53 protein-coding genes, 1 tRNA gene and 1 pseudogene (2 of these 55 only partly in view) are annotated in these 57,010 nt (G+C 57.8%); 27 read left to right on the top strand and 28 right to left on the bottom strand.

The features are described from left to right. The 3 genes in view from ABIT76_01475 to ABIT76_01465 are tightly spaced (at most 18 nt apart) and all read right to left on the bottom strand, a layout consistent with a single transcriptional unit that may run on beyond the window. On the bottom strand, nt 1-789 hold the 5' end (the start) of the coding sequence (locus tag ABIT76_01475; protein ID MEO7931806.1) for a response regulator. It extends 1,638 nt beyond the left edge of the window; the window shows 789 of its 2,427 coding nt (coding positions 1-789); its start codon is at nt 787-789; its stop codon lies off the left edge, out of view. 1 nt (nt 790) lies between these two features. After that, entirely contained in the window at nt 791-1,168 is a 378-nt protein-coding gene (locus tag ABIT76_01470; protein ID MEO7931805.1) for a response regulator, read from the bottom strand. A gap of 18 nt (nt 1,169-1,186) precedes the next feature. Continuing rightward, a complete protein-coding gene (locus tag ABIT76_01465; GenBank protein MEO7931804.1) occupies nt 1,187-3,160 on the bottom strand; it encodes a response regulator in 1,974 nt (657 codons plus the stop codon). Between the two features lie 79 nt (nt 3,161-3,239). Between ABIT76_01465 and ABIT76_01460 the strand changes: the two genes are divergently transcribed. Beyond that, on the top strand, nt 3,240-3,842 hold the full coding sequence (locus ABIT76_01460; GenBank protein MEO7931803.1) for a L,D-transpeptidase: 603 nt from the start codon (nt 3,240-3,242) through the stop codon (nt 3,840-3,842). Here the strand turns inward: ABIT76_01460 and ABIT76_01455 are convergent. From ABIT76_01455 to sucC, 3 genes are read right to left on the bottom strand one after another with little or no spacing between them, the layout of a single operon-like run. Continuing rightward, on the bottom strand, nt 3,839-4,963 hold the full coding sequence (locus ABIT76_01455) for a citrate synthase (protein ID MEO7931802.1): 1,125 nt from the start codon (nt 4,961-4,963) through the stop codon (nt 3,839-3,841). The two genes, ABIT76_01460 and ABIT76_01455, sit on opposite strands and share 4 nt — an antisense overlap. Nucleotides 4,964-5,000: 37 nt before the next feature. Next, complete coding sequence (sucD, locus tag ABIT76_01450; protein MEO7931801.1) at nt 5,001-5,897, bottom strand: succinate--CoA ligase subunit alpha; 897 nt, start codon at nt 5,895-5,897, stop codon at nt 5,001-5,003. An 8-nt stretch (nt 5,898-5,905) separates the two neighbouring features. Continuing rightward, nucleotides 5,906-7,102, bottom strand: coding sequence for an ADP-forming succinate--CoA ligase subunit beta (sucC, locus tag ABIT76_01445; protein ID MEO7931800.1), 1,197 nt, complete (start codon nt 7,100-7,102; stop codon nt 5,906-5,908). 136 nt (nt 7,103-7,238) lie between these two features. Between sucC and ABIT76_01440 the strand changes: the two genes are divergently transcribed. Together ABIT76_01440 and ABIT76_01435 are read left to right on the top strand one after the other, a co-directional pair. Beyond that, entirely contained in the window at nt 7,239-7,619 is a 381-nt protein-coding gene (locus ABIT76_01440; protein ID MEO7931799.1) for a peptide chain release factor-like protein, read from the top strand. A gap of 122 nt (nt 7,620-7,741) precedes the next feature. Beyond that, nucleotides 7,742-9,499 carry an ABC transporter ATP-binding protein gene (locus tag ABIT76_01435; protein ID MEO7931798.1) on the top strand — a complete coding sequence of 586 codons (1,758 nt, stop codon included), beginning with the start codon at nt 7,742-7,744 and terminating at the stop codon, nt 9,497-9,499. 208 nt (nt 9,500-9,707) lie between these two features. Here ABIT76_01435 and hisF read toward each other — a convergent pair whose 3' ends face one another. Continuing rightward, nucleotides 9,708-10,469: an imidazole glycerol phosphate synthase subunit HisF gene (gene hisF / locus ABIT76_01430; protein MEO7931797.1), complete on the bottom strand. Its 762-nt coding sequence runs from the start codon at nt 10,467-10,469 to the stop codon at nt 9,708-9,710. A gap of 176 nt (nt 10,470-10,645) precedes the next feature. Here hisF and ABIT76_01425 point away from each other — a divergent pair, with 176 nt between their 5' ends. Beyond that, the gene (locus tag ABIT76_01425; protein MEO7931796.1) at nt 10,646-11,944 is read left to right on the top strand and encodes a DUF4912 domain-containing protein; all 1,299 of its coding nucleotides are present in this window, start codon (nt 10,646-10,648) and stop codon (nt 11,942-11,944) included. A gap of 130 nt (nt 11,945-12,074) precedes the next feature. Beyond that, complete coding sequence (locus tag ABIT76_01420; GenBank protein MEO7931795.1) at nt 12,075-14,564, top strand: ATP-dependent Clp protease ATP-binding subunit; 2,490 nt, start codon at nt 12,075-12,077, stop codon at nt 14,562-14,564. 47 nt (nt 14,565-14,611) lie between these two features. On the opposite strand, the gene ABIT76_01415 is transcribed toward ABIT76_01420, so the two are convergent. From ABIT76_01415 to ABIT76_01385, 7 genes are all read right to left on the bottom strand, one after another. Beyond that, nucleotides 14,612-15,283 (bottom strand): glycosyltransferase family 2 protein, encoded by a 672-nt coding sequence (locus ABIT76_01415; protein ID MEO7931794.1) that lies wholly within the window; start codon nt 15,281-15,283, stop codon nt 14,612-14,614. Next, nucleotides 15,267-16,175 (bottom strand): lipoyl synthase, encoded by a 909-nt coding sequence (gene lipA, locus ABIT76_01410; GenBank protein ID MEO7931793.1) that lies wholly within the window; start codon nt 16,173-16,175, stop codon nt 15,267-15,269. The genes ABIT76_01415 and lipA overlap by 17 nt, the downstream gene beginning before the upstream one ends. Nucleotides 16,176-16,209: 34 nt before the next feature. After that, complete coding sequence (locus ABIT76_01405; GenBank protein ID MEO7931792.1) at nt 16,210-16,614, bottom strand: response regulator; 405 nt, start codon at nt 16,612-16,614, stop codon at nt 16,210-16,212. Between the two features lie 2 nt (nt 16,615-16,616). Next, nucleotides 16,617-18,251 carry a PAS domain-containing protein gene (locus tag ABIT76_01400; GenBank protein ID MEO7931791.1) on the bottom strand — a complete coding sequence of 545 codons (1,635 nt, stop codon included), beginning with the start codon at nt 18,249-18,251 and terminating at the stop codon, nt 16,617-16,619. Between the two features lie 76 nt (nt 18,252-18,327). Beyond that, the gene (uvrA, locus tag ABIT76_01395; GenBank protein MEO7931790.1) at nt 18,328-23,847 is read right to left on the bottom strand and encodes an excinuclease ABC subunit UvrA; all 5,520 of its coding nucleotides are present in this window, start codon (nt 23,845-23,847) and stop codon (nt 18,328-18,330) included. A 93-nt stretch (nt 23,848-23,940) separates the two neighbouring features. Further along, entirely contained in the window at nt 23,941-24,348 is a 408-nt protein-coding gene (locus ABIT76_01390; protein MEO7931789.1) for a hypothetical protein, read from the bottom strand. Nucleotides 24,349-24,426: 78 nt separating this feature from the next. Further along, nucleotides 24,427-25,032: a hypothetical protein gene (locus tag ABIT76_01385; GenBank protein MEO7931788.1), complete on the bottom strand. Its 606-nt coding sequence runs from the start codon at nt 25,030-25,032 to the stop codon at nt 24,427-24,429. Between the two features lie 125 nt (nt 25,033-25,157). Here ABIT76_01385 and ABIT76_01380 point away from each other — a divergent pair, with 125 nt between their 5' ends. Beyond that, nucleotides 25,158-25,832, top strand: coding sequence for a nitroreductase (locus tag ABIT76_01380; GenBank protein ID MEO7931787.1), 675 nt, complete (start codon nt 25,158-25,160; stop codon nt 25,830-25,832). Nucleotides 25,833-26,075: 243 nt separating this feature from the next. On the opposite strand, the gene ABIT76_01375 is transcribed toward ABIT76_01380, so the two are convergent. Together ABIT76_01375 and ABIT76_01370 are read right to left on the bottom strand one after the other, a co-directional pair. After that, the gene (locus ABIT76_01375) at nt 26,076-26,573 is read right to left on the bottom strand and encodes a methylated-DNA--[protein]-cysteine S-methyltransferase (protein ID MEO7931786.1); all 498 of its coding nucleotides are present in this window, start codon (nt 26,571-26,573) and stop codon (nt 26,076-26,078) included. Between the two features lie 5 nt (nt 26,574-26,578). Next, nucleotides 26,579-26,923, bottom strand: coding sequence for a lipid-A-disaccharide synthase N-terminal domain-containing protein (locus ABIT76_01370; protein MEO7931785.1), 345 nt, complete (start codon nt 26,921-26,923; stop codon nt 26,579-26,581). Between the two features lie 121 nt (nt 26,924-27,044). On the opposite strand from ABIT76_01370, the gene ABIT76_01365 reads away from it, so the two are divergent. After that, nucleotides 27,045-27,767, top strand: a complete 723-nt coding sequence (locus tag ABIT76_01365) for a site-2 protease family protein (GenBank protein MEO7931784.1) — start codon at nt 27,045-27,047, stop codon at nt 27,765-27,767. 15 nt (nt 27,768-27,782) lie between these two features. Here the strand turns inward: ABIT76_01365 and ABIT76_01360 are convergent, their stop codons facing one another. Then, nucleotides 27,783-28,883, bottom strand: a complete 1,101-nt coding sequence (locus ABIT76_01360) for a CofH family radical SAM protein (protein ID MEO7931783.1) — start codon at nt 28,881-28,883, stop codon at nt 27,783-27,785. Between the two features lie 55 nt (nt 28,884-28,938). Between ABIT76_01360 and ABIT76_01355 the strand changes: the two genes are divergently transcribed. From ABIT76_01355 to ABIT76_01315, 9 genes and pseudogenes are all read left to right on the top strand, one after another. Beyond that, entirely contained in the window at nt 28,939-30,135 is a 1,197-nt protein-coding gene (locus tag ABIT76_01355) for a beta-ketoacyl-[acyl-carrier-protein] synthase family protein (GenBank protein ID MEO7931782.1), read from the top strand. Beyond that, nucleotides 30,136-31,197, top strand: coding sequence for a beta-ketoacyl synthase N-terminal-like domain-containing protein (locus ABIT76_01350; GenBank protein MEO7931781.1), 1,062 nt, complete (start codon nt 30,136-30,138; stop codon nt 31,195-31,197). 108 nt (nt 31,198-31,305) lie between these two features. Continuing rightward, nucleotides 31,306-31,773, top strand: coding sequence for a PTS sugar transporter subunit IIA (locus ABIT76_01345; protein MEO7931780.1), 468 nt, complete (start codon nt 31,306-31,308; stop codon nt 31,771-31,773). Between the two features lie 10 nt (nt 31,774-31,783). After that, the gene (gene argS, locus ABIT76_01340) at nt 31,784-33,538 is read left to right on the top strand and encodes an arginine--tRNA ligase (GenBank protein ID MEO7931779.1); all 1,755 of its coding nucleotides are present in this window, start codon (nt 31,784-31,786) and stop codon (nt 33,536-33,538) included. Nucleotides 33,539-33,631: 93 nt separating this feature from the next. Then, a pseudogene (rpmH, locus tag ABIT76_01335) lies at nt 33,632-33,757 on the top strand (50S ribosomal protein L34). 99 nt (nt 33,758-33,856) lie between these two features. After that, nucleotides 33,857-34,213, top strand: a complete 357-nt coding sequence (gene rnpA / locus ABIT76_01330) for a ribonuclease P protein component (protein ID MEO7931778.1) — start codon at nt 33,857-33,859, stop codon at nt 34,211-34,213. Next, complete coding sequence (yidD, locus tag ABIT76_01325) at nt 34,210-34,515, top strand: membrane protein insertion efficiency factor YidD (GenBank protein ID MEO7931777.1); 306 nt, start codon at nt 34,210-34,212, stop codon at nt 34,513-34,515. The genes rnpA and yidD overlap by 4 nt, the downstream gene beginning before the upstream one ends. After that, the gene (gene yidC / locus ABIT76_01320) at nt 34,515-36,272 is read left to right on the top strand and encodes a membrane protein insertase YidC (protein MEO7931776.1); all 1,758 of its coding nucleotides are present in this window, start codon (nt 34,515-34,517) and stop codon (nt 36,270-36,272) included. The genes yidD and yidC overlap by 1 nt, the downstream gene beginning before the upstream one ends. Before the next feature lie 12 nt (nt 36,273-36,284). Then, a complete protein-coding gene (locus tag ABIT76_01315) occupies nt 36,285-36,722 on the top strand; it encodes a R3H domain-containing nucleic acid-binding protein (GenBank protein ID MEO7931775.1) in 438 nt (145 codons plus the stop codon). Between the two features lie 27 nt (nt 36,723-36,749). On the opposite strand, the gene ABIT76_01310 is transcribed toward ABIT76_01315, so the two are convergent. Together ABIT76_01310 and ABIT76_01305 are read right to left on the bottom strand one after the other, a co-directional pair. Beyond that, entirely contained in the window at nt 36,750-37,202 is a 453-nt protein-coding gene (locus tag ABIT76_01310) for a hypothetical protein (GenBank protein MEO7931774.1), read from the bottom strand. Nucleotides 37,203-37,300: 98 nt separating this feature from the next. Continuing rightward, nucleotides 37,301-37,636 carry a hypothetical protein gene (locus tag ABIT76_01305; protein MEO7931773.1) on the bottom strand — a complete coding sequence of 112 codons (336 nt, stop codon included), beginning with the start codon at nt 37,634-37,636 and terminating at the stop codon, nt 37,301-37,303. 139 nt (nt 37,637-37,775) lie between these two features. On the opposite strand from ABIT76_01305, the gene ABIT76_01300 reads away from it, so the two are divergent. Further along, the gene (locus ABIT76_01300) at nt 37,776-38,240 is read left to right on the top strand and encodes a hypothetical protein (GenBank protein ID MEO7931772.1); all 465 of its coding nucleotides are present in this window, start codon (nt 37,776-37,778) and stop codon (nt 38,238-38,240) included. After that, entirely contained in the window at nt 38,241-39,395 is a 1,155-nt protein-coding gene (locus tag ABIT76_01295) for a serine hydrolase domain-containing protein (GenBank protein ID MEO7931771.1), read from the top strand. On the opposite strand, the gene ABIT76_01290 is transcribed toward ABIT76_01295, so the two are convergent. The 4 genes from ABIT76_01290 to accB all read right to left on the bottom strand — a co-directional run bounded on the left by ABIT76_01290 (nt 39,392) and on the right by accB (nt 42,915). Continuing rightward, nucleotides 39,392-40,306, bottom strand: coding sequence for a PfkB family carbohydrate kinase (locus ABIT76_01290; GenBank protein MEO7931770.1), 915 nt, complete (start codon nt 40,304-40,306; stop codon nt 39,392-39,394). The genes ABIT76_01295 and ABIT76_01290 overlap by 4 nt on opposite strands. A gap of 159 nt (nt 40,307-40,465) precedes the next feature. After that, a complete protein-coding gene (gene thiE, locus ABIT76_01285; protein ID MEO7931769.1) occupies nt 40,466-41,089 on the bottom strand; it encodes a thiamine phosphate synthase in 624 nt (207 codons plus the stop codon). Nucleotides 41,090-41,108: 19 nt separating this feature from the next. Next, nucleotides 41,109-42,464 carry an acetyl-CoA carboxylase biotin carboxylase subunit gene (gene accC, locus ABIT76_01280; protein MEO7931768.1) on the bottom strand — a complete coding sequence of 452 codons (1,356 nt, stop codon included), beginning with the start codon at nt 42,462-42,464 and terminating at the stop codon, nt 41,109-41,111. 7 nt (nt 42,465-42,471) lie between these two features. Further along, complete coding sequence (accB, locus tag ABIT76_01275) at nt 42,472-42,915, bottom strand: acetyl-CoA carboxylase biotin carboxyl carrier protein (protein ID MEO7931767.1); 444 nt, start codon at nt 42,913-42,915, stop codon at nt 42,472-42,474. Nucleotides 42,916-43,062: 147 nt separating this feature from the next. Between accB and ABIT76_01270 the strand changes: the two genes are divergently transcribed. The 8 genes from ABIT76_01270 (at nt 43,063) to ABIT76_01235 (ending at nt 52,665) form a co-directional block, all read left to right on the top strand. Beyond that, on the top strand, nt 43,063-44,850 hold the full coding sequence (locus ABIT76_01270; GenBank protein MEO7931766.1) for a glycoside hydrolase family 15 protein: 1,788 nt from the start codon (nt 43,063-43,065) through the stop codon (nt 44,848-44,850). Nucleotides 44,851-44,965: 115 nt separating this feature from the next. After that, complete coding sequence (locus ABIT76_01265) at nt 44,966-45,796, top strand: aldolase (GenBank protein ID MEO7931765.1); 831 nt, start codon at nt 44,966-44,968, stop codon at nt 45,794-45,796. Between the two features lie 5 nt (nt 45,797-45,801). Beyond that, nucleotides 45,802-46,929 (top strand): Gfo/Idh/MocA family oxidoreductase, encoded by a 1,128-nt coding sequence (locus tag ABIT76_01260; protein MEO7931764.1) that lies wholly within the window; start codon nt 45,802-45,804, stop codon nt 46,927-46,929. Nucleotides 46,930-47,053: 124 nt separating this feature from the next. Then, nucleotides 47,054-47,629: a D-lyxose/D-mannose family sugar isomerase gene (locus tag ABIT76_01255; GenBank protein MEO7931763.1), complete on the top strand. Its 576-nt coding sequence runs from the start codon at nt 47,054-47,056 to the stop codon at nt 47,627-47,629. Beyond that, entirely contained in the window at nt 47,626-48,648 is a 1,023-nt protein-coding gene (locus ABIT76_01250; GenBank protein MEO7931762.1) for a carbohydrate kinase family protein, read from the top strand. Before ABIT76_01255 ends, ABIT76_01250 begins: the two co-directional genes overlap by 4 nt. Next, nucleotides 48,632-51,607 (top strand): FAD-linked oxidase C-terminal domain-containing protein, encoded by a 2,976-nt coding sequence (locus ABIT76_01245; GenBank protein MEO7931761.1) that lies wholly within the window; start codon nt 48,632-48,634, stop codon nt 51,605-51,607. Before ABIT76_01250 ends, ABIT76_01245 begins: the two co-directional genes overlap by 17 nt. A 2-nt stretch (nt 51,608-51,609) precedes the next feature. Further along, nucleotides 51,610-52,368, top strand: a complete 759-nt coding sequence (locus ABIT76_01240; protein MEO7931760.1) for a DeoR/GlpR family DNA-binding transcription regulator — start codon at nt 51,610-51,612, stop codon at nt 52,366-52,368. A gap of 224 nt (nt 52,369-52,592) precedes the next feature. Then, nucleotides 52,593-52,665 (top strand) — tRNA-Ile (locus ABIT76_01235). Here ABIT76_01235 and ABIT76_01230 read toward each other — a convergent pair. Continuing rightward, on the bottom strand, nt 52,666-53,217 hold the full coding sequence (locus tag ABIT76_01230; GenBank protein ID MEO7931759.1) for an isoprenylcysteine carboxylmethyltransferase family protein: 552 nt from the start codon (nt 53,215-53,217) through the stop codon (nt 52,666-52,668). Nucleotides 53,218-53,223: 6 nt separating this feature from the next. Next, a complete protein-coding gene (locus ABIT76_01225) occupies nt 53,224-54,699 on the bottom strand; it encodes a helicase HerA-like domain-containing protein (GenBank protein MEO7931758.1) in 1,476 nt (491 codons plus the stop codon). A 78-nt stretch (nt 54,700-54,777) separates the two neighbouring features. On the opposite strand from ABIT76_01225, the gene ABIT76_01220 reads away from it, so the two are divergent. Beyond that, nucleotides 54,778-55,311, top strand: a complete 534-nt coding sequence (locus ABIT76_01220; GenBank protein ID MEO7931757.1) for a DUF3833 family protein — start codon at nt 54,778-54,780, stop codon at nt 55,309-55,311. A gap of 5 nt (nt 55,312-55,316) precedes the next feature. On the opposite strand, the gene ABIT76_01215 is transcribed toward ABIT76_01220, so the two are convergent. The 3 genes from ABIT76_01215 to tpiA form a co-directional block, all read right to left on the bottom strand. Then, nucleotides 55,317-56,048: a hypothetical protein gene (locus ABIT76_01215; GenBank protein MEO7931756.1), complete on the bottom strand. Its 732-nt coding sequence runs from the start codon at nt 56,046-56,048 to the stop codon at nt 55,317-55,319. Nucleotides 56,049-56,118: 70 nt separating this feature from the next. Then, nucleotides 56,119-56,445 (bottom strand): DUF2007 domain-containing protein, encoded by a 327-nt coding sequence (locus ABIT76_01210; protein MEO7931755.1) that lies wholly within the window; start codon nt 56,443-56,445, stop codon nt 56,119-56,121. A 29-nt stretch (nt 56,446-56,474) separates the two neighbouring features. Then, nucleotides 56,475-57,010, bottom strand: partial view of a triose-phosphate isomerase gene (tpiA, locus tag ABIT76_01205; protein MEO7931754.1) — the 3' portion only. It continues 235 nt past the right edge of the window; the window shows 536 of its 771 coding nt (coding positions 236-771); the start codon falls outside the window, past its right edge; its stop codon occupies nt 56,475-56,477.

The following is a 57,010-nucleotide window of genomic DNA, read 5'->3' as shown; positions in this document are numbered from 1 at the left end:
CAGATAGTCATCCGCGCCTAACTCGACGCAGCGCGCGACGCGATCCACGTCGGACAGAGCGGAAAGCATGAGGACGGGCAAATGGCGCAGGGTCTCGTCCTGCTTGAGAGTTTGCAAGACCTCGATGCCGCCGATTCCGGGCATCATGATGTCTAACAAAATGATGTCGAACTTCTCCTTCCGCAAAGCCTCCAGAGCGGCATGTCCGCTGGCGACTCCTAGCGAACTGTAGCCCTCACGCAACAAGCGGCGGCAGAGAATCTCACGGTTGAGATTTTCGTCATCAACGATGAGAACGCGGCCCACGCTTTCCGGGCTGGCGCTAGTGGTCTGGCGTGGCGTGCCTGCGGTCCAGTCGCGCGCGGCCTCGATCCGGATAACAATGCGACTCGCCCGTGCCTTGACGAAGAACATGGCGGCGGCAGTGCGGATTTTTTCGATGTCCTCGTTATAGCTGGAAAGATGCGCCTCGGGCGGTTCGGCGAGAATGAGGTCGGCGAAACCTAACACGCGGCTGATCGGAGAGCGCACCGCATCGACGAGCGGCCAGTATTCCTGGTCGTCGTTGTTAGTTAGCGAAATGAGGCGGGTGTCGGCGAGGAGCGAAGTGAGTTCGATGCCTGCCGAGCAGACGGTGGCGAGGCCATCGAGCAGATCGTGGCGGCCTTCCTCCTGCGCGATCTCCTGAAGCATTTCACTGAAACCGATGATCTGATTCAGCGGTGTGCGCAGATCGTGCAACTCATGTTGCAAATCGGGTCGTGTCGGCAGATCGAGTTGGGCGGTCATGTTAGGAGGCGGCGATTCCTTGCAGGAGCTTGTCTATCTTTCCAGTTAGGCGGGTAAAATCAACCGGCTTGGTGTCGTAGTCGTCACAACCCGCGTCCAGGGCGCGGTCGCGTTCGCCGGCCATGGCGTGGGCGGTCAATGCTAGTACCGGGATATGTTTTGCCGCAGGCAGGCTCTTGATCTGGCGGGTGGCCTCCCAGCCATTAAGGACGGGCAGGCTCATGTCCATAATGATGAGGTCGGGAGTCTGCTCGACGGCCAGGGCGACTCCCTCGCCGCCATCGACGGCGATGAGGACTTCAAATCCCCGGCGCTGCAGACGGCGCTGGAGCATGTCTCGGTTCATTTCGTTGTCTTCTACTAACAATAGCTTGGGCATGAGAGAATAATGTTAGGTTCAGGCGGCGGCGACCATTGGATTGGAAGTCGCCCGCAAAATATGTGAGCGGATTTCGGCAAGCAAATCGTCGCGGCCATAGAGGCCTTTTTGCATGACGCGCGCGACATGGCCCTCGAGGCGGGTGCGGTCTTGCGAGGTGATGTCCTTTGCCGTCATCACCACGATGGGGACGTTGGTTAGCTTGGGGATTTTGCGGACGGCAGCGGCAAATTCAAAGCCATCCATCTCGGGCATCATGAGATCGAGCAGGATCATGGTCGGCACCACGCCCGTGAGTCGCTCGAGACCTTCCAGGCCGTTGCGAGCTTCGATGACGGTGTAGTGGTCTTTTTCTAACATGTCGCGCACCAGCTCGCGCGAGGTGTCATCATCCTCGACGACTAACACCGTTCCGGGGTTGTTCTGATCGCAAAACTTGCGCAGCACACCCACGAAATCCACGCGCTCGATGGGCTTGAGCATGTAATCGTCCACGCCCAGAGTGTAGCCCATCGCCTTGTCGTCCACCATGGTGAGCATGACGACCGGGATGTTAGATAAAACCGGGTCGCTTTTCAGCCGCGAAAGAACGGACCATCCGTCCATCGTCGGCATCATCACGTCGAGAACAATGACCGACGGTTGCAGGCGCCGGGCCAGGTCGAGTCCGTCCGCGCCGTTTTGCGTGCAGATGGTGCGGAAGCCTTCCTTGTGCAGGAAGCGTTTCACCAGATCGTGAATGGTGAGATCGTCGTCGATCAGCAGCACGAGCGGCTGCTCGGAGTTTTCCATTTCCGGCTCAATCTGGAATGACGTGATGGAGGCCGGCTGCTGATCCTCGGCGGAAAAAATCGCGGGCAGCTTGATCATGAAAGTCGAGCCGAGTTTCAGTGTGCTCGTGACGGTCGCCTCGCCGCCGATTAAGCGGCAGAACTCGCGGGTAATGGTGAGCCCCAGCCCGGTGCCGCCAAATTTCCGGGTCGTGGACGAATCAGCCTGGGTGAATGCCTCAAAAATTCGCGACGCTTGTTCATTGGTCATGCCGATGCCGGTGTCGCGCACCTGGAGAATGATCCAGTCTTTGTCTGAGTCTGACTGCCGGCGGGCCGAGAGAGTGACGAGGCCGTTTTCGGTGAATTTGCCCGCATTGCCGAGCAGATTGAAAAGCGACTGGCGGACCTTGGTCAGGTCGGTCTGCATTTTTCCCAAGCCGGGCGCGGTTTCGATGACGAGACGGTTGCCTTTTTTCTCAATGATCGGGGTGACCGTGCTGCCGACGTCTTGGAGCATTTCGGCGATGTCGAATTCCTCCACGTGGACTTCCATTTTGCCAGCCTCGATCTTGGCAATGTCGAGCACGCCATTAATGAGATCGAGCAGGTGCTTGCCGGCTTTCTCGATTTTTTTCAGATCGTCGCAGAAACTTTTCTCGCCCATGTCCTCGGCTTCCTCGTGGAGCAATTCGCTGTAGCCGATAATGGCGTTGAGCGGTGTGCGCAGCTCGTGGCTCATGTTTGCGAGAAACTGGCTTTTCGACCGGCTGGCTTCCTCGGCGGCTTCCTTGGCGCGGCGCAACTGCTCCTCGGCGTGCTTGCGATTCGAGATGTCCTCGACCGTGCCCTCGTAGTAGGAAACATCGCCATTTTCGTCGCGAATCACGCGCACATTCTCGGAAATCCAAATCACACTCCCATCTTTGCGATGAATCGGAGACTCGAAGCCCCAGACCGCGTCCTGCTCATTCATCAATTGGAGAAACTCATTGCGCCGGGTGGGTTCGACGTAAAGCTGGCGGGCAATCTCCCGCACTCCGCTGCACAATTCGGCGACCGAAGAATATCCGTAAATCGATGCCAGAGCGGGGTTTGCGAGCAAATAATGGCCATCGGGAGTGGTCTGGAAAATTCCTTCGATTGCATGTTCCACGATGCTGCGATAGGTAGCATCCGTCGGGCCTGCCGGCTGTAATGTTATGTTTTTGTCAGATGTCATGGCTTTTGCGCTCATTCTTGAGAAGCAGAATGATTGCCAACCAAGCTCACTTTCTCATTTATCTTAGAAAATTAAGTTGATGCGCCACTCTGTTGTTAGATTTTTAGCAATCTGCTCACTGATCTGCTGGCTTTCCGGCTGCGCCCATCGCGACCGCGATCACAGGGTTCTGGTCAGTGTGCCCGACCAGAGAATGCGTGTCTTCGAGCATGGCCGGCTGATTGCGGAATACCCCGTTTCCACCTCGAAATTTGGCCTCGGGGATCGCCAAGGTAGCAATGCAACTCCGCTGGGAAAATTGCAGATTAAGAAGAAAATAGGTGACGGCGCACCACTCGGGGCCGTCTTCAAAAGCCGCCGTCCCACCGGCGAAATCCTCCGTCCCAACACGCCGGGGCGCGATCCGATTGTAACTCGAATCTTGTGGCTGGATGGGATGGAACGTTGCAATGCGCATTCGTTTGCCCGCACGATTTACATTCACGGCACTCCAGAGGAATGGCGCATTGGAACCCCGGCGAGCTACGGCTGCATTCGCATGAGATCAGCGGACGTCATGCGACTCTACGATGTCGTCGGTCTCGGAGCCGAGATCGACATCGTGAACCAGCCGTTGCCGGTTTTAGAGTCGAGTCACAACGAAATGGTGACGGTGACGACGACGGTGCAAATGGGCGGCTAGCGTTCCGCGATCGGGAGGACTTTGCGACCAACTGCGGGCCCGACGTATTCGCTGAGCGGACGGAACAGGCGGTTGTCGGCGAGTTGCTCGAGAATGTGCGCGGTCCATCCGGCCATGCGCGAGATGGCAAAGATCGGTGTGAACAAGTCGGTTGGAATACCGAGGCTGTAATAAACCGTCGCGGAGTAGAAATCGACGTTGGCGTTGAGCCCCTTTTGCTCCTTCATGAGCGCGGCGATGCGTTCGCTCATCTGAATCCATTTCGGCTCGCCGAGTTCGTTGGAAAGCTTGATTCCCATGGCCTTCAAATGCGGCGCGCGCGGGTCGAGCACTTTGTAAACGCGATGTCCGATGCCCATGATTTTTCTTTTCTGAGCGAGCGCGTCGGCAATGTAGGCATCGACTTTGTCGAGTTCGCCGATCTCCTGGAGCATGTGGATGACGCCTTCGTTGGCACCGCCGTGCAGCGGGCCTTTTAACGCGCCGATCGCCGCGCTCACTGCGGAATAAATATCCGACATGGTGGAGGCGACAACGCGTGCCGCGAAAGTGGAGGCATTGAAGCCGTGTTCAGCGTGGAGAACGTAGGCGACATCGAGGGTCGCCGTGGCGTCGGCGGTTGGTTCCTCGCCGGTCATCAGCCAGAGAAAATGCCCGGCCTCGCTCAGATCCTTGCGAATCGGTGGCAGAGCCAAACCTTGGCGTGCCCGATGGAAATAGGCCGCGATGATCCCGATCTGGGCGACCAGTTTGATGGCGTGTTCGAGGTTGTCGCTTACCGTCAGATCATACCGACCCGTGGGATAACAACCCAGCATGCTGACAGCCGTCCGCATGATGTCGATCGGCGCAGCGGTCTTGGGTGCCGACGTTAGAAAATCAATGATGCCTTGTGGCAGTTCGCGTTCGGCCCGGAGCGCGGTGATTTTTTTCTCCAGTTGCGTCTGGTTTGGAAGATATCCGTGCAAGAGAAGATAGAAAACCTCCTCGAAGCAGACCTTCCCCGCGAGTTCGTTGATGTCGTAACCTTGATAAATCAACTGCCCGATGTCCCCGCGCACGTCTCCGATGCGGGTTTCTGCGGCGACGATTCCTTCGAGTCCTCTGGAGATGATTGGCATGGGTTATTAAGAGTTGAGTTTGGTTGAAATGTAAATGTTAGCGCTTCCAGTGTTTCAGCAGCGTGTCGGCCATTCCGGCAGGCGTCGGGGAAACGGCGATGCCAGCGGCTTCGAGAGCGGCAATTTTGGCGGCGGCGGTGCCTTTGCCTCCGCTGACGATGGCCCCGGCGTGACCCATCCGGCGTCCGGGAGGCGCGGTGGCTCCGGCAATGAAGCCCGCGATCGGCTTCTTGCAATACTGACCCGCCCATTCAGCGGCTTCTTCCTCAGCGGTGCCACCGATTTCGCCGATCATGATGATCGCCTCGGTCTCGGGGTCGTCGTTGAACATTTTCAGAATGTCCAAATGGCTCGTGCCATTGACCGGATCGCCGCCGATACCAACGCAAGTCGATTGGCCATAACCGCGCGTGGTGAGTTGGAAAACAGCCTCGTAAGTGAGCGTGCCCGAGCGCGAAACGACACCGACGTTGCCCTTTTTATGAATGTAACCGGGTGCGATGCCGATGCGGCAGCCGCCATGGGAATTCTCCCCCGTGCCAGGCGTGACGATGCCGGGGCAATTCGGGCCGATCAGACGGGTTTTGCTGCCTTTCATGGCGTGTTTCACCTTCACCATGTCATTCACCGGAATGCCTTCCGTGATGCAAATCACGAGATCGAGACCGGCATCGACGCCTTCCAAAATGGCGTCGGCAGCGAACGGTGGCGGAACAAAAATCGCCGAAACAGTGGCTCCGGTTTCTCTCACCGCTTGCGAGACCGTGTCGAAAATTGGCACGACATTGGCAAACAACTGGCCGCCTTTTCCAGGCGTAACCCCGGCGACAACCTGGCTGCCGTAGTCGAGCGAAAGCTGGGCATGGCGCGCGCCAAAGCTGCCAGTGATGCCTTGGATGAGAATCTTAGTAGTGGGCGTGACAAGAATGGACATGGGAGAAATTAGGCGGCTTTTTTAGCGTCGCTGACGGCTGCGACGATCTTCTGGGCGGCGTCGAGAATGTTGTCGCCTCCGATAACTTTCAGATCGCTGGAAGCCAGCGTGGCTTTGCCAGCGGCGACGTTGTTGCCTTCGAGCCGGACGACGAGGGGAATGCTCAAACCCGTCTCCGCAGCCGCGGCCAAAATCCCGTGGGCGATGATGTCGCAATCCATGATGCCGCCAAAAATATTCACGAGAATGCCTTCGACTTTGGGGTCGGCCAGGATGATTCGGAAGGCTGCTGCGACTTGCTCCTTGGTCGCGCCGCCGCCGACGTCGAGGAAGTTCGCGGGGTTGCCGCCGGCGTATTGAATAATGTCCATCGTCGCCATGGCGAGCCCGGCTCCGTTGACCAGACAGGCGATGTTTCCGTCGAGACCGATGTAATTCAATTGGAACTCCGATGCGGCGACTTCGCGCGGGTCTTCCTCGGTCTTGTCGCGCATCGCGAGGATGTCGGGATGGCGATAGAGAGCGTTGTCGTCGAAGCCAAATTTCGCATCGAGCGCGAGCAATTCGCCCCTGTCCGTGACGACCAGCGGGTTGACTTCCACCATCGAGCAATCGCACTCGATGAAGAGCTTGTAGAGATTGCCAAAAAGCTTCACCGCCTGATTCATCAGCTTGCCGTCGAGACCCAGGATTTGTGCCAGCTTGCGACTTTGATACGACTGCAACCCAAGTGTGGGGTGGACGGGTTCGTGGTGAATTTTCTCCGGCGTGTGCTCGGCCACGTCCTCGATATTCACGCCGCCTTCGGTGCTCGCGATGATCGTGTAACCGCTCGTCGCGCGGTCCTGCAAAATGGCGAAATACAACTCGCGCTGGATGTTTACCGCGGCGCCGACAAAGACTTTGCTCACTTCCTTGCCTTCGGGTCCGGTCTGATGCGTCACCAGCACTTGGCCGAGCATTTTTCCGGCGAGCTCCCCGGCTTCCACGGGAGTTGCACACAAATGGACGCCGCCCTTGAAGCCGTTTTTGAAAACGCCCTTGCCGCGTCCTCCAGCGTGAATCTGCGATTTGACGACGATCTTGCCACCCAGTTTTGCGGCGATCTGTTCGGCTTCCGCTGGAGTCGAGGCGACGCTGCCGGGTTGTGTGGCGACATTAAATTTCGCAAAAAGTTCGCGGGCTTGGTACTCGTGGATGTTCATGAAAAGAGGCGGGTCTGCGGAGGAAATTTTGACACTAGAAATCGGAAAGGGGAGCGTCAACCGCCAATTCGGAAAAATGCCGACGCGCCAAAGAAAAACTTCGCTCTAACGTTGAGCAGACTTCAACCTAACTCCGATGGACACCGAATTTGCCGCCGCCCTCCGCAAGCTCGGGCTGCGCATCGAGGACGTTGAGGAAACCTTCAAACGTTCCTCGGGGCCGGGCGGGCAGAACGTCAACAAAGTCAGCACGTCCGTCACGCTGGTCCATCGTCCCAGTGGACTGCAAGTGAGCGTGCAGGATCATCGTTCGCAACTCTCGAATCGGCAGCTCGCTCGCGAACGCCTCATTGCCACAATCAAAGAACAGCGGGCCGCCAGCCGGGCTGCATTGAAATCGGAGCGGGAAAAAGTGAAACGCGCCAACCGCCCGAAGCCGCGCGGACTGAAGGAGCGCATCCTCCAGCAGAAGAAACGCCGCGGCGACACGAAGAAAATGCGCGGACGAGTCGAGTGAAACTGCGCTCGCATTTCCGCGATACGAGTTTCATTCCAATCACGGAATCCCTCCTCCGCTGCGGGAGTGAATTAGTTAGATATTCATGGAGGTCCACATTTCCGGTGCTATTCATCAGTGCCATGCGCAGACGCCACTCCCGCGACGACACCTTTCGGATTCTGCGACGGTTTTTTAGTTATCTCGTGCCCTATCGCGGGCGGTTTTTGGTCGTTCTGCTGCTTTTATTGACCGTCGCCGCGCTCGAACTCGTCCGTCCGTATCTGGTCGGAGCCGTCATCGACCGGGTCACGCGCACGCAGCCCTGGAGCGGAATCCTCTGGCTCCTCGCCGGCTTCTCAGCGGCGGTGGTTTTCAAAGTCTTCGCCACGCTCGCCCGCAATTATCTTCTGCAAAAAACCGGGATGCGCGTGACCTGCGACATGCGGATCAACATTTTCGCGCACCTCCAGAAGCTCTCCCTGCGTTTCTACGATGAGCGGCAAACGGGGAAAATCGTCACCCGCGTTGCCAACGACACCGGGGCCATGTTTAGCCTCGTCTCAGGCGCGTCGGTCAACCTCATCGGCGACCTCGTTACCGTCAGCGGCGTCCTTGTGGTGCTCGCCTGCACGCATTGGAAACTGGCGCTCGTCACCTACTGCGTGCTGCCGTTGTTCTTGATGAACTTCTTCTGGCATCGCCGCCGTTTGCGGGTCGAGGCACGCCGCCACCGGCGCAACTGGGACAAAGTAATCGGGTTTCTCAACGAGCGCATCGCCTCGTCTCGGCTCGTGCGCGCCTTCGCCACGGAGGAAATCGAGATGAACCAATTCAACCTCCGCATCGAAAAGGACCTCGTTAATTTCACCCGCCTCCTCTGGCGCAACGGACTGCTTGGCGGCGGCGCGGAACTCGTCACCGGCCTCGGGACTTTGGTCGTGCTCGGCTACGGCTCGTGGCTGGCCTGGCATCACATCGACGGATTCACCGTGGGCCAGCTCGTCGCCTTTAATTTCTATCTCGCCCTCCTCTACACGCCGATCACCCGGATCGTGGACGCGAATTCCGTGATTCAGACCGCCGTCGTCGCGCTGGAACAAATCTTCAATGTCATGGACACGCAGCCTGCCGTGCCGGAAAACGACCTGCTGCCCGCGCTGCCGACGGTGCGCGGCGAGGTGACTTTTGATCACGTTTCATTTGGCTACAAGTCGCATCAGGACACGTTACGCGATGTCCATTTCGCCGTGGCTCCGGGGAAAATGCTGGCGCTGGTCGGCCCGAGCGGCGCGGGAAAAAGCACCATCATCACCCTGCTCGCACGGTTTTACGAGGCGACCGAGGGCCGGATATTGATCGACGGACGGGACATCCGCGACTTCAACGTCCAGTCGCTCCGCCGCCAGATCGGGATCGTCATGCAGGAAAACATCCTTTTTTCCGGCTCCATCCGCGAAAACATCAAATACGGCAAACCCGACGCCACCGACGAGGAAATGATCGAGGCTGCCCGGGCGGCGAACGCGCACGACTTCATCGAGAAATTTGCCAACAGCTACAACTCCGAGATCGGCGAACGGGGCGTCACCCTTTCCGGCGGGCAGCGTCAGCGCATCGCCATCGCCCGGGTGATCTTAAAAAACCCGCGCATCCTCATTCTCGACGAGGCGACGTCGGCACTCGACAGCGTCTCCGAGCGGCTCATTCAGGAAGCGCTCGAACGTCTCATGAGCAGCCGCACGACGCTGGTCATCGCGCACCGGCTGAGCACCATCGTGAAGGCGAATGAAATTCTCGTGATGGACGCTGGCCGCGTGGTCGAGCAAGGAACGCACGCCACCTTGATGGCGCAAAACGGTCTTTACGCCACGCTCCACAGCCTGCAATTCGCCGAGTAGTTTCCCCAACTCAATAGGGGCCCTGATTCCGCTCTAGTTTTTCGACGGTGGCTGGACCTGTCCGGGAAGCGTCTTCTTTTTGGGCTTCTTCACTTCCTTGCGATGACTGTTATTTCCTTTTGCCATAATTCCTCCGGGTTGTTGAAGTCGAATCTAACTCAAATCAAAAATCCCGTCACCTGAATCTTAGCGCTTCTAGTATTAAGGCCTACTCCAGTCGCACCGGCACGCCTTGGGCGCGGAGGTAGCGTTTCACGTCTCCGACGGTGAATTCTCCAAAATGGAAAATGCTCGCTGCGAGCACGGCGTCGGCTTTTCCTTCGTCGAGCACGCGGGCCAGATGCTCCAGTTTTCCCGCACCGCCGCTGGCGATCACGGGAATGCCGATACGCTCGCTCACGGCTGCGGTCAGCGCGAGATCGTAGCCGTCCTTTGTGCCGTCGGCGTCCATGCTCGTGAGTAGAATCTCACCCGCGCCGCGTTTTTCGGCCTCGATTGCCCAGGCAATCGCATCCAGCTCCGTCGGCTTGCGCCCGCCATGCGTGTAAACCGTCCAGCCGCCGCGGTCGTTTTTCCGAGCGTCGATGGCGACGACGACACATTGCGACCCAAAACCTTCCGCCGCCGCGCTAATCAGACCCGGATTCGCAATCGCCGCCGTGTTCATGCTCACCTTGTCCGCTCCGGCCAGGAGCATCGCGCGGACATCGGCCACCGTGCGAATCCCTCCTCCAACGGTTAGCGGCATGAAACATTGATCCGCCGTGCGTTCGACGACATCGATCATGGTATTGCGATTGTCGGACGAAGCCGTGATGTCCAGAAAAACAAGCTCGTCCGCACCCTGATTATTATAGGCGAGGGCGCATTCGACCGGGTCGCCTGCATCGCGCAATTCCAGAAACTGCGTGCCCTTCACCACCCGTCCATTGGTCACATCAAGACAGGGAATAACGCGTTTGGTAAACATGAGTGAAATGAAAGTCGGATGGGTTTTGGCTGCGGAAAGCACACACTGACGGTGCTTTGCGGAACATACTCAAGAAATTTTCATTGCCATAAATGCCTAAAGTTTGTAATTCTGCCAGCGTTTTGCCGGACAGGGCTGGCCAAACGCAGTTGTAAAAAAATCAAACGAAGGAATCCATGGGAAACGATCCAAAAACATCCAGGCTAGACGAAGCTGAAACCAGCGAGCAGCCTTTCAAAATCAGCACCGAACCAACCATCGCCAGTCGGGTCGTCACTCCCGCGGCCGTGGAAGCCATCCCGGAGATTCCCATTGAGGAGCCGGCCCTGGCCACCAGTTCCGCCAGCGCCGCAGGCTACGAAAACCTCGGCGAATTGCCCGCTTCCTATCAGACGGGCCAGATTTATCTCGCCGCCCGCGATCCGCACTGGCTTTTCGTTTATTGGGATCTCGATCTGGAAAGTTTCGACCGCAGTCTGATGGTCGAGGACGAGGCGACTTTTTATCTGAAGGTTTACACGGAAAAGGGCGAGTTGACCGATCAAATCCGCGTCAACACGCAGGCGAAAAATTGGTATTTCCCGATCAACGACGCCGGCGTGCCCTATTACGTCGAGTTGGGTTTCAATGATGTTCGCTCGAAATGGTCCGTCGTCGGCACGTCGAATATCGCCCTCGCGCCCGCCGATACATTCACCGAAGGCCAGGCGGAATTTGCCTCAGTGCCCTTCCATTTGAGTTTCAATCGAATGCTGGAAATGGTTCAGAACGACATGGAAGCCGGCAGTTCGCTGGTGAGATCGCTGGCCCGGTTGCAGGGCGATGCGACGAAAAACCTCCAACAAATCGCCAGCGACTGGACGGACGAGCAGCGCAATCTGCTCGAGACCCTGGTTGGTTCGGACCTCGTTTCCCAGATCAGCCTCGGCTCGGCGGACATCGACCAGATTTTCCGCAAACGTCTCGCCGAGGCGCTTTCGGAATCGCTCAGCTCGCCGAGTTCCAGCGAAATGTCGTTCCTGCAAAACCTCGTCGGCTCGACCTGGCACGAGAGCAGTCTTTTCAGTGGAATCGGAGCAAGCTGGTCCGGTGAATCGAGTTGGGTCACCGCCGTCGGCGGCGAATCCAGCTGGTCGGGAGCCTTGGGTTCGAGCTGGAGCGCGCAGCCGTTTGGCGGCGAGAGCCGGGACTTTTTCATGCACGTGAATGCCGAGGTCATTTTCTACGGCGGCACGCATCCTGATGCGACCGTCTGGATCGATGGCAAGGAAATCGCCCTCGCGAAGGACGGCAGCTTCCGCTACCACTTCCGGCTGCCCGATGGGGAATTTGAAATTCCAATCGTCGCCGAGTCACCCGATGGCGTGGAGATTCGTTCGGCCAAACTGCTTTTCAAGCGCGGCACCACCCGTTCAGGTGAGGTCGGTTCGACCAGCCAGCCCGTACATCTGGAAGCCCCGATGGGCGCCCGTTGATTGTTGTTTAGTAGGCGCGGGAAACGCCGGGTAGCCTCGTGCCTTTGTTGTCAGTAAGTTGCAGTCTTCTGCCAACGCTGATATAAGTTATTAGTTGCCGGAATAACCCGGCTTCCAGAACCCAAAAATGATGAATAATTTCACTCCTCGTGCTCAACAGGTCCTGGCTCTAGCCCGCAAAGAAGCGGATCGTTTCAACCACAATTACGTGGGCACTGAGCATCTCTTGCTCGGCTTGATCAAACTCGGCCAAGGCGTCGCGGTCAACGTATTGCAAAAAATGGGACTCGACCTCGAAACCGTCCGGATGGAAGTCGAAAAACAGGTCGGCTCCGGTCCTGAGACCAAGATGGTCGGGAATATTCCCTACACGCCGCGGGTGAAAAAAGTCCTCGCGCTCGCCGGCAAGGAAGCGAAGACGCTGAACCACAGCTACGTCGGCACGGAACACATTTTACTGGGACTCCTCCGTGAAGGCGAAGGCGTCGCGGCCCGCGTTTTGAAGACGCTGGAAATCGACATCGAGCGCACTCGCGGCGAGATCATGAAGGAACTCGACCCGAACTACACACCACCCGAAGGCGAGTCGGACATTCCTCAAGAGCCGTCCGGCGGTGGTTCCGGCAAGCAGAAAGATGTGAAAACGCCTGCGCTGCGCGCGTTTGGACGTGACCTGACTGAGATCGCCAAGAAAGGCGAGTTGGACCCGGTCATCGGACGCAAAAACGAGATTGAGCGCGTCATTCAAATTCTCTGCCGCCGCACCAAGAACAACCCCGTCTTGCTCGGCGAGGCTGGCGTTGGCAAAACGGCGATCGCTGAAGGTTTGGCGCAGGAAATCGCGAGCGGCAACGTTCCCGAACTGCTGCGCGACAAGAAAGTGATCACACTCGACTTGGCCCTCATGGTCGCCGGGACGAAATATCGCGGCCAGTTTGAGGAGCGCATCAAAGCCGTCATGGACGAGATCCGCCGGACGAAGAACGTTCTCCTTTTTATCGACGAGTTGCACACAATTGTGGGCGCTGGTTCCGCCGAGGGCGCTATGGATGCGTCGAACATCATCAAGCCCGCGCTGAGCCGGGGCGAGTTGCAGTGCATTGGCGCGACTACGCTGACCGAGTACCGCAAATACATCGAGAAAGACGCCGCTCTGGAACGCCGTTTCCAGACCGTGAAAGTCGAGGCCCCGAGCGTCGAGGAAACCATCGAGATTTTGAAGGGGCTCCGTCCAAAATACGAGGCGCACCACAAGGCCAAGCTCACCGACGCCGCGCTCGAATTTGCCGCGAAGCTCTCGGATCGTTATCTGACGAATCGTTTTCTGCCAGACAAGGCGATCGACGTGATGGATGAAGCCGGTGCCCGCGCCCGGATTAATTCCATGACGCGCCCGCCGAATGTGAAGGACATCGAAGCCGAGATCGAGTCGATCAAGGCCGACAAGGAAGGCGCGATCAAGGCCCAGGATTTTGAAAAAGCCGCCGCCCTGCGCGACACCGAAAAACAGGCCAAGGAGAAGCTCGAATCCATTCTGACTCAATGGCGCGAACAGCGCGAGGAGAAGGAGGTGCTCGTGACCGAAGACGACATGATGCACATCGTTTCCAAGTGGACCGGCGTGCCGCTGAATCGGATGGAGCAAAAGGAAATGACCAAGCTCCTGACCATGGAGACGGAGTTGAAAAACAGCGTCATCGGCCAGAACGAGGCGGTCATCGCGGTGAGCAAGGCCTTGCGCCGCAGCCGCGCGGACTTGAAAGATCCGCGCCGCCCGATTGGGTCCTTCATTTTCCTCGGCCCCACGGGCGTGGGTAAAACCTTCCTGGCGAGGACTTTAGCTGAATTCATGTTCGGCGATCAGGATGCCATCATCCAGATCGACATGTCCGAATACATGGAGAAATTCACCGCCTCACGCCTGATCGGTTCGCCTCCGGGCTACGTCGGATACGAGGAGGGCGGCCAGCTTTCCGAGGCCGTGCGCCGTCGTCCTTACAGCGTCGTGCTGTTCGATGAAGTGGAAAAAGCGCACCCTGATGTGATGAATCTCATGCTCCAGATTTTGGAGGAGGGAAAAATCACCGATTCGCTCGGACGCAAAATCGACTTCAGAAATACGATCATCATTATGACCTCGAACGTCGGAGCCGAGACGATCAAACGCCAGACCACGATGGGCTTCGGTGCGCCACGCAATGAGCACAACTACGATCTAATGCGCGAGAAAATCCTCGAAGAAGCGAAACGCGTCTTCAAACCGGAGTTCATCAACCGTCTGGACGACTTGATTGTTTTCCATACATTGGAAAAAGCCGACCTCGCCCAGATCGTCGATCTCGAAGTCGCGAAGACCGTTAAGCGTCTCAAATACAAGGAAATCCATATCACCCTTGATCCGTCTGCTGTCGAATTTCTCATCGAAAAAGGATACGACCCAGCCTACGGCGCGCGTCCGATGCGGCGTGCAGTCGAGCGTTACTTGGAAGACCCGCTGGCGGAGGAATTGCTCAAGGGCACGGTGAAAACCGGCGACACCTTGATTGCCAAAAAAGGCCCGCGCGACATCGAGTTCGTGGTTCAGGAACCCGAACCGCCGCAGCCTGCGACCGCAGTCTGATTCGACTCAAACTCAAAAAGGCGTGGCTTAAAACCACGCCTTTTGCTTTAGCGACGATACCGATGCATCAGCCGGAAAAAGCGGATCGTGTCCCGAAGCGGATGGATTTTGCTCTTTTCATTCCCGTAAATCGTCCTCACTGGGACTGATCCGATTTTGAGTCCGTGACGGGCAATCAGCAGGAGCGTTTCCGTCTCGTAATCGAAATTATTCGTCTCGCAAAGCAGATGCACCAGCGTGTCGCGGCGATACATTCGGAAGCCGCATTGGCTGTCTGGAATAGCCTGCCCACAAGCGCGGCTGATCCGCCAAGACATGAATTTATTGGTCAGCTTTCGCACCAGTGGCATGGCAGTTAGATCGCCCATGCGGTTGCCGCAAAACACGGCGACTTCCATTTCATTGGCGGCGGCGATGAAATGAGGAATGTCGTCCGGGTCGTGCTGTCCGTCGGAATCCATCACCAGAAAATAATCCACCCCGCGCGATTCCAACGTGCGCAGTCCGGTCTTGAGCGACGCACCTTTGCCTTGGTTTCTGGAATGCACGATGACCTCGGCACCCGCCTGACGCGCCCGTTCCGCCGTCTCGTCGGGCGAACCGTCATCGACCATTAAAACGTGGTCGAGATATTTTTTGACTCCGGCGATGACTTTCCCGATGGCGGCTTCCTCGCGGTAACCGGGGATGAGGACGGCGATTTTAGGCGGCGGCGCCACTGTTTCCGAGAGTCGTTAAATCGACATCGCCCGCGTGATACGAGCTGCGCACGAGCGGTCCGCTGGCGACAAACTCGAAGCCTTTTTTGCGAGCGATCTCGCCGTAATTGTCGAAGGTTTCCGGCGTGATGTATTCCACGACCGGCAGGTGATTCGGCGTTGGCCGCAAGTATTGGCCGAGGGTTAAAACCTGCACGCCGGACTCGCGCAAATCGTCCATTGCCTGAAACAACTCATTCTCCTCCTCGCCGAGGCCGAGCATGATGCCGCTCTTGGTCACGATCCCGGGTTGCATCGCCTTCACACGGCGCAAAACGTCGAGCGAGAGCCGGTATTTCGCCCGCGAGCGCACTAGCGGCGTGAGTCGTTCCACCGTCTCGAGGTTGTGATTGAAAATCTGCGGCCCTGCGTCGAGTACCATTTGAATGGCGGCGTCATTGCCATTGAAGTCGGGCGTCAATACTTCGATCACCAGCTTCGGATCGGTCGCACGAACGGCCTCAATCGTTTTCGCAAAATGCGCCGCGCCGCCGTCAGCCAAATCGTCGCGGGCCACTGCCGTGATCACGACGTGTTTCAAATCCATCCGGCTCACCGCCTCGGCCACACGAGTGGGTTCGTCGGCTTCCAGCGCGAGCGGTTTCGCCGTGCTCACCGCACAAAAACCACAGGCGCGCGTGCAGCGTTCCCCGGCAATCATGAAAGTAGCCGTGCCCTGGCTCCAGCATTCCCAGCGATTCGGACATTGGGCTTCCTCGCAGACGGTCACCAATTTCAGGTCCGACATCAGCGCCTTCGTTGAGAAAAATTTCGGATTCGACGGAAGTCGCACCTTGATCCAATCCGGTTTGCGAACCTGATGCAGGGCGGGATCGATCTTGGGTATGGCCATGAGGCGGATAGTGTACGGAGGTGCCAGGAGGAAATCAACCACTACCGAGACTCGACGGAGCCGGCTTTTTGATGAGGTTGCGCTCAATCGTTCGGATCAGGTCGGGAATGCTGACGGGTTTCGCGAGATACGGATAGCCGCTGATTAATTCGCCCGGTTTTTTTTCAGAAGGCGAAATCATCGCCGTGAGAAAAATGATGGGCACTTTTTTCATGACCGGATCGCTTTTGAAGCGCGCGGCCACGTCGCCGCCGTCGGCGTCTGGCATGATTACGTCCAGGAGGATGAGTTCCGGGAGAAAGGCGCGTGCGGCTTCCAGAGCCTGGGTGGAGTTGTTTTCCACCTGCACTTGATACAGATGGGTGCGTTCGAGGGTCAACTTCAGGAGTTTGGTGAAGCCGACTTCGTCGTCGATGATGAGGATGCGTTTGAGTTTCATGGTTATGGGGTGGGAAGAAAAATACTGAAACAAGCGCCGCTGCCGGGGACGTTTTTAACGGAGATTATGCCCCCGTGAAGGGCGATGATGGTTTTAGAGACGCTCAGGCCGAGGCCGGTGCCGCTGCCAGTGGCTTTGGTGGTGAAAAAGGGTTGAAAAATGTGCTCCAGCTTATCCGCTGGAATCCCCGTTCCCGTGTCTTCGATCTCAGTAATTAACAGCCACTCGCCGATGCGGAAGTTTTCGCTGAGGGCGTGTCCCACATTCCCGCCGACCCCGGTGAGTTGTTCGCGCCGGGTGCGAATCGTCAGCGTGCCACCCTTAAGCGCCATGGCGTGGGCGGCATTGGTTAACAGATTGATGAGGACTTGCTCCATTTTCTGCCGATCCATCTCGATCAACGGCAGATCTGTGGAAAGCTCCAGCGCGACTTTGACGTGATGCGTTCGCAGCTCGCCTCTCACAAATTGCAGGGAATGGCGCACGACCTCGTTAAAATCCGCTGCCTCCTGCTGGAGTTTGCGTGGCGCGGAAAAATCCAACAACCCACGGACCACCGTCTCTGCGCGGGCAATCGCGTTCGTCATTTCATCCAGCACGGCCCCGCTTTCTTCGTCGGTCGCGGGAACGGTCTGCCGTAGTAATTCCACTCCCAAATGAAGGACAGCGAGCGGATTTTTAACCTCATGGGCCACGCCTGCCGCCAAACGTCCGACGGATTTTAATTTCTCCGCTTCCACCAGTTGCATCTGCACGTCGCGCAGTTGTTGATGGGCCTCTTTGAGTTTTTCTACGGTCGAGCTGAGTTCCGCGTTGGTCTGGAGAAGGCGTTCCTCGGCTAGCTTTTGCTGTGTGACATTGCGGCCGATGCAAACCAGAAGCTCAGGGCTTTTCTGAGTGCCCTTCACCGGAACTTTGGTGGTCAAAAACCAGGTGCGACTTCCATCGGAACGGATGACGATTTCCTCGCGATTGATCAGCGGAATACCGCTTTCGAGCGTTCGCTGGTCATCACCTTCAAATTTCAATGCCTGCTCCTTGGGAAAAAAATCGTGGGAAGTTTTCCCTACAATTTCCTCTTCTTGATGACGCCCCAAAAACAACCGGTGCGATCCGTTGTCGAGGACATACACGCCGGCGAGATCCTTCACATAGATCGGATCGGGAATGTGTTCGATGACGCTCCGTAGCAGCGACCGCTCAGAATTGAGCCGATCCTCCCATTCCTTTTCGGCAGTGAAATCGCGGGAAATGCCAAATGTCCCGATGATCCTGCCGCTTTCATCACGCATCGGCAGCTTTGTGGAGACCACCCATCGGACCGTCCCGTCGGGAAGGTCCTCACGCTCCAGTTTGCCGACAATGCGATGGCCCGTTTCGACGATTTCCTGCTCGTCCAGTGCCGTGGCCAGGGCGTGTTCTTGACCAAAAAAATCAGAGTCGGTCTTGCCAAGCAGGTCGCTGGCGCTTTGCTGGCCCAGTCTTTGCACCAAGCCACGGCTGACGGCAATGAAGCGACGCTCCAGATCTTTGAAATAGATACAGTCTGGGCTGTTCTCGAGAAGGATTTTTAGCAGAGCCGCTTGTTGCACGGAACTGCCTGCATTTTTTTCGGGATGAAAAGCCGGGAAGGACACACCTGGGGAGGACTACTTTGAAAATACCCCAAGCCGCCCTGCGTTGACAAGCCCTCCGTGAAGGGATACCGCGCAGTTATTTGCCTGCCAGAGTCCGTTTGAGATAGGGCGCGATGCGGCTCGTCTTGCTCGTGCAGATTTCCTCTGGCGTGCCACAGGCGACTAGCTCGCCGCCCGCAGATCCGGCTTCCGGTCCGATGTCCACCACGTAATCGGCTTCAGCGATGACGTTTAAGTTGTGTTCAATGACAATCACCGTGTGACCCACATCGACGAGCCGCTGGATGACGCCAAGCAACATTTCCACGTCGGCCATGTGCAGTCCGATCGTCGGTTCTTCCAGTAGGTAAAGCGTGCTCTTGGCGGACTTCATCTTGCGGACTTTGTTAGTATAATCGCGCGTCGCTCCGAGGCGCAATTCGGAGACGAGTTTGAGTCGTTGCGCCTCGCCGCCGCTCAGAGTCGGGCTTGGCTGGCCGAGCTTGAGATAACCCAAGCCCGTCTCGACTAACAAGTTCAGCGTGCGATGTATTTTTGGGCTGGCGGAGAAAAATTCCGCCGCCTGCGCGATGGTCATGTTCATTACGTCGCCGATGTTTTTACCATTGTATTCCACCTCGCGAGTCTGGGCGTTATAGCGGGTTTCGCCGCAATCCTCGCACGGCACATAGCTTGGCGGCAGGAAGTTCATTTCCATCTTGATTACGCCCTGACCCGCGCAGGTTTCGCAGCGTCCGCCCTCGGTGTTGAAGGAGAAACGACTGTTAGTATAACCTCGCATCCGCGACATCGGCAACGCGGCAAAATGCAGCCGGATTTCGTCGAAGACCTTGATATAAGTCGCCGGAATCGAGCGCGAGGATTTGCCGATCGGCGACTGATCAACCTCGTAGATGGCTTCGAGAAATTCTGTACCTTTGAGATCGGGATACTTGCCCGTTTTTTTGGCTTTGGTATTGAGCGCCTCCTCCACGGCCGGCCGCAGTGCGCCGCGCATCAGGGTGCTTTTACCAGAACCGGAAATTCCCGTGATGGCTGTGAGCCGACCGATGGGGAATTTGACCGTGATGTTTTTTAGATTGTTAACATCGGCCTTGATGATTTGCAGCCAGTCCACTTTGGCGAGGGAACGGCGCGAACCTAACAACGGATGCTGCATCGGCTTCTTCAGGTAACGTCCGGTCTGAGAATTTTTGTTGGCTTTGATTTGACTCAAAGTCCCCTGGGCGACGACTTCGCCGCCGTTCATGCCGGCACCGGGGCCGAGATCGACAATGATGTCGGAGCGGCGCATGGTTTCCTCGTCGTGCTCGACAATCACAAGCGTGTTGCCCTTGGCTTTGAGCGCTTCGAGAGTGTCTAACAACGCGTCGTTGTCGCGCGGATGCAATCCGATGGTCGGCTCATCAAGAACGTAAAGCACGCCGCGCAGATTGGAACCTAACTGCGCCGCGAGCCGGATGCGCTGGCTCTCGCCTCCGCTCAAAGTCTTCGCGGAACGATCCAGCGCCAGATAGCTCAGGCCGACGTTTTCCATGAACTTCAGCCGCTGCGTGATCTCTGGAATGATGTCCTCCGAGATGACTAGCTGTTGTTTCTGGAAGGTTAGCTTTTGCACGGTCTCCAACGAATCGCGCACGCTGCCGTGGGTCAGCCGGTCGATGGTTAGATCATTCAATCTAACATTGCGCGCCACTTCATTCAGACGCGCCCCTTTGCAGACGTGACACGGCTTCGATTCCCCTTCCTCCATTGACTCGTGGGCTTTTTCTTCGGCAAGCTCGCGCTCCAGCATGGAGGCGTCTTCGTCTAGGTTAATGGCGGCCTCAAAAATCTCGCCGAATCCATTGCAAGTCGTGCACCAGCCGTGAGGCGAGTTAAAGGAAAACAAACGCGGGTCCAGTTCCTCGAAGGCGCGCGAACATTTCGGGCAGGTCATCTCCGTGCTGAGAATTGTCTCCTGTCCGGCGACATAGATTTTGGCGGTGCGCTTGCCGATTTGCAGTGCGCGTTCCACCAGAGGTCTGACATCAGCCTTCTTCACTTGCGACAGGTCGGCCAGCACGATGTCGATGGTGTGTTCCTTAAAACGTTCCAGCTTCTCGAAGTTAGCAGAAGGAATAAATTTCCCATCGACTAACAATGTCTCGAAACCGTCCTTGGCTGCCGCCGCGGCCACATCGGTGTGGAAGCCTTTTCTAGCTTTCACGACCGTGGCCAGCAAATAGGAGGTCTTCTTTCCGACGACCTTTTCCACTTGCTCGATGATGCGCTGAATGGTCTGTCCCTCGACAGGAATCTGACATTTCGGGCAATACTGCGTGCCGAGTTTGGCAAACATTAGGCGCAGGAAATGATAGACCTCGGTGACGGTCGCAACCGTCGATTTTCCGCCGCCGCGCGTGATGCGCTGCTCGATGGCGACGCTAGGAGGAAGCCCCTCGATGTGATCGACATCGGGCTTCTCCAACTGCTCGACAAATTGCCGCGCGTAGGGCGACATGCTGTCGAGAAAGCGGCGCTGGCCCTCGGCAAAAAGAATGTCGAAGGCGAGCGTGGATTTTCCAGATCCGCTCAGGCCGGTGATCGTGATCATCTTCTCGCGTGGCAGGGTAACGGTGAAGTTTTTGAGGTTATGTTCGCGCGCGCCGTGGATGGTGATGCCGGAGGATTGCCCCTTGAAACCGACCGGACGGGGAATGATTTCCTCCCTGACGCGAGTCCCCTGGAGCACGCCGCGCAGGTAGCGTCCGGTGTGGGATTCCTTAATGTTAGATACCTGCTCTGGAGTACCCTCGGCGATGATCAGGCCTCCCTCCTCGCCAGCTTCGGGGCCGAGGTCAATGACGTGATCGGCGCTTTTGATGACCTCGAGATTGTGCTCGATGACAATGAGAGTGTTGCCTGCATCGACTAGCTTTTGGAAGACGTTCAACAACAGCGCGACATCATCGAAATGAAGTCCAGTGGTCGGTTCGTCGAAAATGAGGAGCGACTTCTGGTGCAGGTTAGACTTCTCTACGAGATGTCCGACTAACTTGAGTCGCTGGCTTTCTCCGCCACTCAGGACGTTGACCGGCTGGCCGAGTTTCAGGTAGCCGAGGCCGACGCTTTCCAAGGTGCGGAAAGGTTCCAAAATCTTTTTGTTAGCTCCATGTTCGGTGAAAAACGCGATGGCTTCACTAACAGTTAGTTCTAGGACATCGTGAATCGATTTTCCGTGGAGTTGAATGGCTAGAACATGCGGCTGGTAGCGTTTCCCTTCGCACTCGGAGCAACGGATGAAAAGATCGCTGAGAAACTGCATCTCAACCTTTTCATAGCCGAGTCCATTGCAGCGCTGGCAGCGCCCAGTTCCGCTGTTGAAGGAGAACGTGCTGGCGGTAAATCCCGCCGCCTGCGCCGCGGAACTGTCGGCAAATTGTTTGCGCAACTCGTCGAAGACTCCCAAGTAAACGGCTGGCGTGGAGCGCGGGCTGCGGGCGAGCGGCGACTGGTCGACCATCACGACCTGATCAACGGCGTGGCCTCCTAATATGCTGCGGCAATGCCCAATAACTTCTCCGGTTGGCAGGCCTTTGATGCGAAGCAGATTTTCGTGGAGAACCGTGTGTACGAGACTGGATTTTCCACTGCCGGAAACGCCAGTGACGCAGGTGAAAAGTCCCAGCGGAAACTTGACGTCGATGTCGCGCAGGTTGTTTTCGGTGGCACCTTTGACGGTGAGCCAGGCTTTGGCTTTGCGACGTTTGACTGGAACTGGAATGGATTTGCGGCCATACAAATACGCAGCGGTGAGCGAGCGCTGATTACTATGCAACTCCGATGCGTTTCCAGCGAAGACCAGCTCGCCTCCGTCGTTGCCGCGACCTGGGCCGATGTCGATCAGATAGTCGGCAGAGCGGATGACCGCCTCCTCGTGTTCGACGACTAACAAAGTGTTGCCCTTGTTGCGCAACTGCTGCATGACTCCTATCAGTTTGCTAACATCGCGCGGATGCAGCCCTACCGTCGGCTCGTCCATGACGAACAAGGTGTTAACCAACGACGCTCCGAGACAAGTGGTGAGCGTGACGCGCTCGACTTCGCCGCCGGAAAGCGTGCGCGTGCTGCGGTCGAGATCGAGGTAGCCGAGGCCGACCTCGTCGAGATAGCGCAGGCGAGAAACGACTTCGCCACGAATCATCGTGCCCGTCTTGTCCGCCGCTGGAACCAGGAAGGTTTCTAACAAAGTTGCCAGTTGTCTCACCGGCGTTCGGCTCAGCTGCGGAAGCGTATAGCGTTTCCCCGCTTGATCGACCAATTGATAGTTCAGCGTCGCGGGTTGGAAGCGGCCACCATGACAATCCGGGCACTCGGTGTAGGCGCGGTAGCGGCTGAGGAAAACGCGGATGTGCATTTTGTAAGTGCGCGCCTCCATCCAGTCGAAGAAACCTTTCACGCCATACCATTGGTCGTTTTTCCAGAGTTCCTCGTTGCTAACATCGATGCCTCCCTCGCCTTGGAGCACCCATTTTTGATCGGCAGGGGAAAGCTCGGCAAACGGACAATAAACATCGACCAGATTGCGCTGGGCATGGCGCATCAGATCGGACTGGCATTCCTTGGATTGTCCGCTCTGGAACGGCTTCACCACGCCCTCGGCGATGCTCAGCGATTTGTCGGGCAGCGCACGGTCGAGATCGAGCCCAATCGTGCGGCCAAAACCACGGCAGGTCGGGCACGCGCCGAGCGGATTGTTAAAGGAAAAAAGTCCCGGCGATGGCGGGCGGATCGTTTCGTCGCAATGCGCGCAGTGCCAGCCTTTGGAGAAAGGCTGCGATTCCAGCGTCTTGAGATTCGTGACGGTAATCTTTCCCTTGCCGAAATTGAGCGCCGTTTCCGCCGCCTCGGTGAGCCGGGAAAATGAGTCGGGTTGCACTGTTATCCGGTCCTGGACGACTTCCACGACGCCGTGCAGGGCGGTGAGCGTCGGCGCCTCGTCGGTGCGATGCATTTTTCCATCGCGCCAGATGCGGAGATAGCCTTGGGCGGTGAGAAATTTGAAGAAATCCGCCGGCTTAGTGTTCGGCGGAACGGGCACGCCAAAGGTGATGAGAATCGTCTCACCGGCGTGCTCTTTTTGGAGTTGAGTGACGATCGACTGTGCTGTCTCGGGTCGAATTTCCCGGTCGCAAATCGGACAAAACGCCCGCGCCAGCCGTGGCACGAGAAGTTTCAGGTAATCGTTAATCTCCGTCATCGTCCCGACGGTCGAGCGCGTGGTGCGAACGCCGTTTTTCTGCTCGATGGCGATGGCGGGCGGGATGCCGAGAATCTCGTCCACCCGCGGCTTGTCCATGCGGTCGAGAAATTGCCGCGTGTAAGGCGAGAACGTCTCCACGTAACGTCGCTGGCCCTCGGCGTAGATCGTGTCGAAAGCGAGCGAGGACTTGCCCGATCCGCTGGGACCGGTGACGACAATCAACTGATTTAGCGGCAGGTCGAGATCAATGCCCTTCAGATTGTTCTGACGAACATTGCGGATGCGGATGGAGTCGGCCAGTGGTGCGGCCTTGGGGACGGGTGCGGAAGGTTTCTTACTAACTGCGGGCATGGGACGAAGTTACGATTGGCCGGGCAAAGTGGATTTGCCGCGGCTACACCTATAGCCGATTTTCCGGCGACTTTCAGCCCAATCTGTCGTTTGCTAGCTGCGGTTGCGCCATTCGTGCAAAGCCAAGGCGATGGAAACAGCCGAGGGATCGCTCGATTCCAACTCAGAGATCAATTGCAGGCGCGCTTCTTCCACCCGGTTCGTCTTTTTAGGGGCCTTCCCAGCCAGCTTGGCGGGCAGATTGATTGTCAGCGGCAGATACTGGCGCGCGTCCGGTGGAGTCTGGTCCTCCAAGTCTGCTTTCAGAAAGATCAAACCCTGCTGAGGATCGAATTCTTGGAAAGATCGGAAGATCGCTTTGCGCTGGTTAAGAGTGAAGCCGCGACTGCCTGCGAAGATGCGCGAGCAAAGGGACTGTTCGATACCGGTGATTTTTGCAAATTCCGCCTGCGTGTGATCAGCCCGGAGCCAAATTTGGAGAGCTTTTTGTAAATGTGACATTTGGCGGGGACAATGTCACACGTCGCCGAAAATGAATAGGCCTGCTTAAAAAAGCGTTAAAGAATCGTTCTAAAATTCCTAGTAGGTCTTTCGCTTTCCTTCCAGAAGCACCTTGAAGTCGTCGGTTTTCTTATAAATTTCCTCCAGCTGCGCGCTGGAGCTTTTCAGGCGGATCATCTTGCCGCCGGTCGATATGGTCACGATCCAACCCTCGGGTTTGCTGCCGGTTTTGTAAGACGAATTGTAGTAGTAATAGTCGCCTGAATAATGGGCCGTGGTGGAATCCAGCGCGTCGGAAACCACCGTCGCTTTTTCCGTGCCACCGGGGGCCATTTGGATCGTCTTCGTGTCGCGTCCGGAGAGAAAACGTTTTCCGCCGCGCGCTGGAATCGCGAAAAAATACCACTCGACGACGAACTCGCCCGGAAGCTTCGCCGGATTGCGCAGGACGATCTCCAGGGCGCGGGCCCGGGTGACGTTTTTGCTGTAGGAACCCCAGACAGAGCGCCAGTTTTCGCTGCTGGAAACATTCGTTCCCAAGTCTTTCACGTCGAGAAAGACGCTCTGGCTGGTCGCCGCACCCGCTGGCAATGGAGTGGGCGTTGCGGCTGGCGGCACGTCCTGTGCGAGGGCGGCAACCGTGAAAAACCACAGGCTAGCGAGACAGAAAGACAGGCTTTTCATGCGTTGTTCATAGGGAATGCCGCCGCCAAAGCGAAGCTTAATAAGTGCCTCACTCGACTCACAGCCACATGCACCGGGTACGCTTCCCCATTGCAACCTGACTCGCCTTGCTAAAATGTGGGCGCATGACCACAGAGGAACTTTTCTACTCGCGCCGCTCGGTGCGCGCCTTTTTGCCGACGCCAGTTTCGCGCGCCACCATCGAGAAAATCCTCCTTGCTGCCGCCCGCGCTCCCTCGGGCACGAACACCCAGCCCTGGCGCGTCGCCGTTCTCACCGGGGCCAGCCTCACCACTCTCACCGAGAAACTTCTCGCCGCCACCGCCGACCCCGAGCGCAGCCTGAAATACGGCGAGGACTACGCCTATTACCCGAAGCAATGGCACTCGCCCTACCTCGATCGTCGCCGCAAAATCGGCTACGACATGTATGGTCTCCTCGGCATTGGACGCCGCGAAGTCGTGCGCATGAGAGAACAATGGAACCGCAATTTCGAGTTCTTCGGCGCTCCCGTGGGCCTCATGTTTACCATTGAGCGCGTGATGGAGCAGGGAAGCTGGCTCGACTACGGGATGTTTCTCCAGAGCCTCATGCTCGCCGCTCGCGCCGAGGGGCTCGACACCTGTCCGCAGGCGGCTTTCAACGAATTCCACAGCCTCATCCTGCCCCACATCGGTGCCGGGGAAAACGAGACGCTGGTCTGCGGCATGTCGCTCGGTTACGCGGACGAAAGCGCTGTGGTCAACCAGCTGCAAACCGAACGAGCCCCATTGGAGGAATTCGTCCGATTCCTGGAATAAATCGTCCCGTCCTCCAAGTGGAGTGACATCCATCTGGAACTCGGAGTCGCCATCCGCGCGGAGTTGCGAGTCTTCGGGAGCACACGCGTCTCGCGTGTTCTTTGAGGTGTCTTGCCTCAAAGCCTGTGCCGTCGAGAAAACCACCGGACGAGACGTCCGCTGGAACACGCGAGACGCGTGCGCTCCCGGGGAAAGCCGCTTCGGAGTCTCGCGGCGCCGTTTGCCGGGGTCAGCCAGCCAAAGTCAAGCCGTCGCTGCCTGGAGGTGGCTTTTTTCCAAGTCGAGCAGGAAGCGTTTGCGTTCCAGACCGCCGCCGTAGCCGGTGAGGGTGCCATTTTTGCCGATAACCCGGTGACAGGGGACGATAATGGAAAAAGGGTTGCGTCCATTGGCCAGGCCGACGGCGCGCACGCCGAGGGGATTGCCGATGCGCCGGGCTTGTTCGCCGTAGCTGATGGTTTCGCCAAAAGGAATTTCCAGCAACGCCTGCCAGACGCGGCGCTGAAACGGCGTGCCTTGTTGCCAGTCGAGCGCGAGGTCGAACGTCCGCAGGCGACCGGCAAAATATGAGTCGAGTTGCATCCGAACCTCGGCAAAAGGCGCGTCATCGGCGATCCATTCGTCCCGCAGAATCGTCGCGTGCGCCTCCATGAAAACCCCAGTAAGCCCGCGCCCGGAGGCGAGGAGGGTGAGCGTTCCGATGGGCGACGGCATCTGGCTGTAATAGAGGGGGGCAGTCATGAGTTTCAGGCGGCTTTGGTTGGAGAGTTGGTGGGATATTTCTTTTTCCCGGCGGCGATGAGCATGAGGTTGCGGATGTAAACGACGGTGGGAAACGCGAACCCGAGAATGATCGGCATCTTGCCCACATGGATGGCGTAGGCGAGCGAAAGCACGCTGCCGACGATGCTCAGATACCAGAATTGAATGGGGATCACGCTCTGTTTCAGCTTCTCCGAGGCATACCATTGGACGATGAAGCGGCTGGCAAACGTGAGATTGCCCACGTAGCCGACGAGGCTCCAGAGAGTGAGTTCGCCCTGGAGATTCTTCAGGAGATTATCAAAATAGGTCGCTACGAGAAAAGTCATACGCGGGCGATTAGGCTCTGAAACGGGAAGTTTCGCCAAGCAGAAAAAGTGAGCGGAGTTGCGGTGCAATGGGGTTTTTCCCTGTGCCCTTTGACGGGCTCCGTGCGATGGTTTCCGACTTATGCTTCCATCACAGAAAGGAGCCTTTCGGCTTTTCAGCGCCTTTGGCATCCAGGTTTTTCTCCATTGGAGCTGGTTTGTGGTCGCTTACTGGCGCTTTCAAAACGGCAAGGCGGCCTACGAGCAACCGCTCTGGATGCTGGGGGAATACGTCTCGCTTTTCGCCATCGTCCTCATGCACGAATTTGGCCATTCGCTCGCCTGCCGGTCGGTGGGCGGGAGTGCGGATCAAATCATTTTGTGGCCATTTGGTGGCATCGCCTTTGTGCGGCCACCGCATCGGCCGGGTGCTTTTCTCTGGAGCATCGCCGCCGGTCCGCTGGTGAATGTGGTGCTGGTGCCCGTGCTGTTCGTGGCGAATTATGTGCTCATTCACCAAGGAATCGTGCCGCTCGACAGTGACGCGGCTTATTTCCTTCGGATGATCACGAGGATCAATCTGGGCCTGCTGATCTTTAATATTCTGCCGATCTATCCGCTCGACGGCGGGCAGATTTTCCAGTCGATCCTCTGGTTTTTCGTCGGCTACGCCAAAAGCGTGATCGTGGCTGCGGGTCTCGGTTTGCTGGCGGGTGTGGGCGTTGTCGGATTCGCCTTCTATATTGGCGAATGGTGGCTGGGTCTGATCGCAATCTTCCTCATCAGCCAGTCCTGGCGCAGTTTTCAGATGGCTCGGGCCATTTTGAACCAGGAAAAAGCCTCAAACGACGACATCCTGATCTAACTCGACTGGGACGTCTCAGACCTTCTGCACGACGTTGTAAAACGAGTCGCGCAAGACCGGCTCGTAACCCGCGCCCTCGATGGCGTTCACGAGCGACGATTCCGTCTGCGACAGAGGCGAATCGGCCCCGGCCATGTGGTAGATGCGTTCCTCTTCGATCGTGCCGTCGAGGTCGTCCGCTCCAAAATCGAGGCAGCGCGTGGCGAGTTCCAGTCCGTAGCTGATCCAATACGCTTTGATGTGATCGAAGTTGTCCAGATACGCCCGGCAGACGGCGATGTTGCGGAGCGTTTCCTCGGCACCGACTGCGGGCAAATGCGCCAGCTTGTGAGCCGGGTGAAAGGCTAATGGCAGCAGCGCCAGGAACCCACCCGTTTCATCCTGCAAATCGCGCAACTGCCGGAGGTGATCGACCCGATGTTGCGCTGTTTCCTGATGGCCAAAAAGCATCGTCGCCGTAGAGCGAATCCCCATTTTATGCGCCGTGCGATGGACGTGGAGCCATTCCTCGCCCGACTCTTTGCCACGGCAAATCTGATTGCGAATCGACGGCTCAAAAATCTCCGCGCCGCCGCCGGTGAGACAACCCAGACCCGCCTCGCGGAGCTGTTCGAGCACGGACTCGATCGGCATTTTTCCGACCCAGGCGAGGTGCAGGATTTCGATCGCCGTGAACGCCTTGATCGTCAGCCGCGGACTCGCCGCCCGGATCGCCCGCAGGATGTCCAGATAAACGGGGAATTTCCAAGTCGGATGCAACCCGCCGACCATGTGGATCTCCCACGCGCCCGCCGCTGCCGCCTGCTGCGCGCGTTGGGCGATCTCGTCGATGCTCAGTTCGTAGGCGCCGGCGTCGCGTTTCCGTTTGGCGAAGGCGCAAAAATCGCAGTCGAGCACGCAGATATTCGAGTAATTGATGTGCCGGTTGATCGTGTAAAACGCCCGGCGCCGATGACGCTCGTGACGTGCGCGATAGCCGACGCCAGCGAGATGTTCCAAGTCCTGGCAGGCATACAACTCGAGGGCTTCGGCATCGGTGAGGCGGCTTTTTGAGGAGGAATTGCCTTTCTTTCCAGCCAGCAGATCAAGTGTAGTAGGGGAATCGCCGTTAAACATTTTCAAAAACCTTACGGCTCTGTTATAGAAATCGGACTCATTCTGCAACTCATAAATGACGCAAGATCAACTACCTAGCCAGCGGGTTGCCATCGTTTCTTACGGCGTCGTCAGTCCCCTGGGAATAGGGAAAGACGACACGCTGACGGCGTTGCGCGAGGGGCGCGACGCAGTGCGCGAAGTCACCGCCTTCGACGTCAGCCAGACGAAATGCAAGACGGCGGCGCACGTTGATCCGAGTTTCATTGCCATGGAAAACAAGGCGCGGCGGCGGTTGCATCCAGCGGCGCACATGTTGATCGCGGCCATGGCCGAGGCAGTCGCTGGCATGGGCGATGTGCAGCCCGAGCTGTGCGTAATTGGCACCACGAGCGGCGGAATGACGTTTGGAGAGAAATTTTATCGCGCCATCCGCGACGGCAAAAAAATGGACAGCCCCGCGACGGCGGTGGCGAATTACACCCCGCAAAAACCCGTTCTCGACGCCTTGGAAACGGTCGGGCACGCCATGCCGATCCAGATCATAGCCAACGCCTGCGCCACCGGGACGAATGCCATCGGGCACGCTTTTTCGCTGATCAAAGCGGGCCGCTGCCAGTCGGTTTTGTGCGGCGGTTACGATGCGCTCAGCGAGCTGGTTTACGTCGGGTTTGATTCGCTTCAGGCGTCCACCTCCGAGAAAATTCGCCCATTCGACTTGCATCGCACCGGGCTCGTCCTGGGCGAGGGCTCGGCGGTTTTTGCTTTGGAAAACTGGGAGGCTGCGGAACGTCGCGGAGCGAACATCGTCGGGGAAATCATTGGTTACGGCGTTTCGACCGACACATTTAATCTCACCCAGCCGCATCCGTCCGGCATTGGACCCAAACTCGCCATGCAGCGCGCCCTCGACTCGGCAAAAATCGCTCCTAAAGATGTCGATTACATCAACGCTCACGGGACGGCGACCCAGTTTAACGACGCCACGGAAGGTCTCGCGATCTCGGAAATTTTCAATCGAGTTCCAGTCAGTTCGACGAAGTCCATGATGGGCCATTCGCTGGGCGCGGCGGGCGCGATCGAGGCCGCTTTTTCCCTGCTCGCTCTGGAGCACGGCTTCCTGCCGCCGAACATCAATTCGCAGGAACCCGATCCGCAAAACACGTTCGATCTCGTGGCAAACACCTCGCGTCCGGCGAACCTCCGCAGAGTGTTGTCCAACTCGTTTGGCTTTGGCGGAACGAACGCGGCCATCCTTCTCCAGCGCAACTAAATGAACGTCGCCATTTCTGGAATCGGGCTGGTTTCGCCATTTGGCACTGATGTGGCGGAGACGTGGCGAAGGATTTCCGCAGGCGAACGCGCGCCGCTTTCTGAGCTGACTTCCAGTCTTTCCTCGCGCACGTTTCCCTATCTGGCGGTGCCGCGCGAATCGGTGCGCGAATACGAGCGTCACCCGCGCTTGCGGCGTTCCAGCGAGATTTCGCACTACGCCGCCATCGCCGGAATGAAGGCGTTGCAGGACGCGGGCATCGACCCAAAAACGAGTCGCATCGGAGTCGTCTTTGGCATTTCCAGCGGCGGCGTGCGTTATACGACGCGGTTTTATCACGACGTCATCACGACGGGAGCGAGCACGGCGAGTCCGCTGCTTTTTCCGGAGACAGTTTACAATGCGCCTGCCAGTCACCTCGCGGCATTGCTCGGTCTCGATGGAATGACTTACACGCTGGTCGGCGACTCGATGATCGGACTTTCCGCGCTCAGTTTCGGTGCCGATCTGGTGGCCACGGGCCAGTTAGATCATTGTGTGGTCGTGGCGAGCGAAGAGGCGGAATGGATTTTGTGCGAGGCGTTTCGCAGAAGCCGGTTTTTCACGATCGCGGCGGAGACGAAACCCTTCGGCGGCCCCGGCAATCGCGGGACCGTTTTCTCCGAGGGAGCGGCGGCGGTCGTGCTGTCGCAGTCGGGTTCCATCGAAATTGCCGCCGTCCATCGCGGCATTCCCTATTTCAAAAATACCGCTGCCGAAACTGCTTTGCGCACCGTGCTTTCTGACTTGGGCGACACTCCCGAAGTCGTCCTCACCGGCGCTAACGGAACCCGCCTCGACGATGCCGAGGCGTCGGCCCTGCAAGCCGTCTGGCCGGGTGCCAAAATGATCGCTGGCAAAGCCGCGCTGGGTGAATCCGTCGGTGCCGGAGCCTTGCAACAAACCGTCCTCGCCGCCCAATTACTCCGCGAAAATGTCTGCCAGCGCGCCGGCATTTCCGCCATTGGCTACAACACCCTGGCCGCAGGCGCGATCCTTCAAAAAAGAGTCCAGCCGAGGTGAGCAGGCCGATTTATCTAGGCAAAATAGTGCTTCCCGCCGACGCTGCGACTCCTTAAAACACCTTGTCATCACCCTTTTGACCGTTATCGTAATTCAGCGCCAAGACCTATGACGTTAGGAACCCTTCTAACCACCGAACAAATCATCCCGGAAATGGTCGCCACCGAGCGCTGGCAGGCCATCGTGGAACTCATCGATCTGCTCGTCGCACAGAACAAAGTGAAGGCCAGCGACCGCGACGCCGTGCTCGCCGCCCTCAAGCAACGCGAGGAAACCATGAGCACCGGGATCGGCTTCGGCATCGCCATTCCGCACGCCTCGTCCGAATACGTCTCCGAAGTGGTGGCCGCCTTTGGGCGTTCCAGCACGGGAATCGAGTTTGATTCGCTTGATAATGCGCCGGTGAAATTCATCGTCCTTTTTGTGGTGCCGAAGGATCAGTTTCAGACGCATCTGCGCACGCTGGCGGCGATCGCGAAATTTCTCAATGATCGTACCGTCCGCGCCAGTCTCGGCACCGCCACCTCGGCGGCGGAAATTCTCGCCATCTTCGAGAACCGTCCCGCCAAGGCCTGATCTTTCCTGAATGGCCACGCTCCAAGCCTTGCTGGCTGAACGACTTTCCGCGGCAGTTCTCCCGATTTTTCCCGAGGCCAGAATCCAGATTTCGTCCACGGCGGACGCCAAGTTTGGCGACTACCAGACGAATGTTGCGATGACTCTGGCCAAAGCCGCCCGGCGCAATCCACGCGAAGTCGCCGGGGAAATCATCAGCCATTTCGATGCAACTGGACTCTGTTCGCCATTGGAAATCGCGGGCGCTGGATTTATCAATTTCCGCATTCTGCCGAAGCGGCTGGTGGAAGAATTCGCCGCGCTGACGAACGATGAAAAACTGGGCGTTCCGACTCCGGCAGTCGCGCGCCAATACGTCATCGATTTCAGCTCCCCGAACGTGGCCAAACCGATGCATGTCGGTCACATTCGCAGCACGATTCTGGGCGATGCGCTGGCCCGGATCGCTGATTTTCTCGGTCATAAAGTGGTGCGCGACAACCACATCGGCGACTGGGGCACGCAATTCGGGATGCTTCTGCACGGCTGGAAAACCCTGCTCGACCGCAGCGCCTTGGAGCGAGATCCGCTGGCCGAAATGGAGCGGATTTACAAGCGAGTTTCAGCCGAATGCAAAGAGAATCCAGTTACATTGGATTCGATCCGCCAAGAACTCGTAAAACTCCAATCCGGCGACGCGGAAAACCTCGCGCTCTGGCAGGAAATGATCCGCCTGTCGCAGGTCCAGTTTGATACGATTTACGGCCGGCTCGGAGTGCGCTTCGATGTGACGCTCGGCGAAAGTTTTTACAATCCGTGGCTGCGCGACATCGTCGCCGACCTTCAGTCAAAAGGCGTGGCGCGCGAAAGCGAAGGCGCGATTTGTGTTTTTTCCGACGGAACTTTGCCGGAAAAGGAAGACCCGTTTTTGATCAAAGACGAGAATGGCTGGCGCGACAACCCGGCAATGGTCCAAAAAAGCGACGGCGCATCCAATTACACTACGACCGACCTCGCGACCCTCCAATATCGGCTGAAAACGTGGTCGCCGGACGAGATCATCGTCGTGACCGATGGGCGGCAGCAGCAGCATTTCCGGCAGCTCGCCGCCATTTACCAACGCTGGCAACCGGACGCTCCGGCAAAGTTGAGTCACGTCTGGTTCGGCTCGATTCTGGGGGACGACGGCAAGCCATTCAAAACCCGCAGCGGCGAAACGGTCCGTCTCACCGAACTGCTCGACGAAGCCGAAGAACGCGCCCTGACTCAAGTCACGGAGAAAAATCCCACGTTGCCGGAGTCTGAGCGCCGCGAGATCGCGCGAATCGTCGGTTTGGGCGCGGTGAAATACGCTGATTTGTTGCCGAATCGCCAGAGCGACTACGTTTTTTCCTGGGACAAAATGCTCAGTTTTCAGGGAAACACCGCGCCTTATTTGCAATACAGCTACGTGCGGATTCGGAGTATTTTCCGCAAACTCGACGTTCCGTGGACGGCCTCCGACGAGCCGGTGTCCTTCACCGATTCGGCTGAAAGTCAGCTCGCGAAAAAGTTGCTCCAGTTCGGCGAGGTGCTGCCCACGATTTTGGACGATCACCGGCCCAATCTGCTAGCGAATTACCTCTACGAGCTCGCCTCCACTTTCCATGGCTTTTTTGAGGCGTGCCCGGTGCTGAAATCAGAGGCCGCCGTGCGCGAAACCCGCCTTCGCCTCTGCGACATCACGGCACGCGTGCTGCAAAAAGGGCTTTTCCTCCTCGGCATCGACGTTCCGAATAAGATGTAACTCGACGCAGCCGGGCTGAAACTCCCTTGACACCCGCCATTCTTCCTCTACTTTCGCAATCCGTTTTACCACCTTTTTACCCGCGCCTAGATAATGAAACCAGCCTATCAACCTTCCAAACGCACTCGTAAACATCAGTTCGGTTTCCGCGCTCGCATGAAGACCAAAAACGGTCGCGCCATTCTCAATCGCCGTCGCCGCCAGGGCCGCAAACGTCTCCTGCCGAAGGGCGTCGAAGTGCATTACGCACGTCACACCGGCCAGTAATTTTTCAGTCGAGTTGCATTTGTATCCCGGAGACTTCTCTGGGGAAAAGGCGTGGACAACACATTTCCCAAGTCCCGCCGCCTGACTCTCTCGGGAGAGTTTCGCCAAGTCCGGGAACGCGGCGTGGCCCAGCATTCCAAGCTCATGGTGCTGTCGGTCCTGCAACCCGCGCCCGATGTGTCGCTCCGCATCGGATTTATCACCTCGAAACGCGCTGGCTCGGCGGTCGAGCGCAATCAGCTTCGCCGCCGCCTGCGCGAAATCTTTCGTTTGCATCAGCATCAGCTCGCGCCGAACACCTGGGTCGTGACCATCGCGCGGCATCCGGCCAAGCTCGCCTCCTACCAGCGGCTGGAAAGTGACTGGTTGCAGCTCGCCCGACGCGCCTCTATCCTCTGCGACTCATGACCGCCCGCAGCCCACTCCGCCTGGCTCTCGCTCTTTACAAGCGGACGCTTTCGCCCTTGCTTGCGGCGCTGATCGGCGGCGGCTGCCGTTTCACACCGACTTGCAGCGAATACGCCGTCGAGGCCGTGGAAACGCATGGTTTTCTCCGTGGAAGCTGGCTCGGCGTGTGCCGCATTTGCCGTTGCCAACCGTGGGGCGGATCGGGTTATGATCCCGTCCCTCCAAAAAATCCCCCAGGCAAAAAACACTCGAATCAAGCTGGCTGCCAGCACTGTCAATCAACTCAATCCTCTTCAACTTAATGGACCGTAAAGCCTGGATCATCATCATTCTCTGCCTCGGAGGCCTTTTCTGGTCGCAATACGAGGTGCAAAAACAGGCCAAGGCCTACCAGTCCGCCCAAGCCCAACTAGCTGCGGAAAAAGCCAAAACGGCCGCCGCGCAGCCAACGCCGCTTGTTTCCAATTCGACGCCAGCCATCGCGGGAGCGGTGACCGCCGTTTCTGAGTCGCCTACGACTCTCGTTCTGCCCGCGACGACGCATCAACTCCACACGCCGCTGGCCGAATACACCTTCACCAGCGCAGGCGGCTTGCAAAGCGTCGAACTCCTCGGTCACAAAGGCGAAACTGGCGGCCACGTCGTCATCAACGGCACGTCTGATGTGCCGATCTGCGTGATTGCCGACGAACCCGGCAAATGGTCGAAAACTAGCGAGACCGTCAAGGAAGTGAGCGAGAAAGCGATCACACTCGAATCCATTTTGCCCTCGGGCGTGCAGATTCGGAAGACGTTCACCCTCGGGAAATCGGACGTGGTGAAGGACGACTACCAACTCAAATACGACGTTACATTTTCTAACCCCGGCGTGGCCAAGCTCGACGTGAAGCCGTGGTATGTGAGCACCGGAGCGGCGGCACCGATTCATGAGCGCGACCAGCCGCGTTACATCAGCTTTGATTATCAGGCCGGTGCCAAGACGATCTACAAAAACATCACCAACTTTGAGGCGGGTCGCATTCCACTCATCGGCATCCAGACTTCACCCGAAAAACCCGAAATTCGTGAGGCAGCCGCCACCGGCATTCTCTGGGCGGGAACGAAGAACCAATACTTCAGCACCATGCTACAGCCGCTCGGCGATTTGCGCGGCGACAGCATCTGGACCAGCCGCTATGCGCTGCCGCAAAAAACGCCAGATGCGCCGAAACATTACGCCATCACCGGCGCGCTCGGCTTTCCGGCGTTCTCCCTCGCACCCGGCGAGAGCAAGACACAGTCCTTCACATTTTACGCCGGTCCGAAGGAATACAGTCGCCTGAAAACGCTCGGCAACGAGCAGGAGGGCGTCATGGAATTTGGCTTCTTTGGTTTCTTCAGCAGCACCCTGCTCCAGGCGATGAACTGGATTCACGGCTTCGTCAAAAATTACGGCATCGCCATCATTGTCCTCACGCTCATCATCAAAACCGCTCTCTGGACCATCCAGAACAAGTCGATGAAATCGATGAAGAAAATGTCCCTGCTCGCTCCGAAAATGAACGAGCTGAAAGTGAAATATAAGGACGACCCGACCCGGATGAACACCGAGGTGATGAAGCTCTACAAGGATTATGGCGTCAATCCATTCGCCGGCTGCCTCCCGATGCTGGTGCAAATGCCGGTTTTCTTTGGCTTCTATTCCATGCTCGCCGTCGCCGTGGAACTGCGAAACAGCAGTTTCCTCTGGGTGAACGACCTTTCCCAGCCCGACACCGTCGCCCATTTGGGTTCCATTCCGATCAACGTCTTCCCGCTCGTCATGGCAGTCACAATGCTCTGGCAAATGCAACTCACGCCGAAAACAGGAGATTCCTCACAGCAGAAAATCTTCATGTTCATGCCGATTTTCTTTCTGTTTATCTGCTACAACTACGCTTCCGCGCTTGCACTTTACTGGACAGTTCAGAATATATTCTCCATCGTGCAGTTGTATCTCACTCGCAACGCACCGCTGCCCGAGCTCGTGAAAGTCAACTCGGTGCCAGCCAACGCCAAACTCGCCAAAGCCAAACGTTAACTTTTCTCGCTTATGAATCCGAAAGACACCCTCGACACCATGCTGGGTTATCTAGGATTCGCCTTCGAGATCACCGAAACGCCCGACGAGCACGGCACGAATCTGCAAGTTTACACCCACGAGAGTCGGCTCCTGATCGGGCGCAACGGGGAGACGCTGGAAAACCTGCAAATCCTCGTCAACAAAGTCTGCCAGGCCAAAGACAAGAACGCGCCCAAAGTCCACCTCGACATCGAGCATTACCGCTCCATGCGCGACGACAAACTGGTCGCACGGGCGCAGTTGATGGCGGAAACCGTTCGACGCACCGGTCGCACGGTAACTCTTGATCCCATGAACGCCTACGACCGGCGCCTCATCCACAACGCGTTCAAGGACGATCCATTCGTCAAAAGTGAGAGCCCGCAGGGCAACATTCCGGTGAAGCGGATCACGCTCCGCCGTCGCTGATTTCGATGGAACTCCGCTCTTCCCGGTTCAGCGCATGCTGATGTAAGTCGGCGAAATAATCACATCCGTGTTTGTAATCGTCACTGGAGCCGGTACCTCGCGGCTCGGAATATCAGAGATCCGGAAATGGGGCACGTTGGATTTCGCATACACCTTCACCAGATCCACCGTGTCTCCTGCAGCGCCCGACTGTGCGATAGCTTTCGTGTAGGTCAGCTCGTGCTTCAGATTAATCGCCTGATTGCGCCATTGGCGAGCCACGTCATTGGCCTCATTGATGCGCTGAATGGCCGCCTCGTAACGGGAGCGGAGTTCGACCGAAGCCGAGAAATTTGTCACACTTTGATCCTGCGCCTTGGCGAGGCTGCGTTTCAATTGCGCGATCTCGTCTCGCAATTCTTGGACGGATTTTTCGCCATCCGCCGCGTGGCTGCTGACAGCGAGAGACAAAACGAAGGCGCCAATGAGAAATATCTTCATGCCTCCTCATAAAGCATCGGCTATGCCAAGCCTCGCCGTCCGTACACGAAAATACCGCCGCGTATTGGGTGCGGCGGTATTTTTCTAACTTGAGTTGTTTAGGCGGCGGCTGGCTCGGCAGCGGGTGCCGTTGGAGCAGTGCCGGGAATGTGCGGCACGATCGGCACGACCTTGGCCAATTCTTCAGGAACACCCTTGTATTTCTTGAGGGTTTTCTTCACCGCGCCACGGTTTACGAGATTCTGCAATTTTTCGTAAGCGCGGAGACGGAGCATTTCCTCTCCACCGCTGGCGGCATTGCGAGCCTTCAAATTTTCATGAACGACCTCAAAGAGTTCTTTAAATTCATAGATATTTTTGGAAGTAAGAACATTGACCAATTCTTCTGTTACCAAGTCAGGGAGACGACGTGAAAAAGCGCTTTTCTTTTGCATAATTTTGGACTGGCAGGATAACACAGTTCCAGCTAAACACACCGTGTTTTTTTTTAGACAAGGCCGCGGGATCGTTGCTGGGCCTCGAAAAACAACCTTCCGGTTGACTTCTCAACCCCAAAAAGGCGATTAAGTGGCCATGATGGATCGCACTCTCCAAGCCGCCGAGGGTTACGGCGAACTCGGCATGTTTGATGAGGCACTCGCGGAGCTGGCGTCACTGCCCGCGCAACAGCAGGACGACTTGCGCGTGAAGCAGGCGCGGCTCTTTCTCCTCCTGCAATTCAAACAATTCCGAAGCGCCCTCGAAGTCAGCCGGCAGCTTTGCGAGTCGCATCCTGGTCTGCCTATCGGCTTCATTCACGTCGCTTTTTGCCTGCACGAACTCGGACAGACCCTGGAGGCTCGCGAAGCCCTCATCGCCGGCCCGGCCTCGCTGCTCGAAGAGGCGACGTATTATTACAATCTCGCCTGCTACAACGCCGTCCTCGGCGAAATGCAGCAGGCCCGCGCTTATCTCAAAACCAGCTTCAAGATGAACAAAAAGTTCCGGGAAATCGCCGAGCACGATCCCGATCTGAGTGCCATCTGGCAGGAAGTCTGAATGGACATCGCGCCCGAACTCGAATTGCTTTTCGAGGAAAATTTTACCGAACTCGGCGAACTCGGTGCATCCGTTTCCATCTGGCGCGAGGGCCGCGAAATCCTCTCGCTCGCCGCTGGTTTCCAGGATCGCCAGAAAACCCAGCCATGGACCGCCGACACCCCCGTTCTCATCTGGTCGGCGACCAAAGCTCTCGCCGCTGGGACGTTACTCGCGGTTTTGGAGGAGGAAGACATCGAGTTGGAGCGCCATGTCGCCGACTTCTGGCCACAGTTCGCCGCCGCTGGGAAAAGGGAAATCACTCTTGCCCAACTCCTTTCGCATCAGGCCGGATTGCCCGGGCTGCTCGATTCGGCGATCTCCGTTTTTGACCACGAAGCCGTTTGCAATGCACTGGCCAATCAGACCCCCCTCTGGAAACCGGGCGAGTTCCATGGGTATCACACGCGCACCTTCGGGTTTTTGCTGGATGAACTCGTTCGCCGCCTCACAAGCCAGCCTTTGGGCGCGATGTGGCGAACCATCTTCGGCGATCCCATGGAACTCGACCTCTGGATCGGACTTCCCGCGGAACGCCTCGATTCCATCGCCCCGGTTTTTCCAGCCCGCAACTCCGGCGGCCTGCCCGACAACGCCTTCTGGCGCGCCATGGCCGCCCCCGATTCGCTCACCCGGCTCGCCTTTTCCACGCCGGCCGGACTCGCCAGCATCGCTTCCATGAACACCCCGGCGGCGCGCCTCGCCTCGCTCCCGGCCATTGGCGGCATCGGCACCGCGCATGCCTTGGGGAAATGGTACGCCATGCTCGCCAATGGCGGCGAAATGGACGGTCAGCGCTATTTTTCTCCAGAAACCATCGCTCAAATGAGCCGCATCCTTTCCCAAGGCGACGACCGCGTGACCCTCGAGCACACCGCCTTTTCCTGCGGCTTCATGCTCGACCCGATCGACGCCAATGGAATGAAACTCCGCTCACTTTACGGACCATCGCCGCGCGCGTTCGGTCACCCCGGAGCGGGCGGGAGCCACGCCTTTGCCGACCCGGAAAACGGCCTCGCCTTTGCCTACGTCATGAATCAAATGGAACTCGGCATCTTTCCCAACGCCAAATCCCTCCGCCTCGTCGATGCCCTCTACGCCCTCTACTCGCGCTAGATCTGCTCAAACTGCGTCATTGCTCGGAACATCCGGTAACGCTCCTCGATCTTCCCAAAGTCCAGCGTCCGCAGACGCTCCAGACTGAACGCCTCCACGTTGAAACTTGCCATCACACTGCCGTAAACCACCGCCCGTTTCATCTCCTGAAACGTGATCTTCTCCACCGACAGACTATTCAGATACCCCGCAAACCCACCTGCAAAACAGTCGCCCGCGCCCGTCGGATCGTGGATGTCCTCCAACGGATATGCCCCGCAACTGAAGAATTCCTCCTCTCCGAAAAGCAGACAGCCGTGCTCGCCCTTCTTGATCGCCACATACTTCGGCCCCAGCGCCTGAATCTTCTTCCCGGCTCGAATCAGACTCGTCTCCTGCGTCAGCAGCCGCGCCTCGCTGTCATTTAAAATCAGGAGATCCACCCGCTGCAACAGCGTCAGCAGATCGCCGTGCGCGATGTTGATCCAGAGATCCATCGTGTCGGCAATAATGAACCGGGGACGCTCGATCTGATCCAGCACATGCGATTGCAACGACGGCGCGATGTTTGCCAGCAGCACGATCTCCGGCTTCTGATACGCAACGGGAATCGTCGGCGCATACGTCTCAAATACATTCAGCGCGATCGAGCGCGTGTGGCGCACATTCAAGTCCCACTCGTATTCGCCCGTCCAGCGCATCGTCTCGCCCTCCGCCTTCTCCAACCCCGCCAGATCGATCTTCCGCGAGCGGAAAAAATTCAGATGCGCCGGAGGGAAATCCGCCCCCACGATTCCCACCAGATTCACCGGGGAAAAGAAACTTGCCGACACCGCCGCATACGACGCCGACCCGCCGAGCAGATCGTCGTGCTTTTCCACGGGAGTAATCACCGAATCGAGCGCAATGGAACCAACAATCAAAATGGACATGCCGCCCAGCGTGTCGGAGCCGCCCGGAATCGGTCAAGCTGGATGTTTTTTCAGCGGAGTTCCATAGCACTCTGGCCTCCCGAATTTCAAACACCTGGCGGAGCATTTCGAACACCCGTCGGAGTGGTTCAAACACCTGCCGAAGTGCTCTTGGTAAGATCAGAGTTCTGGCAGAAGCTGTCTGACGGCGCGGCAATAGGTAACGACGTCCGGGGCTTGGAGGAGGCCAGAGACGATGACGACGCGACGCGCGCCAGCGGAGAGAACGGTGGGGAGATTGTCCAGTTTGATGCCGCCGATGCAGAAGATCGGAGTTTCAGTCGATTCGTGGATGGTGCGGATGTCGTCGAGTCCGACGGGGGTGTAATCGGGCTTGGTGGGGGTGGCGAAGAGGGGGCCAAATCCGATGTAATCCGCTTCTGCGGCTCCAGCGATGGCTTGGGCGACGGAGTGGGTGGATTTCCCAATGATCGCGCCGGGGCCGGCGAGCTGGCGGGCTTCGGCGACGCTGAGGTCGTCTTGTCCGACATGCGCGCCGCTCGCGCCAGTGCTTTCGACGAGTTCCGGGTGGTCGTTGAGGATGAAGGGGATGTCGGCAGCTTGAAAAAGCGGGACGAGTTCCATCGCAATCTGGGCGAACTCTTCGGACGAGAGTTTCTTGGCCCGGAGTTGAACGACATCGACGCCGCCGGCGATCATTTTTCGGGCGAAGTCAGCGGTCTGGGAGACCGCGATGTAACCCAAATCTAAAATTCCGTAGAGCGTGGCGCGGGCCAGAGTCATATGGAACTCGATTGGAAAACTAGCGGACGAGCTTGTTGCCGAGCATCTTCTCGATGAAGCCGGTGTCGTAGGTGCCCCGGAGGAAATCCGGGTTTTTCATGATCTCGAGCTGGAACGGGATGGTGGTCTTGATGCCGCTGACGATGTATTCGCTGAGCGCCCGCTGCATCCGTAGGACGGCGTTGTGCCGGTTGGCGCCAATCGTGATGAGCTTGCCGATCATCGAGTCGTAATTTGGCGGGATCGAGTAGCCGGCATAGACGTGGGAGTCGATGCGGACGCCGCGTCCGCCCGGGGCGTAGTAGAGTTCGATCTTGCCCGGCGAAGGCTGGAAATTGTGCGCCGGGTCCTCGGCGTTGATGCGGCATTCGATGGCGTGCGCACGTGGGGTGGCGTTGACGACGTGCTCGGAAAGGTGTTCGCCCGCCGCGATGAGGATCTGCTCCTTCACGAGGTCGCAGCCATAGACTTCCTCGGTGACCGGGTGCTCGACTTGGATGCGGGTGTTCATTTCCATGAAGTAGAAGCCGCCGTTGTCATCGACGAGAAACTCCATGGTGCCGGCGTTTTCGTAGCCAACGGTTTTGGCCAGCGCGACGGCGGAATCGCCCATTTTCTTGCGCAATTCGGGAGTCATCAGCGGCGAGGGACATTCCTCGACGACTTTCTGGTTGCGGCGCTGGATGGAGCAATCGCGCTCGCCCAAATGGATGACCTGCCCATGCGAGTCAGCCATGATTTGGAACTCGATGTGGTGCGGGTTGACGATCAATTTCTCGATATAAACCGCCGGATTTCCGAAGGCTTTGTCGGCCTCCATGCGAGCGGCATGGAAACCTTGGATGAGGCTGACTTCGTTGTGAGCCATGCGCATCCCGCGCCCGCCGCCGCCGGCGACCGCCTTGATCATGACGGGGAAACCAATGCGCTTGACCACGGCGCGAGCCTCGTCCTCGGTCTCGACGATCCCGTCGCTGCCGGGAGAAATGGGGACGCCGGCGGCGATGGCGTTGGCACGGGCCGTGGCCTTGTCGCCCATCGCGCGGATGGTGGCGGGTTTGGGCCCGATGAATTTGATGTTGCAGCTCTCGCAGATCTCCGCGAAATGGGCGTTCTCCGCCAGAAAACCGTAACCCGGATGGATCGCATCGACGTCGGCGATTTCCGCCGCGCTGATGATGCGGTCGATCTTCAAATAACTATCCGCGCTCGGTGCCGAGCCGATGCAAATCGCCTCGTCGGCCAGCTGAACGTGGAGCGAATCGACGTCCGCTTCAGAGTAAACGGCGACGGTTTTGACGCCGAGTTCGCGGCAGGCCCGCAGGACTCGCAGGGCGATTTCGCCACGATTGGCGATCAGGATTTTGCGAAACATCGGAACTTTATTTAATGCGGAATAGCGCCTGACCAAATTGCACGGGCTTGCCGACTTCGGCGGCGACTTCGAGCACGGTGCCTCGGCATTCGGCTTTGATTTCATTCATCACTTTCATGGCCTCGATGATGCAAACAACGGTGTCCTCGGTGACCTCGTCGCCGACTTCGACGAACGGCGGCGCGTCGGGTGCGGGCGAGCGATAAAACGTGCCGACCATCGGCGAGACGATCTCTTTTCCGACGGGCTTGGCCTCGGCTGCGGGAGCGGCGGACGGTGCGCTTACCGGGGCTGCTGGCGCGGCGGGAGCGGGGGCGGAATACGTGACATTCGGCTGAAAGTCCGATCCTTTTTTCAGGGTGATCTTGAAGCCTTCGTTCTCCATTTTGAAGACCGAGAGGTCGTTTTTCTTCATGAGATCGATGAGGGATTTGATGTCTTTGAGTTCCAAAATATGTTCTCCAGTTAAAGGTCGAATCGCCAGCGTAACTGGCCGTTTGCGGCGAGGTCAAGACTTCGATGCACTCGGAACTGGCCAGTTTTTTCCAATAAGGCCAAGCCCTAAGGGATTTCGATTTGCTAGTATGGCGGCGCGCAAATGAGGATCGAGGATTACGGCTTTATCGGCGACACTCAGACCGGCGCGCTGGTGGGAAAAAATGGCTCCATCGACTGGCTTTGCGTCCCGCGATTCGATTCCGGGGCGTGTTTTGCCGCGCTGCTCGGCGACGAAAAAAACGGCTGCTGGAAACTCGCTCCCACCGCCCCGCATCGGGCCAGCCAGCGTTATCGCAAGGACACGCTCGTGCTGGAGACGGAGTTTGAGACCGAGTCGGGTTACATTCGACTCACCGATTGCATGCCGCCACGCGGGGAATATCCCGACGTCGTCCGCGTGGTCGAGGGCGTTCACGGGGAGGTCGAGATCGCGATGAAACTCGTCCTCCGTTTCGACAACGGCCTCGCCGTTCCCTGGGTTTTTCGAAACGGCGACGACCTCATTGCCATCGCTGGTCCCAATGGAATGCTCCTCCGTTGCGACGTGGCAACTCACGGCGAAAACCTCTCCACCATCGCGACTTTCACTCTCCGCGCCGGCGAGAAAAAGAGCTTCGTTCTCACCTGGTTTCCCTCGCATTTGCAGCCGCCCGAGCCCGCGCATCCGCATCGCAGCATCATCGCCACCGAGAAATACTGGCGCGACTGGACGGCGAAATGCACCTACGAGGGCGAATGGCGCGGGCAGGTCGTCCGTTCGCTCATCACGCTAAAAGCGCTCACCTACGGACCGACCGGAGGCGTCATCGCCGCCGCCACCACATCGCTCCCCGAGAAGGTCGGTGGCATTCGCAACTGGGATTACCGCTACGTCTGGCTGCGCGACGCCACGTTTATGCTCTATGCGCTGACGCTCGCGGGCTACACCGACGAGGCTTGCGCCTGGCGCGACTGGCTCCTACGCGCCATCGCTGGCAACGTCTCGCAGATGCAAATCATGTACGGCCCCGCCGGAGAACGACAGCTTCCGGAGTTTGAGTTGAATCACCTCGCCGGCTACGAAAACTCCCGTCCTGTGCGCGTCGGCAACGCCGCCTCGGAGCAATTCCAGCTCGATGTTTATGGCGAAATTATGGACGCAATGTATCAGGCCCGGCGCTCCGGTTTGCCGCCAAATGACGCCTTCGACGCACTGCAACGCCAGCTCATCGAGGCCGTCGCCGCGCGCTGGCAGGAACCTGACGAGGGCATCTGGGAAATTCGTGGCCCGCGCCGTCATTTCACGTATTCCAAAGTCATGGCTTGGGTCGCCGTGGATCGGGCGGTCAAATCGGGGGAAACCTTCGGGCTCCAGGGCGATGTGGCGGGCTGGAGACAACTCCGCGACCAGATTCACGAGGCCGTCTGCGCGCAAGGTTACGATGCAACTCGCGGCACGTTCACTCAGTTTTTCGGCTCCGATCAGCTCGACGCCAGCCTGCTCATGATCCCGCTGGTGGGCTTTCTCCCGGCGGACGATCCAAGGGTGCGCGGCACGATCGAGGCCATCGAACGCACGCTCGTCGTGGACGGCTTTGTCCTGCGTTATCACCCTGCCAACTCGGCGTCCGTCGATGGGCTACCGCCGGGCGAGGGCGCGTTTTTGCCGTGCTCCTTCTGGCTGGCGGATTGTCTGGAAATGCTCGGTCGCCACGACGAGGCACGGGCCTGGTTCACGCGGCTCCTCGAAATTTGCAGTCCACTTGGATTGTTATCAGAGGAATACGATCCCGTGGAAAAACGTCAGGTCGGCAATTTTCCCCAAGCCTTTTCCCACGTCGGGCTGATCAATACCGCGCTCAATCTCAGCGCGTCCCATGGCCCCGCCGAGCACCGCTGCACGACTTGAGTTTTCATCGCAATGGAAGTCGGCTTGGGCGAGAAGCGGCTGGCTCGATGAGTTTCATTACTTGACGCGGTGAGCGATATAAGCGAAATAAATCATTAGTGATCAACCCTTCAATATGAAAATATATCGCCTTAACCGCCTCTTTAACGCCAAGTCCCGCCGCTGCTTCGATGTCGCGATCGATCATGGTTTTTTCAATGAATACGGATTTCTTTCTGGTATCGAAAATCTGGCCGCAGCGGTGACGACGCTGGTGGACGCAGCTCCAGATGCGATCCAGCTAACTATCGGGCAGGCGCCACTTCTCCAAGAGATCGCCGGGCGGCAGAAACCTTCCCTGGTTCTTCGCACGGATGTCGCCAATGTTTACGGGAAAGACTTACCCCGCACGCTTTTTAGCCGCATGATCGAGAACCCGGTCGAGCAGGCGCTGCGGCTCGATGCCACGTGCGTGGTGGTGAATCTCTTTCGCATTCCCGGTGAACCGGAAGTCGCCGATCAGTGCATGCAAAATATTCTGAAGATCAAACCCGACTGCGATCGTTATGGCATGCCTCTGATGATTGAACCATTGGTCTTCCAGGCAAATGCGAAGGCGGGTGGTTACATGGTCGATGGGGACTTGGAAAAAATCCTTCCGCTCGTTCGCCAGGCGGTGGAACTGGGAGCCGACATCATCAAGGCCGATCCGACTGACGATGTGAGTATCTACCACAAAGTCGTGGAGATAGCCGGGCGCATCCCGGTACTGGTGCGTGGTGGCGGCAAGGCTCCGGACAAGGAAATCCTCGAACGCACCGAAGCATTGATTCAACAAGGCGTGGCCGGCATTGTTTACGGGCGCAACGTCATTCAACATACGAATCCAACTGGAATGACAAAAGCTTTAATGGCTATTGTTCACGACGGAGCCACGGCCATCGAAGCCGCAAAATTTCTTAACTAACATCCATGAACGACACTGTTAGGATTGGCATTATCGGCGGCGGATTAATGGGACGTGAAGTAGCCAGCGCATTGGCCCGCTGGTTTGTCCTGGATGGTTTTCCGGTCAAAGCGGAGCTAACTGCCGTCTGCGATTTGGTTGAGAAACAACGCGAATGGTTTCGGCAGATTCCGACGATCAAATTACTAACAGCGGATCATCATGAACTGCTGGCTAGTTCCGAAGTCGATGTGGTTTACGTGGCAGTTCCACACAACTTGCATGAGGCCCTCTATCTCGATGTGTTGAAGGCGGGTAAAGATTTATTCGCGGAAAAGCCCTTCGGCATCAACTTGAAGTCGGCCCGCACCATTGCGGAAGCAGCCAGGGCTTCCGGTCGTTTTGTTAGATGCAGCTCCGAGTTTCCTTTCCTGCCCGGAGCCCAGCGCGCCTATCAGGTCGCCCTCGGCGGACAGCTCGGGAAATTACTCGAAGTCCGCTCAGGTTTTCATCACAGCAGCGATCTCGACCCGACCAAGGCCGTCAATTGGAAACGCCAGGTTAGAACCTGTGGCGAGATTGGCGTGATGGGAGATCTGGGAATGCATGTTGTCCACGTGCCTTTCCGAATTGGATGGAAGCCAAAACGCGTCTATGCGCAGTTGCAAAAAATCTACCACGAACGTCCTGACGGCAAAGGCGGCATGGCACCGTGCGACACTTGGGATAACGCCTTGCTCCACACCGATGTCGAGGTGGACGGCAGCGAAGTGCCCGTGCGTTTCGAGATGAAGCGACTCGCCCCCGGCGAAACTAACACTTGGTTTCTCGAAATTCTCGGCACCGAGGGCGGGGTGAAATATAGCACCAAGGAACCGAAGTCACTCTGGACTTTCCAACGCGGCAAGGAGCAAATCTGGCAGCGCACCGACCTTGGCTTTCATGGGCCTTTTCCCACCATTACGGGTGGTATCTTTGAGCCCGGATTTCCCGATTGTTTTATGCAAATGTGGGCGGCTTATCTCGCGGAACGGGCGGGCAAACTCGATGGTCGTTTTGGTTGCGTGACGCCTGATGAGGCGGTCCAGAGTCATTGTCTTTTTGACGCGGCTCTGCAATCGCACGCAGAGAAGCGCGCCATCGAGTTAGTGTAGAAGCTATCCATCTAACTCGAATGAAAACTTCGGTCATCGCCTCAGCCTTCGTGGCAATGTGCATTGGACGAGTTAAACATCTCACCCTCTGGCCCGGTTGGTCTTAACTTCTTTCTTTTACTCCGTGAAACGCAGCGAAATCAACTACCTCATCCGGTCCGCCGAACATTGTTACCAAGCCCATGGCTGGGCTCTTCCTCCCAACCCTCGATGGGATCTCACGGATTTTGGGTTAGGTGACTGGCGCCGATCTGGCCTCGTCTTAGTCAATCTGGCGGAGGAGCCAGAATACTGTGAGAAGCTCATGTATGCTCAAAAAGGCATGACGACTCCCGCCCATACGCATCGCCAGAAGAAGGAAGACATCATTTGCCGTTGGGGCCAACTCGCTGTGCAGGTTTGGTCTGGTTTTCCCAAGGAAACGGAGGGAGTCGAATTTTCTATTCCTGTGAATCACGAGCCGCGAAAGTGCGTCTCGGGCGAGGTGATAACGCTGGAGGCCGGATCTCGCGTGACTCTGTTTCCGGGGATCTATCACGCATTCTACCCGCTTTCGGAGGAATGCATCATTGGGGAAGTCTCCACGGCCAACGACGACCTTCACGACAACTTTTTTGTCGATCCTAACATCGGGCGATATCCTGGCATTGAAGAAGACGAACCCGTCACTGTGCGACTGGTTAGCGAGCAGTCGAAATGAATTTGTCTTCCGGCATCATCGGCGCGGGAAATTGGATCGTGGACAAGACGAAAATCATCGACGTCTATCCTTCGCAAGACACGCTGGCTAACATCGAGAGCGAAGAACGCAACAATGGCGGCGGGCCTTTTAACATCCTCGTCGATCTCTTTCAGCTCGGTGCCCAGTTCCCGCTTCGTGCGTTGGGCTCCATTGGTCAGGATTCGGAAGGCGACTGGATTGTCGATCAATGTCAAACGAGGTCGATTGACACCAAGCATCTTTGGCGGCATGAGTCGGCTCCCACGTCTTACACCGACGTGATGAGTGTCCGCTCCAGCGGAAGACGCACGTTTTTCCATCAGCGAGGTGCGAATCGTTTTCTCGGGCCCGAGCACTTTCGTTGGAAAGAAATGCAAGGACGCATTCTTTATCTAGGCTATCTGCTTCTGCTCGATGCCATGGACGAGCCGCACGCCATTCACGGCACGGTGGCAGCCGGGATTTTGAAATCGGCCAGGCTTCACGGTTTCTATCGAGTCGTGGATCTGGTTAGTGTCGAACGACCGGATTATAGCGAGATCGTCAATCCTGCGCTGCCGGAAATCGATCTGCTGATTTGCAATGAATTGGAAGCCTCGCGTGTCACCGATATTCCGGTGCGCGATGGCAGTGAGAAGCATTTGACGGACGGTCTGCGCGAAGCGGCGAAGGTCCTGTTGGGCCGCGGAGTTCGAGATTGGGTCGTGATCCATTTGCCGGAAGGTGCCTACGCGCGCTCCTCGGCAGGGGAGGAAGTTTGGCAGGGCCGCGTCAACTTGCCGGCGAACAAAATCGTCGGCACCGTAGGGGCAGGGGATGCATTTGCGGCTGGTGTGTTGCTAGGGTTGCACGAGAATCGTCCGATGGCCGAGAATCTCATGAGCGGCGTCTGTGCCGCTGCCGCCTGCCTTCAGGCCGCCAGTACTTCAGGAGGAGTCTCTGGATTGGAAAATTGTTTGGCGATCGGCCACGAACACGGCCATGTCCAGTTCCCTTAAAGACTTGGCACCTCTGGAGCGCGAGATCCGCCGTCTCGCCGCCCAAATGGATGGGACCTTGGAGACAGGCTCGCTCCTGCGAAAACTCTATGCCACGGACGCTTCCGAGTATCAGGAACTTCCAATCGCCGTCGCGTTTCCGCAGTCGGAAGCAGACATCGTTGCCTTGATCCAACTCGCTGCGCGGAATCACATCGGCCTGATCCCGCGCACCGCCGGCACATCGCTGGCCGGGCAGGTCGTCGGTTCCGGCATCGTCGTCGATATCGGACGCCACATGAATCGAATCTTGGAAGTGGACGGTCCCAATCGACGGGTGCGCGTCCAGCCTGGAGTAGTTAGAAACGAGTTAAATCAAACTCTGCTCTCTCACGGCCTGTTCTTCGGACCGGAAACATCCACAGCCAATCGCGCCATGATCGGAGGCATGGTCGGCAATAATTCCTGCGGCTCAAACTCGATCATCTATGGATCGACTCGCGAGCATCTCGTCTCGGCGCGAGGTTTTCTAAGCGATGGTTCGGAGGTGACATTTGGCCCGCTGTCCGAGGAAGAGTTTGCGGCCAAATGTGCGGGTCCGGAGGATTCGCTCGAAGCCCGCATTTATCGTCATTGTCGAGATGTGCTTGGGAACCCCGATAATCGGGCGTTGATCCGAAGGAGTTTTCCCAAGGCATCCATTCCGCGGAGAAACACCGGATATGCTCTCGACCTGCTGATGGATTCGCGGGTCTTCACACCAGATTCCGACCGTCCTTTCAATCTCTGCAAACTCATCGCCGGGTCTGAGGGCACGTTATTTTTTGGAGTCGAGTTTGAGTTAAATGTCAGCGTTTTGCCGCCGTCGCAAAGCGCCTTGGTTTGCGCCCATTTTCTTACGGTGAATGAGGCCCTCCGAGCCGTGATCCATGCGCTGCCGCATTCGCCTTATGCGGTGGAACTCATCGATCATCACATCTTGGAGGCGACTAAGCGGAACATCGAACAATCGAAAAACCGATTCTTCATCCAAGGCGATCCCGGCGCTGTTCTGGTTATCGAGATTCGCCACGACAATATCGCGCAGACCGATTCAGTGGTGGAGCGCCTCATTACCGATCTGAAACAGGCGGGACTCGGCTATCATTATCCGATTCTAAAAGGGGCCGAGCAAAATAATGTCTGGGAATTGCGCCGGGCCGGTCAGGGACTGATGAGCAATGTCCCCGGCGATGCCAAACCCCGTGAAGTCGTGGAAGATACGGCAGTGGATGTCCGCGATCTGCCCGCCTACATTGCCGAATTTGACGCTCTCATGCGCGACAAATACGGGATCGCCTGCGTCTATTACGCACATGCCGGCACGGGCGAACTTCACACCCGCCCGATGTTTGATCTCAAAACTCCAGAGGGTTTGAAGATGTTTCGCGCCGTGGCGGAGGACATCGCTGCTCTCGTTAAAAAATATGACGGTTCACTCAGTGGCGAACACGGCGACGGACGTCTGCGCGGCGAATTTATTCCGTTCATGGTCGGACCGGAATGCTATGCCCTGATGCGCGGAATCAAGCACGTCTTCGATCCGCTCGGGACTTTCAATCCCGGAAAAATCATCGACACCCCCCCGATGGATTCTTCCCTGCGCCACAGCCCCGGCCAAAAGTCGCCGGAGTTAGATACGATTCTGGATTTCTCCTCCACACTCGGATTTCTCCGCGCGGCCGAGCAGTGCAACGGGTCCGGCGATTGTCGCAAGGGCCACCTCGCCGGCGGGACGATGTGTCCCAGCTACATGGCCACGCGCTCTGAGGAACATACGACCCGTGGCCGCGCCAATATTTTACGCCACGCGTTGCTGCATCCTCGCGATGCTTTGAATCCATTCGACAACGACGAGATCAAAGAGGTCATGGATCTTTGCCTCTCCTGCAAGGCCTGCAAATCGGAGTGCCCCTCCAATGTGGATATCGCCAAGCTCAAGGCCGAGTTCCTTCAACACTACCAGGATGCCCATGGCCTCTCGCTGCGCACGCGGCTGATTGCTGGCTTTGCCCAATCCAGCCGCATGGCTTCTCTCGCTCCGTGGATTTGGAATTCCCTTTTCGGCACTGTGGCGATCCGTCGTTTGCTCAATCGACTCACTGGGTTCCATCCCGATCGCACGATTCCGCTGCTCCACAAAACGACTCTGTCTCGCTGGCATCGTGCGCGGCGACCAAAGCTGTCGGGCACGTCTCGCCGCGTCTATTTATTCTGCGACGAATTCACCGAGTATAACGACGTGCCCATCGGGCAAAAAACCATCCGGCTGCTGGAGGCGCTCGGCTACGAAGTCATCATTCCGGATCATCTGGAAAGCGCCCGGTCGAAGCTCTCCAAAGGCCTTCTCCGTGATGCCCGAAAGATCGCACTCGAAAACATCCGGCGTCTCGCCCCGCTCATCTCCGAGGAAACGCCCTTGATCGGAATCGAGCCTTCCGCCATTCTGAGTTTTCGCGATGAATACATTGACCTCGCGCCCCCGGAACTCCGAAACACCGCTCGCACCCTGGCAAAAAATTGTCTGATGTTTGAAGAGTTTATCATGAAGGAAGCCGACGCCGGCCGCATTCGTCGCGACGCATTCGATTCTAACTCGCGTGAAATTCGTCTTCATGGCCACTGCTTTCAAAAAGCACTCGCCTCGCAGACGCCCATCGTCCGCACACTCGAGTTGCCCGTCGGCCACGACGTCCGCCTCATCGCGTCCGGTTGTTGCGGAATGGCCGGCTCATTCGGCTACGAAGCCGAGCACTACGATGTTTCGATGAAAATCGGCGAACTGGTTCTGCTGCCCACCGTTCGCGCGTTGCCCGCCGAAGTCATTGTCGCGGCGCCCGGAACATCCTGCCGGCATCAAATTCACGATGGAACCGGACGTACGGCGAAGCATCCAGCCGAGATCCTTTTCGACGTGCTCCGCCCAGCGCAAACGCCTTAACTATGTTCGCCCACGAACGACATAGCGCGATTCGCAAGATGGTCCGGGAACACCGCCGGCTGAATTTCGCCGACCTTCAGGCCATGGTAAAAGTCTCCCCAGCCACGCTGCGGCGCGACCTGACCGACTTGGAGAAAAGCGGCGACATCCTGCGCGTGCATGGCGGAGTGCTCGATCCCGCTTATGCGCGGGCAGAGATTTCCTTCGACGAGAGATTGCTGCGAAATCACGCCGCCAAAAAAGCGATTGCCTCGCTGGCCGCCTCGCTCATTCCACCCGGCTCCAGCGTTTTCATCGATGCGGGCTCCACCTGTCTCGAAACCGGCAAAGCCCTCCTCAGCCGGAAGGATGTGAGAATCATCACGCATTCCGTCGCCCTCACCGCACTCTCCCTCCACGGCGAAGCAGAGTTTCTGTGCATTGGCGGGGAACTTCGTCGCGTCAGTGGTGCGCTGGTTGGGGGAAGCGCCCTCGGTGTTCTCTCCCTCATTCGCGCTGACTTCGCCTTCATCGGAACATCCGGCGTTACCCTCGAGGGTTGTTCGACAACCGAGGTTTCTGAGGCAGAAATGAAGAAGGCCATCCTCGAACGTTGCGAACAAAAAATCCTCCTGGCCGATGCCACGAAATGGCCGCACTCGAGCACCATCCATTTTGCCCCATTGAGCGACTTCAATGCTTGGGTGACCAATACGAAACTCGCACCAAAGGATGTGCGAAGCCTGCGGGCTCTCGGAGTCAAAGTTCACACGGTTTCCTGAACTTCTCGTCACCTTAATCCGTCTCGGTGGCAGGCCATACGCGCAAGAAAAAGAGGAACGCCACCTACCGCCAAACTTCTTTTCCGCTGGCGAATGCTCTGGCATAATCAATTCCAGACTTATGACGCACCAGATTTCGCAGCCGCGTTTTTTCCGAGCTTTTCATGGCTGCGCCCGGAGAAAAAACAGGGCAACCTCTGGGGCGAGATAATTCTCCTAGCAACGGGCCTGTAGCTCAACGGTTAGAGCAGGGGACTCATAATCCCTTGGTTCAGGGTTCGAATCCCTGCGGGCCCACTAGTAGAGAAATGGAAGGAGGCGCTTTGTGCGCGCGCAGTATTGGTGGTAGGGCTCGCCGAGTTTTTCCTGCAAGGCGCGTTCCTCGACCTCGATGCGGCGACGTTGGGCAAAAAAAATTGGAAGGAGAATGACCGCCAGGCTGACGACGTGCCCGAGGCAAAAAGCCAGACCAGTGAATTCGAGCAAAAGCCCGGTATAAGACGGATGGCGGACGAACCGATAGGGGCCGTTGTCGATCAGGCGATGATCGCTGGCGACGGCGACATCCACCGTAAAAAACCGCCCCAGATGCAGCACCGACCACCAGCGGAGCGTCGCGCCGAGCACGAAAAGAACGACACCGATAACGATCCAACTCCGCTCACCGGGCAGGTGCGGGCCTAAGTCGAGTTGGGCAGCGAGATACCCGCTCGCGATGGACAGAAGAATGATCACCCAGAGCATTCGCAGGGTGCCGCGGTCTTTTTTCTCCGCTCCCGTCTGCGACCGGCGGCGGAGTCCGAGCACTATCTCGGAAACGAGCAGACTCAGTCCGAGCAGAGAAAACATGAGCTTCTAATAGCGCCGCGACGAACGCCGGACCGTGCCGCCCAGCACTCCGCCCATGATGCTGCCGAGGACGCCGCGCACGATTTGCCGGCCCATCTGCGTTCCCATTGCACGCAAAACGCTCGTGCCGACACTGGTCGCTATCTTGGCAAACTCCGAGGGCTTTTCCGCTTTGGCTGGCGCCTCGGCAGGAGCTTCGGCTGTTTTCGCAACGGTTTTGGCCTGCAAAGCCTCGTAGGCCGACTCGCGGTCCACGGCTTTTTCGTAATGCCCAAAAAGATCGCTCGCTTGGATCGCCGCCTTGCGTTCCTCGGGCGTGAGCGGAGTCAGACGCGACTCTGGCGGATAAATCAGGCATCGATCCACGATCTCGGGCGTACCTTTTTCATCGAGCGTCGAGACGAGCGCCTCGCCCACGCCAAGCTGCGTAATGACTTCCGCTGTGTTCAGTTTTGGATTCGCGCGAAACGTCTCCGCCGCCGTCCGCACCGACTTTTGGTCGCGCGGTGTGAAGGCGCGCAAGGCGTGTTGCACGCGGTTGCCGAGTTGGCCCAGCACTGACTCCGGGATGTCGAGTGGGCTCTGCGTCACGAAGTAAATGCCGACGCCTTTCGAGCGAATCAACCGCACGACCTGCTCGATCTTTTGCTGAAGAAAGTCTGGCGCGTCATTGAAAAGCAAGTGCGCCTCGTCGAAGAAAAATGCGATCTTCGGCTTGTCCGGATCGCCCACCTCGGGCAGGCGCTCAAACAGTTCCGACATCAGCCAGAGCAGGAACGTCGCGTAGAGATTCGGCGAGTTGATCAGCTTGTCCGCCGCGAGCAGATTGATCACACCCCGGCCATTTTCCACCTGCATGAGGTCGTCGAGATTGAGCGCCGGTTCGCCAAAAAACTGATCGCCGCCCTGGCTTTGCAGCGCCAGCAAGCCGCGCTGAATCGCGCCCACGCTGGCCGAGGAGACATTGCCGTAATTCGTCTGATACTGGGCCGCGTTTTCCGCCACATGAGTGAGCATCGCGCGCAGATCCTTCAGGTCGAGCAGGAGCAATTTCTGGTCGTCGGCAATCTTGAAAACCAGACTCAGCACGCCGCCCTGCACCTCGTTCAGCCCGAGCAAACGCCCCATTAGGAGCGGTCCCATCTCGGAAACGGTCGCTCGCACCGGATGACCTTCTGCCCCGAAAATATCCCAGAAGCGCACGGGAAATTCCTGAAACGTGAGCGACTTCAAACCCAAATCTTTTTTGCGCTGATCGAGCCGCTCATTCGCGGCTCCCGCCTGGCCGATGCCGGAGACGTCGCCTTTCACATCGGCGAGAAAAACCGGGACGCCCATGTTGCTAAACCGCTCCGCCAGCACTCGCAGCGTAACGGTTTTTCCCGTGCCCGTCGCGCCGGCAATGAGTCCGTGGCGATTCGCCATGCGGGGAAGGAGACTGTGCAGGGTGGTGCCTTTGGCGAAGGGAACAGGGTCGGTCATGGGCCAACTTGACGATAAAAAATTCCCGCGTGCAAGAACGGGCAGCCGTCCATTCGCGAAAAACGTAGCCTGAGTGCCATGCGACTCGTCCTGCTCCTCCTCGCCACGTTGTTTTCCGCCTGCGCCGGGATGCGCCCCTCCGATTTTGCCAGAGGAAAACCGACGCTAGACCCAGTGGAATATTTTACCGGCCAGTCAAGTTCCATCGGAGTCTTGGAGAACCGACGCGGGCAGCCGACGCAGCAGGTCGCCACGCAAACGCGAGGCACCATCACCGCCGACACACTCCACTTGGAGCAGGATCTGCAATTCAGCGACGGCAAAAAACAGCATCGCTCGTGGCAGCTCCGGCGCATCGACGCGCATCACTTCGAGGGGCGGGCCAACGACATTATCGGCCTCATCCACGGCGAGGCGGCGGGCCATGTTTTCCATTGGAGCTTCACGCTGGAGCTGTCGCCGGGGAACCCTCTCACTCGCGTGCGCATGAGCCAGTGGATGTATTTGCAGCCCGACGGCCGCACCCTTTTGAATCACTCGACGATCAGCAAGGCCGGGATCGTTCTGGCGCAGGTCACGGAGAATTTTCGCCGCGAAAAGCCCGTGCGCTGAGTTGCTTAAGCGGTGTCCGTTCCCTTGCGGTGTGTCCAGAAAATCAGTGCCCCGAGGATCACGAACAGGATCGCCGAACTGCCGATCGTGCCGAAATTCAGCCCGCCCTTTGCGAGCGGCTTCGTCAACAAATCGCCAAACGTCGCTCCAAAAGGACGCGTGAGCACAAACGCCACCCAGAAAAGCAGCACCCGACTGAGCGGTGTCAGCCGATACGCCAGCGCCACTATCACGAGCAAACCGCCGATCAACGCCGCGCCACCGAGAAAACCGAGACCCGAATCGTCGGCCAGATAATCGCCCAGCGCCGTCCCGAGCGTGTTGGAGACGAGAATGGCGAACCAGTAAAACATTTCCGCCCGACGCGAGGCGATGTGATCCACCCGCAGCGAACCCTCCGTCAGCCGCCAGGCCGCGAGGATGGCGATGAGCGTGGAAACGATCAGCAGCGAGCCTTTTGCGTAGCCCAGCCCAAGGGTGCGATCCATGAAATCCGACATCGTGGTGCCCGCCGTGCTGGTGGTCAGGATCACGGTCCAATAGAGCCAGGGATGGAATTTCTTCGCCCGAAGCTGCGCCACCAGCGAGATCGCAAACAGGCCGATGAGAATGAGCGAGCTGATGGCGTAGCCGACATGGAGCGTCATCGAAAGGAGGTCGCCTGCCGTCTCGCCGAGGGTGGTGGCGCAGATTTTCATCACCCAAAACGAGAGCGTCACCGTGGCCACTTTATTCATGGCGCGAAACGTAGCACATCCCGGCTTGCGATGTTGGGAAACTTTTTGAGCGGAGTTGCAGTCGAATCTTTTAGACCGGTTCCTCGGCCACTCGGAACTCACCGCATCGCCAGCAAGCGTCGAAATTTCCAGGCACCTCGGCCTGGCATTTCGCGCAGACCCAATCCGGCAGCGCCGACGGACTGCCATAAAATATCGGCCCCAGAATCCGCATGGCCTCGTCGTAATCCTCATCGTTCACCACGCAAAGAGTCGGGAAAAACAAGCCCGACGGCATTTCAGTCAGGCCGTTATTGCTGAATTCGTTGCGAATGAAGCTCGGGATTCCCGCCTCCTCCAGCACGGATTTGTAAAATCCCACCCGCGCATGGTCCTGGTTCACAAAGACATCTCGCATGAGCGGAGTCTAACTCAGTTCTGGCGGGATTACTGGACGAGTTTGACCGTGTTCTGGACGATCTGGGCGAAACTGCGGGGGTCGAGGCTGGCGCCGCCGACGAGTGCGCCGTCGATGTCGGGTTGCGACATGAGCGCGGTGGTGTTTTCCGGTTTCACGCTGCCGCCGTATTGGATGCGGACGCGCTCTGCCGTGGCTGGATCGGCGATGGCGGCGACGGTTTTGCGGATAAAGGCGTGCGCTTCCTGCGCCTGCTCGGGGCTGGCGGTGCGGCCGGTGCCGATGGCCCAGACGGGTTCGTAGGCAATGACAGTTTCGACGATTTCTTTGGCAGTCAGATCAGCGAGACCGCCGCGGAGTTGGCGTTCGAGAACGGTTTCCACCTGGCCGGCGTCGCGTTCGTCGAGGGTTTCGCCGATGCAAAAGATCGGGCGCAAGGCGGCGACGTGGGCGGCTTTGACTTTTTTGTTGATGATCTCGTCGGTCTCACCAAAGAGGGCGCGGCGTTCGCTGTGGCCGAGGACGACGAAGCGAACGTAAAGGTCGCGGAGCATCGCGGCGCTGA

The sequence above is a fragment of the Chthoniobacterales bacterium genome (genome assembly GCA_039930045.1).
GTDB lineage: Bacteria > Verrucomicrobiota > Verrucomicrobiia > Chthoniobacterales > DASVRZ01 > DASVRZ01.
Note: the sequence above shows the minus strand (reverse complement) of the source record. Positions and strands in the feature narration are given on the sequence as shown.

What these genes read in the sequence shown, in the direction of transcription:
- ABIT76_01470 (MEO7931805.1), bottom strand. Translation starts at nt 1,168, where the DNA reads ATGCCCAAGCTATTGTTAGTAGAAGACAACGAAATGAACCGAGACATG.
- ABIT76_01465 (MEO7931804.1), bottom strand. Translation starts at nt 3,160, where the DNA reads ATGACATCTGACAAAAACATAACATTACAGCCGGCAGGCCCGACGGAT.
- ABIT76_01460 (MEO7931803.1), top strand. Translation starts at nt 3,240, where the DNA reads ATGCGCCACTCTGTTGTTAGATTTTTAGCAATCTGCTCACTGATCTGC.
- ABIT76_01455 (MEO7931802.1), bottom strand. Translation starts at nt 4,963, where the DNA reads ATGCCAATCATCTCCAGAGGACTCGAAGGAATCGTCGCCGCAGAAACC.
- sucD (MEO7931801.1), bottom strand. Translation starts at nt 5,897, where the DNA reads ATGTCCATTCTTGTCACGCCCACTACTAAGATTCTCATCCAAGGCATC.
- sucC (MEO7931800.1), bottom strand. Translation starts at nt 7,102, where the DNA reads ATGAACATCCACGAGTACCAAGCCCGCGAACTTTTTGCGAAATTTAAT.
- ABIT76_01440 (MEO7931799.1), top strand. Translation starts at nt 7,239, where the DNA reads ATGGACACCGAATTTGCCGCCGCCCTCCGCAAGCTCGGGCTGCGCATC.
- ABIT76_01435 (MEO7931798.1), top strand. Translation starts at nt 7,742, where the DNA reads ATGCGCAGACGCCACTCCCGCGACGACACCTTTCGGATTCTGCGACGG.
- hisF (MEO7931797.1), bottom strand. Translation starts at nt 10,469, where the DNA reads ATGTTTACCAAACGCGTTATTCCCTGTCTTGATGTGACCAATGGACGG.
- ABIT76_01425 (MEO7931796.1), top strand. Translation starts at nt 10,646, where the DNA reads ATGGGAAACGATCCAAAAACATCCAGGCTAGACGAAGCTGAAACCAGC.
- ABIT76_01420 (MEO7931795.1), top strand. Translation starts at nt 12,075, where the DNA reads ATGAATAATTTCACTCCTCGTGCTCAACAGGTCCTGGCTCTAGCCCGC.
- lipA (MEO7931793.1), bottom strand. Translation starts at nt 16,175, where the DNA reads ATGGCCATACCCAAGATCGATCCCGCCCTGCATCAGGTTCGCAAACCG.
- ABIT76_01405 (MEO7931792.1), bottom strand. Translation starts at nt 16,614, where the DNA reads ATGAAACTCAAACGCATCCTCATCATCGACGACGAAGTCGGCTTCACC.
- uvrA (MEO7931790.1), bottom strand. Translation starts at nt 23,847, where the DNA reads ATGCCCGCAGTTAGTAAGAAACCTTCCGCACCCGTCCCCAAGGCCGCA.
- ABIT76_01390 (MEO7931789.1), bottom strand. Translation starts at nt 24,348, where the DNA reads ATGTCACATTTACAAAAAGCTCTCCAAATTTGGCTCCGGGCTGATCAC.
- ABIT76_01385 (MEO7931788.1), bottom strand. Translation starts at nt 25,032, where the DNA reads ATGAAAAGCCTGTCTTTCTGTCTCGCTAGCCTGTGGTTTTTCACGGTT.
- ABIT76_01380 (MEO7931787.1), top strand. Translation starts at nt 25,158, where the DNA reads ATGACCACAGAGGAACTTTTCTACTCGCGCCGCTCGGTGCGCGCCTTT.
- ABIT76_01375 (MEO7931786.1), bottom strand. Translation starts at nt 26,573, where the DNA reads ATGACTGCCCCCCTCTATTACAGCCAGATGCCGTCGCCCATCGGAACG.
- ABIT76_01370 (MEO7931785.1), bottom strand. Translation starts at nt 26,923, where the DNA reads ATGACTTTTCTCGTAGCGACCTATTTTGATAATCTCCTGAAGAATCTC.
- ABIT76_01365 (MEO7931784.1), top strand. Translation starts at nt 27,045, where the DNA reads ATGCTTCCATCACAGAAAGGAGCCTTTCGGCTTTTCAGCGCCTTTGGC.
- ABIT76_01360 (MEO7931783.1), bottom strand. Translation starts at nt 28,883, where the DNA reads ATGTTTAACGGCGATTCCCCTACTACACTTGATCTGCTGGCTGGAAAG.
- ABIT76_01355 (MEO7931782.1), top strand. Translation starts at nt 28,939, where the DNA reads ATGACGCAAGATCAACTACCTAGCCAGCGGGTTGCCATCGTTTCTTAC.
- ABIT76_01350 (MEO7931781.1), top strand. Translation starts at nt 30,136, where the DNA reads ATGAACGTCGCCATTTCTGGAATCGGGCTGGTTTCGCCATTTGGCACT.
- ABIT76_01345 (MEO7931780.1), top strand. Translation starts at nt 31,306, where the DNA reads ATGACGTTAGGAACCCTTCTAACCACCGAACAAATCATCCCGGAAATG.
- argS (MEO7931779.1), top strand. Translation starts at nt 31,784, where the DNA reads ATGGCCACGCTCCAAGCCTTGCTGGCTGAACGACTTTCCGCGGCAGTT.
- yidD (MEO7931777.1), top strand. Translation starts at nt 34,210, where the DNA reads ATGACCGCCCGCAGCCCACTCCGCCTGGCTCTCGCTCTTTACAAGCGG.
- yidC (MEO7931776.1), top strand. Translation starts at nt 34,515, where the DNA reads ATGGACCGTAAAGCCTGGATCATCATCATTCTCTGCCTCGGAGGCCTT.
- ABIT76_01315 (MEO7931775.1), top strand. Translation starts at nt 36,285, where the DNA reads ATGAATCCGAAAGACACCCTCGACACCATGCTGGGTTATCTAGGATTC.
- ABIT76_01310 (MEO7931774.1), bottom strand. Translation starts at nt 37,202, where the DNA reads ATGAAGATATTTCTCATTGGCGCCTTCGTTTTGTCTCTCGCTGTCAGC.
- ABIT76_01305 (MEO7931773.1), bottom strand. Translation starts at nt 37,636, where the DNA reads ATGCAAAAGAAAAGCGCTTTTTCACGTCGTCTCCCTGACTTGGTAACA.
- ABIT76_01300 (MEO7931772.1), top strand. Translation starts at nt 37,776, where the DNA reads ATGATGGATCGCACTCTCCAAGCCGCCGAGGGTTACGGCGAACTCGGC.
- ABIT76_01295 (MEO7931771.1), top strand. Translation starts at nt 38,241, where the DNA reads ATGGACATCGCGCCCGAACTCGAATTGCTTTTCGAGGAAAATTTTACC.
- ABIT76_01290 (MEO7931770.1), bottom strand. Translation starts at nt 40,306, where the DNA reads ATGTCCATTTTGATTGTTGGTTCCATTGCGCTCGATTCGGTGATTACT.
- thiE (MEO7931769.1), bottom strand. Translation starts at nt 41,089, where the DNA reads ATGACTCTGGCCCGCGCCACGCTCTACGGAATTTTAGATTTGGGTTAC.
- accC (MEO7931768.1), bottom strand. Translation starts at nt 42,464, where the DNA reads ATGTTTCGCAAAATCCTGATCGCCAATCGTGGCGAAATCGCCCTGCGA.
- ABIT76_01270 (MEO7931766.1), top strand. Translation starts at nt 43,063, where the DNA reads ATGAGGATCGAGGATTACGGCTTTATCGGCGACACTCAGACCGGCGCG.
- ABIT76_01265 (MEO7931765.1), top strand. Translation starts at nt 44,966, where the DNA reads ATGAAAATATATCGCCTTAACCGCCTCTTTAACGCCAAGTCCCGCCGC.
- ABIT76_01260 (MEO7931764.1), top strand. Translation starts at nt 45,802, where the DNA reads ATGAACGACACTGTTAGGATTGGCATTATCGGCGGCGGATTAATGGGA.
- ABIT76_01250 (MEO7931762.1), top strand. Translation starts at nt 47,626, where the DNA reads ATGAATTTGTCTTCCGGCATCATCGGCGCGGGAAATTGGATCGTGGAC.
- ABIT76_01245 (MEO7931761.1), top strand. Translation starts at nt 48,632, where the DNA reads ATGTCCAGTTCCCTTAAAGACTTGGCACCTCTGGAGCGCGAGATCCGC.
- ABIT76_01240 (MEO7931760.1), top strand. Translation starts at nt 51,610, where the DNA reads ATGTTCGCCCACGAACGACATAGCGCGATTCGCAAGATGGTCCGGGAA.
- ABIT76_01230 (MEO7931759.1), bottom strand. Translation starts at nt 53,217, where the DNA reads ATGTTTTCTCTGCTCGGACTGAGTCTGCTCGTTTCCGAGATAGTGCTC.
- ABIT76_01225 (MEO7931758.1), bottom strand. Translation starts at nt 54,699, where the DNA reads ATGACCGACCCTGTTCCCTTCGCCAAAGGCACCACCCTGCACAGTCTC.
- ABIT76_01220 (MEO7931757.1), top strand. Translation starts at nt 54,778, where the DNA reads ATGCGACTCGTCCTGCTCCTCCTCGCCACGTTGTTTTCCGCCTGCGCC.
- ABIT76_01215 (MEO7931756.1), bottom strand. Translation starts at nt 56,048, where the DNA reads ATGAATAAAGTGGCCACGGTGACGCTCTCGTTTTGGGTGATGAAAATC.
- ABIT76_01210 (MEO7931755.1), bottom strand. Translation starts at nt 56,445, where the DNA reads ATGCGAGATGTCTTTGTGAACCAGGACCATGCGCGGGTGGGATTTTAC.